This is a genomic window from Hyphomicrobiales bacterium (assembly GCA_039973685.1).
Lineage (GTDB): Bacteria > Pseudomonadota > Alphaproteobacteria > Rhizobiales > JACESI01 > JACESI01.
This window is the reverse complement of sequence record JBDWKL010000018.1, coordinates 57,672-115,342: the sequence shown is the minus strand read 5'-3', so window position 1 is coordinate 115,342 and position 57,671 is coordinate 57,672. Positions and strand designations below refer to the sequence as shown.

Sequence of the window (57,671 nt, the reverse complement as noted above, 5' to 3'; positions counted from 1 at the left end):
GCGTCCTTTGCCTGGCTCCTTTGGCGCTAATCCTGAATCAGCTAAATCTTTGTGGATCGCACTTAATTTTGGGCCATCATTCCATAAAATATCATGCTGTTGTGGCAACCGCGAAAAATACTCTTGAGCGTATTTAAACTGTTCTTCATTTGCACGATCTAACCCGATTATAACGTGGTTGATGTAGGCGGCATCCGATAGTTCGTCGATTATTCCGGATAGTGCAGGGCCTTCAAGTTCTGAAAAAAGGCATGGTAAAATGAGAGTAATCTTGCGCGTGCTAGAAAATTCTAACAGTTGCCTTTCCATCTCATCCAAAGGGACACGGGTAAGGTTATGGAGCGTTGTCACACTGCCGTTTTGATGGAAATCTGCCATTATTCTATATCCTCCGCATTTAATTCACTTAGAACTTTTAACAGACTTTTGCCCCAACCTAGCGACCCTGGTTCATCCGCATGCAAAACATTGCTAATTTCAGCGTTTGCTTGGTCTAAAACACCCGCATTCGCCGGATTTGGGATGACGATCCCAAGGTCAGCTGACTTTAGCATAGCAATGTCATTGGGCGCGTCTCCAAGAGCAATGGAGTAAACTTTAGTGCCCGTCGTTTCATATCTGTTTATAATAGTGCGCACTTGGTCGGATTTATCATTCCCAAATGAAAGCGTTGTAAAACGCCCACCTTGCTGAATGCTGACACCTTTTCCCTCAAGTGCATTTTTAAACGCTAAATATTGTTTGTTATTACCGGACCAAAGACCCGGTTCAGAAAACTGCCGTTGTTTGGCGAGCATCGCGCCATTTTCAGACAGCCCCGTTCTTTCGATAACATCTCGAACACTCCAATCTGAAAAACCTTGGAAAGCCGCACGAAGATCTTTTGGCAAAGCATCCAGTATTTCTTTGAGCTTTTGGTGTGTCGGGGCATCACTTTGGCGTTCATCATCTGGCTCCAGAATGCCTGCGCCGTTTTCAACAATTGCTTCGCAATGTTGGAACCCTAGTTCTTTTCGCAACTTGATTATTTCGGCAGCTGTTTTGCTTGATGCAAGTATGAGAGGAATTTCATTGGTTTTCAGAAAATGAAGTGCGGGCAAAGCACTATCGTACGAATAGTTGTCGTGATTGAGCAGAGTGCCATCAAGGTCAGTGAAGACAATGACTTTCTTGGTCTTTTGGTGCGGGCTGTTGATCATCGACGATTGGTAATCCAGCGACATTGATAGGGAGCAAATGTGATGGAGCTGTCCGTATCGGAGATAACGTCTCCTGACAGAAGGTCAGTCCATTGATCGCCCCCGATTAGGTTTAATGAAACAGTGGCAATACTCTGATTTTTGCTGGTTAAATTATGGATCGCAAAAATACTCTGTGAGCGGTCCATGCTTTGACGCCAAAAACCAAATAATGCTTCCCCTAGCTGTAGGGTGAATTGTGTTGCATTGGGATGAAATGCTGGCTGTCCTGATCTAATTTTGATCAGGCGCTTCATCTTGCTCAAAACAATGGATTGACGTGATGTTGGCTGACTGAGCAATTCACATAACTCAGAATAATCCCAACGATGCCGGTTAATCGCACGGTTATGGCAGGCCTTTTCAACGCCTTCATGATCATTTGGTGTTGCAAGCAAGGAATGAACATAAAAAGCAGGGATGCCTTCAAGGGCCATTGCAATGGTTTGGCCACATAAGAACCTTTGATTGTTCCACTCATCTTCGCCATTAACCGTCCCTTTTAGCGCGTCATATAGGCCGACATTTATTTCATAAGGGCGCTCGCTGCCATCATTGGCTTTACGCATACTAACCAATCCGCCAAAACCCTTAAGTGTTTCAATCATGCTTGATATTTCGTCATCACTGAGGAGGCCTTCAGCAGGGCGAAGTCCGATGCCATCATGTGAGGCTGTAAAATTGAAATATGTGCAGCCTTGCTGGGCTGGGGGCATCGTCATCTGCCATGCATTGAGGTATTGCGATGTGCCATTAAGGAGACCATGCAGCAAGAGCGGCGGCAGTGAGAAATTGTAGACGACATGCGCTTCATTCCGATTGCCAAAATAACTTAAGTTTTCGAAATGCGGGACGTTTGTCTCAGTGATTAAAATCAGAGTTTCTTCACAGTAGTCTGTGAGCAAACGCATAATACGAATGATCTCATGTGTTTGTCGCAAATGGATAGACGACGTGCCAATTTCCTTCCATAAAAATGCTACTGCATCTAATCGAAACGTGCGAACGCCCCGGTCTATATGAAAGCGCAAAATACGAAGAAATTCGATAAGAACATCAGGGTTTGAAAAGTCAAAATCGACTTGGTCATGACTGAAAGTGCACCAAACATGCTTTGTCCCAGTTGCAGTCTCAACGGGGCGTAACAATTCATGAGCACGTGGCCTTATGACCATAGAAAGATCATCATCAGGTGAGGCTTCAAAGAAAAACTTATCGTAGGGTTTGTGTCCCTGCAGGTAGGCATTAAACATTTTGCTTTGGCTAGAGCAGTGATTTATCACAAGGTCAGACATCAATCGAAAATCATCTGATATCCGCCCGATATCTTCCCAAGCACCCAGACCACTATCGACTGTTAGATAATCAACAACAGCAAAACCATCATCGGATGTGTAGGGAAAATACGGCAAGATATGAACGCCAGATATGACGTCTTTAATTTCCCGATTTAGAAAATCATAAAGCAGATCGAGCGGTTTGTGCTCGCCATCTACAAATGTGTTCCCATAAGTGATGAGGTAATTGTCTTTTTCGCTCCAAATAGAATTGGAAGCAGAGCGCCCTCGGCGCCTAGGGCCGTTGGTGTCAGCTCTCGTTTCTTCTGGCCAAAAAACTTGGAAAATAGCATCCTGCAATTTAGGGCTATGATGATCGGGATAAATGGACGTTAGAAGAACGTCTAGATTGTCCCGCAATCGCTGCGGTATGTGTTTTGCAGTGTCAGGCAATAAGGTAACTCAAGATTGTTCGGGCATATATTTTTGATATTATTAGCACTCTAAAGCAAAATATTAAATGGGTTCGGTTGCACAGCTATCGATCACAATGCTGCTTTTTAAGTCATGTTAGGAATCTCGGCGGTGTCAGATAAGCCGTATTTCAACCGACCTAGAGGGTGATGGGGAATAATAAATCTCCAAGTTCTAAAATATATCATGTATTCCCGTTTGATTTGTGGGTGTTCCTCTAATTTCCAATCAAAGAGCAAATGATGAAACGAAAGAACGAATGATCTACTCATGATGCTCCAGTGATAAGGATGCAATCGATCCAAGAACAGTTCTCACAATTACCGCTGGTCTTGGTCCAATGCTGCCCTCCAGTTTTATTAAAGCCCCATAGTTCTCCCGCTTCCACCTGTCCGATCCCAAAACGAGTGACCCGATGGTGACCGAGGACCTCATGTCAAAGTGTGACCGGACATCGAATAGGTAACGAAATACCTTTTAAGGTACTGAAAAATATATCAGAAATATCTGAGAAAATGGCGCGCTCGGGAAGATTCGAACTCCCGACCCCTAGATTCGTAGAATAGGTGAATTCGGTTTTCATAAATTATCAAAAGAGATCAAACCTATTGTTTTTCTTCGTTATTTCTGTTTATCTAAAAATCAGTAGTGCTCACAAAAACCCATGAGAACTTAGTTTTTCGTGACCCCAGTGTGACCCCAGCGGGTTGGTATAGGGGTTGTGGAACCCCGATTGATGGTTTGAGAGATATGCAGACATTCAACGATGCGATGGTGAAGGCGCTTAAACCGCTTGAAGGTAAGCGTCAGGAAATTCCTGATCCCAAGACTTCGGGCCTCACAATTCGCGTTACGCCCACTGGTGTGAAGACATGGGCCTTTAGATATCGCAACGCGGCCAATCGTCAGTGCCGGGTCACGCTTGGTCGTTATCCAATGATTTCATTGGCAGATGCGCGCCTCAAGGCAAAGCTACTTGTTGGCGAAGTGGCAAGCGATAAAGACCCCGTTGCTGAACGTAAGAAGGAAAGAGCGAGGCTAGCTGCCGAAGCGCTGCGTACAGTTGATGGTTTGGCTGAAGCCTACTTTGACGATGCAGCGATGGGTCTCCATCGCAGAAATGCCCAGCCTAAACGGGAGGGTACGCTTGCAGGTGAACGTCGAATTTATGACCGACTTGTCAAACCTGTGTTTGGATCTGTCGCCATCGCGGACCTGACAAAACCTGATATTCAAGCATTCGTATCCAAGCAATCGAGACACGCCCCTTCCAATGGCCGATATTGTAGAAATATTATTCGGCAATTTCTCTCGTATGCTGTTCGAAAGGAGCTTGTCGCTGTCAACGTGGCTTTAGATATTCAAGTGCCAGCAGCTAAGTCTCGAGATCGTGTTTTGACGGACGATGAGCTTAGACGCTTCTGGATCGCCTGTGAGAAGTCTTCAGACGTTAAGGGCTTGCAGCTTTCCATCGAGATGGGAATTGCTCTCAGATTGGCTTGTGTGACCCTCCAGCGTGGCGGAGAGGTTTGTGGTATTCATACAGGCGAAATCGACTTTGAAGCGAAGCTTTGGACAATTCCAGCTTCGCGCATGAAGACAAAGCGCATTCACTTAGTACCGTTGTCAGATGAGGCAATGAAGCTCATCAAATACGCTATTGCCCTTCACGGAGATGGTTATCTCTTCCCATCGCCCCGGGACAAAGACAAGCACATTGATCGAAGGGGCTTCACAAGGGCTATGAGCCGCATTGGTGATGTGATGGATATTGAGAATGCAACGCCTCATGATTTGCGAAGGACAGGGCTACAAATCTTACGAGCGAGCGTGTCGGTATTCCGAGGTTTGTCGTATCTCAGGTGTTAGGTCACTCTGGTGATCTAGGAGGAGGCGCGGCGATAACGGGAACTTATGACCGGAATGATTATCTAAAAGAAAAACGACGGGCGCTGGATGCTTGGGCGATGAGGCTGGGCGAGATTGTGACTGGGGAGCAATCAGATGGAAATGTGATTGCCTTTGGTATGAAGCGCTAGCTTTCTGCCAAGTTTGGAAGTTTGGCTTTCGGCCCGAAGCGGACGTTCGAGTTCAGTTCGGATGTTGCATTGAGATTTCCCGAAAGCTGCCATTCATTACTTGATTGAGTGAAAAGAAAAGTATTTTTTATACAATCTCTGTATCTTTTAGAAATATGGTCAAAACCAAATATTTGGCATGACTTAGAAGATCGTAGCTGCTAGCTGAATCCTTGCAGATCGATTTATTAACTTAGGAGGCTTACGTGAGCATCATCGTGTTAAAAGTTCCCTCTGATCTGACTAGCAACTTCAGAGATCATTGGAAAGACATGCGGATAGCAGAAGCATTAGATCCAGAAGTTGACCTTGGAGAGCCGGTACTTTTGGACAACTTCGATGGCGCCGCGGTTGCTGCTTGGACGGTGTCCATGTCCCCCTATATTGCTCCCATTGTTACTGCGGTATTTGGATACTTGGTCGCAAAGAGGGGTGAACTGGAAATTCAAAAGGATGATACGACAATTCGTATGAAAAATCTAAAACCATCGCAGCTGAAACAACTCTTGGCAGCTATCGATGAGCACATTTAGCGGACTAAATCCGTCCGAGCGGGCTACAGTTAAATCACTGTTTCCCCGCAAAGTAGCACAACCAGTTGTTTTACATGACCGTACTCAAGTCAGATCAACAACAGCTTTTCTCAGAGAGAAATTTGAGCTTCAGGATCAAGATATCCGTGTGTTGCCGGTATCAACATTGGAATGGTCCAGCACTTCATTTTCGCTTGCGACTAAAAAATTGGCACTAGTTGATGTTGAACAAGCCAATGCAGTCAGTTTTCTCTTATCGAAGAGCCTACTATTTGAAAGGCCTATTTTCGCTTACCTCGAGTTTATGATTAGAGCGGCAGAATCCTGCTATAATTCTGGGTATCCAGGATTATCACTGCTAGTGGCCAAAAAGGCGAATGATCGGTTGCGGCGATACTCCAGGTCGAACAAATCTTTTCCAGAAATCGCTAGACCAATGGCTCCCAGTAATGCTGCTTTTGAAGCGTTAACTTCAGGGCTCGTATTGGCTTTTGTCACTGGGCACGAGATAGGACATCTCACTACTAATGATAGAGGGGCCCTAAAAGATATTTTTGAATGGATATCGTTCAAATATAAAAGCAATGAAACCGAACCAAGCAATTTTTCTGAAGGACAACATTTCAACTTCTTGAAGCCAGAATGTATTCAGAAGTTTGATAAGGAAGGTGCTTTTTGTGGGGATATTATTCTCGGCACTAAATTCGCCGCCAGATGGCATCACCTGCGATCGCTCCAGAAAGGCGAAGCGTTTTCTGACGTCCTAGGGTTGGTGGCTTTGTCGAAAGTTGCCTTAGATAAAAATCTCGAACCGGACATTGCTGCAGCTACAGTGTTGGAGCTGTTAGAGTTCACAGAGATGCTTATGTCTTTGCGAAGGCTCCTGCCTAGATTACCAGTTCGTGGAGTACGCACCAATGTTACCTTTGAACCAACTTCTCTTGGTTTTCGACGCCTAATGTTCTTTGAGACTCTAAATGCGATGCGGAAACGAATGCTACCCATCTCAGAGGAAGTTTGCGCTTATTGGGATATGCTACCCGAAGTTAGTTTTCAAAAATTGCTCGTTCAAAAGAGTTCAGGTGAATTATACAGTGTTTCGAATAGAACAGTTCATATTGCTCGCGGCGCTCTGCTAGTAAGCAGTTTGAAACATATGCCTGAAGCACCATCAGAGGCATCGATAAAGGAGAAATTCGGACCATTGGCAGGAAATGGTTTTTTCCTAGCTAGCTGCCTAAAAATTCCGGAACGATGGTTCAGAATACATCAACACAATAATTGGGTGCCGAAACCAGAAGACGAGACGGTCCCAGTTGGCTATGCCTCAGCAATTTTTGACCTAGCAAACATCGTTAAGAAGAAGTCTAACACCGACGCAGCTGAGGCAGTAGTTCGGAGGCAGTGTGGCCTTGACCATTCTTTGATGCTCAAACTTATCCGTCATCCTCGCACCCAAGTTTTCCAAAGGCGAGTGATTGGACAGTGGCCCAATTCAGTCATGCGGCACATATGACCTCAATTGTGTCCGGTCGACCTAAAAATAGTCTCCACGACAACGAAGCGTTGTCATGCGCAGTAGGGAAGTACAACATATTTGCGATCTGTCGCAGTCGTAATTTGACATGGATGATGTTAAGCTGGCCTCCCTTAAACTTAGTCTTTCTGTGCGAAGCCACTGATGGGGAACACTATTTTTCTCAGACATGAAAACCCTGATCCATATAGATTTCAAAACAAAAACACTGTTTGAGCTTTGGGACAGTCGGCCCCAAGATGCCGTTTAGAGAATTATACAAACTTGATTGCTGTTTCCCAAAAGCTGCCATTCGTTTTCCTGAATAGGTAGCGACACCAAACTTCGGCAATGCTGACTGGTGACCAAATTAAAAAGTTAGATAAAGGTCTCAGACGAGAGGAATGCGACCATTTGGTGTTTGTCGAAATTTAAAAGCCCGAAGAAACAAGACCTTTATTTACAATGCAAAATTGGACGTTTAATGGATTTTCTTTGTGGGTAGCCATATTTCCAAATTTAGATTGAGCTTTATTGTCCTGCCCAACGTTTTTCCATTGTTTTCAGCAAAAGGGTGATGACGCCCGTTAAGACCAGATAAAGAACGGCCGCATATAGATAGATGTCGAGTGAGTAGGTTCTTGCAAATACGGTTCTGGTCTGGCCCATCAGATCCAAAACTGTAATTGTGGATACGAGTGCTGAGCCTTTCATCAACAAAATCACTTCATTGCCATAGGCAGGCCAGCTGATGCGGAGAGCTTGAGGAAATAGAATATGCCGCATGGCATTAAACCATGAGATGCCGCATACTTTTGCAGCTTCCATCTGGCCTTTGTTGATGTTGACCAACCCTCCGCGCAAAATTTCAGCCACATAAGCTGATGTGTTGAGGGTGAGGACCATTAGTCCAACAAGCCAACTATCCGATAGGATGAACCACAACGGACCGACTGTTTCTTGACCTAGAGCGCCAATACCGAAATAGGCGATCCAGAGTTGGACCAGCAACGGTGTGCCGCGAAATAGATAACAATAACCTGTTGCGACGACAGACAATGTCTTGAAGCGTGACAGTCGTGCAAGGACAATAATGACAGCAAGGATAAATCCTAAAAAACACGCAAGTGACAGGAGTTCGACGGTCACGATAAACCCGTCAGCAAATCGCGAACAATAGTCAGCTAGGCCCTTCGGTGCGACGGGTGATACAACGGCACACACACCATCGGATACGGCATATTTTATATCTGTATACCAGCTCATGATGTGTAGCCTCGTTTGGCAGTGCGTTCTGCCTTAGCGCGAATGATGTCAGATAGGGATGTCATAATGAGATAGAGCAGGCCGGCAGCAAGCAAAAACAAGAGCGGATTGCGTGTCGCTTCGCCGGCGACTTTAGCAACCCTAAGCAATTCATCCAAAGCGATGACAGCTGCAAGGGAAGTATCTTTGATCATGACCATCCAAAGATTGCCGAGGCCTGGAATGGCAAAGCGCCATAATTGTGGGAAGCGGATATTCCATAAGATTTGAAAACTTGAAAGGCCGACTGCTTTGCCAGCTTCAATTTGACCGTTTGGAACAGCAAGATAAGCACCGCGAAAGACTTCGCAGCTATAGGCACCAAAAATGACGCCTAATCCAAGAACTGCTGCGAGGAACTTAGGAATTTCAATAGTGACGTTAGACCCGATTAGAGCAAGCCCAGAATTCAATGCAGCTTCCGAACCAAAGAACACGAGCAAGAGAACTAGAAACTCAGGAACACCGCGAATGATGAGTGTGTAGGTTTCGGCGAACCATCTAAGAGGAGCAAACCTCGAAACTTTCATTCCGGCAAGGCCAATGCCAAGGAAAAAACCAAGTGTGACGGCGCAAAGCGCTAGCTGGATTGTGAGCACAGCTGCCCAGAGCAGGTCATCGCCCCAGCCGTTATCGCCATATGACAAAAGTTCCATTCACTCACTCCAATAGGACAAGATGCGAGGCTAAAACGCAAAATGCGAGGGAAGTCCCCCGCATCTCGCTTAAAGCTTAAAAGATGTCTGCGCCGAAATAAGAATTCGAAATCTTTAGGTATGTTCCGTCTGCTCTAATGGCAGCGAGAGCATCATCAAATTTCTTTTTCAGCTCGCCTTCGTTTTGGCGGATCCCAATACCAATCTTGTCGTTGATGTCGATTTGAGTGCCAACAACTTCGTAGTCTGGATTGTCTTTCAACCATGTAAGAGCTGGCAAAAGGTCTGATACGATTACGTCAAGACGACCAGAAAGAAGGTCAGAGTTGGCCGTTGTTTGCGTGTCATAAAGTTTCACGTCGCCGCGAGAGCCTGCCTTTTCTTCAACCCAAGATGAAGAGACAGTTGAGCGTTGTGCGCCGATGGTTTTCTTCAAAGCAGATTCGTGATCAAAGCCTGACCCTTTTTTGGCAACAATCGCGATGTAGTTTGAGTAATACGGTCCAGCAAAATCGATTGATTGCTTACGCTCATCCGTGATCGACATTGATGCGATGATGGCGTCGTATTTTTTGTTGACCAATCCTGGAATGATACCATCCCAATCTTGTGCAACGATTTCGCATTCTGCTTTCATTTGAGCGCAAAGTGCTTTGGCGATGTCAATATCAAAGCCAACCAATTCACCGGCAGCGTTTTTCTCGTTGAATGGAGGGAAAGCGCCCTCGGTTGCGATGGTGATTTTATCTGCGGCCATTGCATTGGTTGCAGCGAGAGCGACAACGCCCAATACTGCTGATACTAATTTTTTCATGTTTTCCTCCTAGTGTAATTTAAAGCGCCATGCTTAGAAATTGACGGCACTCTTCAGTTTCAGGTTTGCCGAGAACTTGTTCCGGCGGACCCTGCTCACCAATCAGTCCGTCTTTTAGAAAAGCGACATGGTTGGAGATTTCTCTTGCGAACCCAAGTTCGTGGGTTACGACGATCATAGTTCGGCCTTCATCGGCCAGATCTCCAATTACCTTCAACACTTCACCAACCATTTCTGGGTCTAGCGCGGATGTCGGTTCATCGAAGAGAATGAGTTTGGGATCCAATGCCAGTGTTCGAGCAATCGCGACACGTTGCTGTTGCCCCCCTGACAGTTGGTTTGGATATTGATTGCGTTTGTCCGCGATGCCGACACGGTCAAGCAAACGTTCTGCTGTCTCGACGGCCTCCGCTTTGCCCTTTTTATGAGCGAGTATTTGGGCGCAGGTCACGTTTTCAAGGATGCTGAGATGGTGCCAAAGATTAAAACCTTGAAACACCATGCCCATTTGTTGACGAATGCTTTGGAGCACCCGTTCCGAGGTTACTTTGCGCTCGGAATGTCCAGATTTGACGGGCTTGGACAAGGGCATCTTTTGCCCTTTGAAAATGATCTCACCACTTGTTGGCATTTCCAGAATGTTCAAGCATCGCAAGAAAGTTGATTTTCCAGACCCACTTGAACCGATAATCGAAATGACATCGTGGTCATTTGCCGTGAGGGAGATGCCCTTGAGCACCTCCAAATCACCATAGGATTTATGCAAATTCTCAACAATCAGAATGTGTTCGTGTGTACTCATGGTAAATTCTCACAGATAATTTGTGGTCGCTATTGAGCGCGTTGAACCATGCCGAAAAGGTCGCGAGGGTCATCAGGGTCCGCCAACATATCGAGTTCAACAAAATGCCCTGTGCGTTCTAGTTGATCGCGGACATAGCGCAGTGCTGAGAAGTCTTCCGTTGCGAATCCAACGCTGTCGAAAAGGGTGATTTGATCTTTCGAAGTGCGCCCTTCGATTTGACCAGAAATGACCTGCCAAAGTTCTGTGACAGCATGGTCGTCATCAAGCTGCTGAATTTCGCCTTCGATGCGGGTCTGTGGTGGATACTCAACAAAAATGTCTGAACGCAGTAGAATGTCTCGGTGCAATTCTGTTTTGCCCGGGCAATCTCCGCCGATGGCGTTGATGTGGATGCCAGAACCAATCATGTTGTCGGTTAGAATGGTCGCGCATTGTTTGTCTGCCGTGCAGGTGGTGATGATATCAGCACCCGTAACTGCTTCTTGTGATGAGCTGCAGCTAATGACCGTTAGCCCTTTGTCCGCTAAATTTGCGACGGCTTTTTTGGTTGCTTGTGGGTCGATGTCGTAAAGCCGCACGGTCTCAATGCCAACAACTTCTCTAAACGCCAGCGCTTGGAATTCACATTGGGCGCCATTGCCAACCATCGCCATGGTCTTTGCACCCTTTGGGGCCAAGTGTTTGGCGGCAACTGCAGAAGTGGCAGCTGTGCGCAATGCTGTGAGGATTGTCATCTCTGACAGCAATACAGGATACCCATTGGAGACCTGCGCCAATACGCCAAAAGCTGTAACCGTCTGGAAACCGCGTGCCATATTGGCAGGGTGCCCGTTTACATATTTAAAACCGTATGTTTCGCCGTCGCTGGTTGGCATAAGTTCAATGACACCCTCTTTGGAGTGGGCCGCAACCCGTGGTGTCTTGTCGAACTGATCCCAGCGCAAAAAATCAGCTTCAATATAATCAGCAATCTCAGCAATCATTTTTGCCGCACCAATGGTGTTCACAATGCGCATCATGTTGTCGACGCTAACAAAAGGCACCATGGCAAGTTTTGAGGGTTGTAGATTGGTCGTGCTAGGCATGGATTATCCTTTGATTAGTCGTTGATTTTTCTGTGCGTTCAATAGCTTTGAGTTGGCCTGTCTAGTACCTTGCGACCAAGCAGGCTGGCGCACAGATCAACCATTAGTTTTGCGGTACGCCCACGTTCATCGAGGAAGGGATTGAGCTCAACCATGTCGAGCGATGTCACCAAACCACTGTCACAAAGCATTTCCATGATCAGGTGAGCCTCGCGGAATGTGGCTCCACCTGGAACAGTTGTTCCAACAGCTGGGGCAATGTTGGGTTCTAAAAAATCCACATCGAGACTGACGTGCAAAAGGCCATTTGCCTTTTTGACACGCTTCAAAAACGACCGCAAAGGTGACGCCACTCCGCATTCATCAATCGCGCGCATATCATGTATTTCAATGCTGTTTTGCGCTAACTGTTTTTTCTCTTCAGCGTCGACCGAACGTATGCCCAACATGCAAATATTAGCGGGATCAACTGGGTTATGAAGTTCAGGATAGTACCCCTCAAAGCCACGTTGGCCGGTAAAATAAGCAACTGGAGTACCGTGAAGATTGCCACTGTCTGTGCTTTCCAACGAATGGAAATCTGGGTGGGCATCAAGCCACAAAACGAACTGCTCTCTTCCCATTTCCGCTGCATAGCGACTAACGCCGGGAACAGTTCCAATTGAAAGACTATGGTCTCCTCCCAAGAATATCGGGAGAGTTGAAGGTTGAATGGCCGCGTAGGCTGCATCCTCTAGAGCAGCAGCCCAGCTAATTGTTTCATTAAGGTGGTGAACGGCCACATTAGAATGTGGCGCAGTTTCATTCGCTCTTGGCGTAATGTTACCCCGATCTTGAACCGGATATCCTAACTCTTCAATGGTTTGTTTAAGCCCCGCAATACGATAAGCATCTGGCCCCATTACACAGCCAGGTTGCCTCGTGCCGGAATCCACTGGAGCGCCAACCAAAACACAATTCATATCATCACGATCATTTTTCAATATCTGTTTTGATGATTATCTGTGGATTTAGATGAAGTAAATAGTTAGATTAATGCGCTATTACATGCTATTTTTAATCAAAATGATGGAATAAATTAGCAATTTGTCAAAAGGTGAGAATGTGCTTGGATTAACCGCGACGGATAAGAAACTGCTTGGTCTTCTCAAAAGGGATGGACGGGCTTCTGTAACAATTTTAGCGGAGCAATTGGGGGTGTCGCGAGCAACCGTACAAACCAGCATGGATCGTCTGATTGCATCAAACGCAATTCAAAGGTTTACGATTGATATAGACAATTCTGCCGGCGGCGAAATAATTCGCGCTGTGATGACCATCGAGGTTCAAGGGCACTTAACGTCGTCAATCGTGAAATCGCTGAAAAAGATGCCAGAAATCGTTAGTCTCCACACAACGAATGGTGCGTGGGACCTTGTTGCCCAAATTGAAACCATAAGTCTGCTGGAATTCGATGGACTGTTACGCCGTGCACGAGAAATTTCTGGCATACTGAACAGCGAAACCAGTATTCTTTTGAATTCTGTGAAATAACGAGAAAACTGGGCGCATAAATTAATTGGGTAACTCAGATTAATAACACTGCCAATATTGCAGCGACAAACGGCAGCTTTGGAACATCTCTAGGCAAACTTGTGCACTGCCGCCAACGTCCGCTCTCCCCCCTTAAGTGCCCTTTCTAATAACGTCGAATTGTGGTTCAGTTTTACCTTGCAAGGCGTCTACCGTTCTAGCGACACATCAAGCAATTGGTTCAGGCAGCCACGCCAGCACCATCAAGTTAAGGTCGTGACGTTTCTGACAAACTTGGGCCCGTATACTTTTTTACTTCTACCGACTTCCAGAACAGTATACGAAATTAGGGTTGCAATCGTCAGGCGCTCACCCACTAATTTAACCGAAATTATGAGGTTTGGATAATATGTCTCGTGAAGAGAATAGTATCAGAAAAGGACAAAGAAAGGCGAGAGATCTCGGTCGGAAAGTAAAAAGGGATGTGGGATCCAGTAAGATAACAACGGCGATTGTGGAAGGTGCGGAAAAGCTTGGAGCGCAAGCCTCCGAGTTCGTTGAATCAAGTGGAATTAAAGAACAACTTAAACCCGTTGCAGGAACGGTGAAAAGTGCCATTGAGGCTGGAAGAGAAGCGATTCAAAGAGCGGATGAGGCTACAGGGGCTAGCGAAAAGCTAGGGGCCGCTGGTGATGTACTAATTGGAACAACGGTTACTCCAACGAAAGAATTTTTAAGCAAATCTGGAGTAACAGAAAAAGTTGAACGTGCTGTAGACGAATCTAAAAAACAATATGGGAAAATCAGGTATATCATAAAGCCATACTTCGCTCCCGAAGATACAGTTGAGCTTCTCACTGTTACAAAGGAAGAACTTACCAAAATCACAGCATGCATTCTTCAAGTTAGCGACAAAGAAGCCGCTGGCTGGATGGAAGGGTTTGGCAAAGTCGTTTCAACTCAATTGGCAGGACTGGTAGGCACAGCTTCATTATTTGGACTAGTCAGCACTTTTGGGACGGCAGGTACTGGAACCGCAATAGCAACGCTGCACGGTGCAGCCCTAACAAATTCAACACTTGCGGCGCTTGGTTTCGGCGGTGGAATGGCCGCAGGTGCATTGGTGCTATCAGGTTTCGGGTTGGTCGTAGGTTTCGCAACTTACAAATTTGTACTTTCATCAAAATCTCGAAATTACGACGACCTGTCTGATGAAGAAAAACGAATAGTTGAAACTTGCGGATTATTAGCCGCAAGCATTGAGAGTAAGCTCGAAGAAAGACCTTTTCGCTTATATTCTGATGAAGCATTGCAATTTTGCGATTCACTGCAAAAACTACATGAGCACCTTGAAGAAAATGCTGATAGCATCTGCGCCAATTTAGATGGAAAAAATTCACTAAAATATAGCCAGCACATACTGACAGATTTTAAGCCTGCTGTTTTGGATGGCTTCCAATTTTATGCTGCTAAATTACCTATAAGTCCTGCTGGGTTAGTTGCGGGTGTATTCTATAGTTTACTTACACAAACAGCTCTTGGCGGCTCTCAAGAGCAAGATTTGGTGCTAGAGGCTATTCGTAGGTCTAAAACGGAATTAAACGCCGCCGATGAAGTTGAAATTTCTGAATATTTAAGTGGATTAACACCTGAACAACTGAGAGGCGTCGCTAATAATGTGAAGGGAATTTATCACGAACTTCTATGGGTTGAAGGATATAACGCTACTCATACTGACACATCCGCCGAAGTGCATGGTTCCACGAACCATGAGGGATCTGATGTTGTTATTCGTTCAACAGACACTGGTGAAATACAATATGAATACCAGCTTAAGGCTACGAATAGTAAAAGCTATGTGGCTGAACATCAGGATAGGTATAGCGATATAGAGACTATCGCGACAGTTGAAGTTGCGGATAAAATGGATGGCGTGCAACCTAGTGGTCATACCAATGAGGCTTTAACCCATGAGGTAACAAGCGCATTAGAAGACCTTTCAGACAACTCCATAACCGATAGAATTTTTGAATCTGGTGAATATACCGGATTGGTCGCTGCGGGTTTCGAGGCGCTTAAACTTTTGGATGGTAAAACCACCATTCCTGCCGCTGGAAAAAACACAATTCGAACAGCTGCGAATGCTGCAGCTGCAACGGGTATTACGGCTTTCTTGTTCGGCTGACTGTTTGCTGCAACTGGTTGTGACCCTCGAATAGTAGCGATAGCTTATATAATAATTATTCTTTGATAGGACGAAGATATAGAAAATGCACCATCAATCCCCTTAGCAAGAGATAAATTACGTTTTGTGCTGAGGTGCTGCGTCCCGCATGTGGCAAGAAGCTTTGTACGGTCCCTTTTTTCCTGAGAGAACCGCTTTAGGGCGCATAATGAGAAATCCCTCATCCCATCACACTTACTTGGCCAAGACTCAGTTTGAGCATGTGTGTCGGCCTGCACGGCTCTGCAGGTGCGTTTATCGGTGTATGCGGTGGCTGTGCCGTGAGAAGCATGGCTAAGCCCTACCTGTAGTCTGATTGCAGAACAGGAGATAGTTCTCAGCTTTCATCAAGCATAGGCCAATTAGTTGTTGCACGCTTGCGTAGTCTTCAGATGTGGTGCTTATCAGTGAAGCGAGTTTAGCGATGGATACATGCAGCCGCACTTCCTCGATACAGGTTACGTCCCGCTCACAGAACCCTAAGAGGTCACGCTCAAAGTCATGATGATGATCACCATGCTCAACCATGTAATGAAGATGGAGCTGAACTCGCAGGTTGATAGGATATGTAGAAAAGCTCTCAACTGTCATGAGCTTTGCTCTAAGAAATTCAAACGACGAACTTCACAAACCAGAGCGCTTTCGAAATTCTCAATTTCTGATTCAATCACCTTATCAGACAGCCCCAGCTTGCGCATCTTCGATCTGAGACGGGAAAGGGTTTCTCTTCGAAAGTTCTCTCTTGTCTGTTCTGTCTTTCTCTCAATAAGAGTTCGAGCGACCTGGCGAACCTTGCCGATGCGATGGTGATGTGGAAAGGGAATGATCGCTGCTGAACGTTGTGCCAACTGAACAATGGGAGGCTGTTGTCATGCTGCATGACGCCCCCCTAAACTGGGAGCCCGACCCAAGATATATAAGATAGTAGCCAAAAGGACACCGAAGGTATGCAGGAAGGGGAACCGAAAATGAGTGCCTAACGTGTAGGAAAGGGCACCGAAACTATGTCGGAAAGGGAGCTGGGAAACTGTCTTTATGACGCCTTCGCTAAGCATGCTTTATCCTTTCGCTTTTCTGATTGAATTTTCTTCTCGCTAAACTGCTCAACAATTGTTTGAGCTTGCTCTATGGATTGGATTTTCTTCCATTCATCAGTCGGTTTCACATTCCTTGTAGGGAGGTACGTTAGACGGTAGCGATTAGGGGCTCTAACATCTCCACGCCAAGAGTCTATCGGCCGCACAATTTCAATGAACCCAAGTTGCTCACCACATTCCAACATTGATGAAATTCGCCGTTTAGATACACCAGCCTCCATAAACTGGTTGTATGAAACGAAGAGCTCTCCATTGTTCATTCCGCCATGTCGCATATGTTCTGTTTCCAGGCGATCCAGTATGCGCCACAGAGGAACAGGCTTAACGTTCCAAGCAGGACTTAGCTTCATCTCAAGGCGATGGGGCACAAACCCCGTATCAAGCCAACTACGTTTCTTAGGCATTCCAATCTGCCCTCTTGATGAGAGCTGGGCGAGGTCGCACACCTGCATGGGTAAACCCGAGTAGGGCAAGATCACGTGGGATCGAGAAACGTTCCATCGCTTCTGCAAGGGATAAGTCTGAATGACGTGCAGCGTCTTGGATAGAGGCTGCGATGGTTTTTATGATTGGATGAAGCATCAGGCAGCCTCACCAGCACGAGCTGCTATCCAAGCTTTGCGTTGAGCAATCAATATACCTTGGCGGCGTGGAGATAACTGAATTGGTTTTGGAAAGTCACCGGCGGCTATCATTCGGCGAATTGTAGAGTAGCTGACACCTATAGCAGTTGCTGATTGGCGCACAGTTTCGATTTGTTGGGTGGAGTTTTCTTCCATTTATGACCTCACTTAGTTGCTTATGAGGTCAGGATGACGTTTTTGGTTTATTCAGTAAAAGGGGTAAACAAAACTCAATCGGAAGGGCTCTTTACCCGCTCTGTTACGAAGGCAGTAATTGCGTCTCTATTATTACCGACAAATGCAGCCGCCTCACTGCCTGTGAACCTATGAAGGTTGTTTTTCTCTGGGTGACTTAAGCCTATCACTCTTCTTGTTACCATTTCCACGAACCTTCCAAATGGACCAGGCTTTCCGTATTCTTTTGAAGAATTATCTGTCTTTGTAGCGACGTTTCCCAAAATGCGCTCCCAAAAATCTGCGCACTCCATCAAAACCATGTAACGCTTCTCTATGAACCTGCCCCTTTTGCCATTCACCCAGTTCAGCTTCGAAATCAATACAGTTTGTTCGGCCATTAATGAATTTATGTTTTGATTTAAGACCTCCAAACACTCCTTATTTGAACTGACGGCTCTTGGGCTTCGCAGAAAGTTTCTGGTTGCGCATAGCGTGTCTATAGTTTCAGAAATTTCAGTAATTTTACTTGGAGCAAGCTGTTTGGTGCCAAAAAGAAACCAATGATCTAAAATTCTTTCAAAAAAGCTCTGAATTATATCGTCATCATGGGGTAATGGGTTCGATAGGGTGCTGAACTCGTCATTAAACTCTTCACGAAATAACGTGGAATCTAAATCTTCTGATTCTGGGTTATCATTATTATTTTGTGACCCCGGCGTGACCCCAGGCTGTTTTGGCTCATTGGTCATATTGGCTAAGTCTTTGATTTAAATGGCGCGCTCGGGAAGATTCGAACTCCCGACCCCTAGATTCGTAGTCTAGTGCTCTATCCAGCTGAGCTACGAGCGCGTCTTGACCTATCGGTCTTGAGGTTGCGAACGTTTGACGTTGGCAACAGTCCTGCACGGATTAATGCTTTCATTGGCGAAAAGCAACCCGCTTTTTTCAAAGAGTTGCTATTCTTTTGAAACTTCTGCGTTTCGTCGTTAATTGCGGCCAAATTAACGGTCTGGAATGATGATTTCGAAGCTTGCGCCAGGGCTTTCTTTTTCAAGCAATCTGATTGTGCCGCCATGAGCGGTTACAATTTCATGAGCGATGGCGAGGCCGAGGCCCGTTCCGCCTTTTGAGAAGGAACCTTTGAACGCTTCAAACAGGTGGGCTTTTGCGCGTTCTGGAATGCCTGGGCCTGTGTCTTCGACTAAAATTTGCGTAGAACCGTTTTCTTTATGGGCTTTGATCCATAGGCGTTTGACGACGGCACCATTGTCGACTGCTTCCAGCTCTTTCACAGCATTGCGGGATAAATTCATGAGCACTCTGAAAATTTGCTCAGGGTCTGCATCAAACTCGAGTGTATCTGGGACTTTGTTTTCCCATTTGATGGTTTTGTGATCATCGACTTCCAGCAGAGAGGCAAGTTCTTGAACAAGGTTGTGGAGGTTCACGAGCTGACGTTTTGGGTCTTCCTCGCGGGCGCTACCGTAGACGAGTGTTGACTGACAATATCCGATGGCACGGTCAATACCTGCAATGAGTTTGGGGGCAAAGCGTTGCACTTCTGGATCAGGCAGCATGGTCAAACGGTCGGAGACCAGTTGGACGGAAGCCAAGATATTGCGTAGATCATGGTTCACCTTGGAAACGGCAAGCCCGAGGTTTGCAAGGCGTTTTTGACTTGAAAGAGTGCCTTGTAGTTCTTTTTGCATGCTCGATAGAACGTTTTCAGCAACACCCAGCTCATCTGAGCGATTAGTGGGATTGATGACATTGTCTTTAGCTTCAGGGTTTTGCGAAAAAGCCACCATGTTATTAGCAATGTTACGAATGGGGCGCACGAACAAGATGCTGAGTGCTAAATACACCATTGCTGCCGTCAACAAAGAGATGATCAAAGATAAGATCATCACATTGCGCGTGTAGGTTAGCATGGCAGCGCGCAACGGTGCTTCTAGGGCGATAACCTCGAAAAGTTTGTTGCTTCCAGGTGGGGAGCCGCGAACCAAGATAGACCTCGACTGTGAGGTTAGGAGCGTATCCACTGCATCTCGAATAGATTGGAAAGCACCTGTTTCATTAACATCGAACTGTCCGCCCATTTCATTGGCATTATGCTCCAACATCGCAACCAGCTGACGACGGCCATCTTGCCTTTGGGCGAAGGTCACCACATCAAAGCTTCTAAGGGCGGCTTCCATACGGCTTATTTCTTCAGGTGTCTTTATGTTGTCCCCACCGCCACTTTCGCCTTGATAGACAAGCAAAACAGTTTGCGCACGGGTAAGGCGATCGGTCAGCCAATCATTTCGGAATTTGGCAACTGAGGGTAGGAAGACGAAAACCTCGCTCAACATCACAAAGCTTATCGTCAATAATAGGAGTTTGGCTGACAGGCCGCCAAAGTGACCTTTTTTCTTTGAGATAAGAGAATTAGCGAGTGGCTCCGCACCCTCATTTTCCACGGGGGTTTGTGTTGTGGTAGATCGCTGTATGAGCTCGTGATCAGGTTGCTTATTCAACAGAAACCCCTAGTTGCCAGTCTATTTTATCCTATGTGCCAGCCTTGAAGAATACAAACAAAAGATTGTAACTTTTACGACAGGAAGTGACAGGTTTGCTTGTCACCCAAATATTCGAAGGAAACTCACTAGTTTCTTGAGCCACCATTTTTGTAGCAGTGGTTTGTAAAATTCCGTCGATGCGCGTTTGCCAATTTCGCTCATGGTTGGATAAGGCGATACATAGCCAGTCATCGCGCTAACTTTCATGTTTTGTGAAACAGCAAGCGCCCAAATGTTGATCATTTCGTCCGCGCCTGCACCCACAATGCCAGCGCCCAAAATAACACCTTTCTTATCGGTGATAACTTTGATCAGGCCAGCTGTTTTGTGTTCTGCTTGAGCGCGGTCGTTTTCGACATATGGCCAACGCAACACGCGAATTTCTTTATACTTTTCGCGCGCCTCAGCTTCGCTGTATCCAACATTTGAAATTTCTGGATCAGTGAAAGTCGCCCACGGCAGGATGCGTCGGTTTTCTTCTGCTTTTTTTCTAAACAAAATGGCACGAATAACGAGGCCAGCATGGTAGCCCGCGACGTGGGTAAATTGCAGGCCACCTGCAACATCGCCAATGGCGTAAACACGTTTGTTGGTTGTGCGCATTGTCGCATCAACCGTGATGCCGCGTCGTTCAAATTCGATATTTGCTTTTTCAAGATCAAGGTTTGCGATATTGGCCGCACGACCTGTTGCAATCAAAAGGTGCGAGCCAGAAATGACGGTTTCTACGCCATCTTTCTCCGCAATTACATCAACGCCGCCGTCAACGGATGGTTCAAGGCGAACAACTTTCGTTTGCTCATGAATTTCGACGCCTTCTTGCCTGATGTTATCAAGCGCAATAGAGGCAAGTTCTGGATCGAATTGATTGAATGTGCGCATCGCTTCGACAACAGATACCTTTGAACCAAGACGGCGATGGGCTTGCGCCATTTCCATGCCAATTGGGCCACCACCAATGATGATAAGGTGTTCTGGCTTCACGGTGGTTTCAAACAGGTTTTCGTTGGTCAGATAATCGACATTCTCAAGGCCTGGAATAGGCGGCACGAAGGCTGATGAGCCTGTTGAGACAACAAAACGCCGTGCTTTGATCTCATAGTTGCCAGCAATCACTGTTTTGCTGTCTTGAAAACGGCCAGCCTCTGTGATCACGCGCACGCCGAGGCCTGTAAATCGCTCGACGGAATCGTTTGGCGCAATCGCGGCTATGACGCCGTGGACATGGTCATGAACTTTTTGAAAATCAACTTCAGGCTCTGCGGGTGTGATCCCAAATTTCTCAGATTGGCGGAAAGTTTTGGCAACTTTACCAGCAGCGATCATTGCCTTAGACGGAACGCAGCCATAGTTGAGGCAATCGCCACCCATTTTGTCTTTTTCAATCAAAACAACGGAGACGCCAAAAGAAGCCGCGGCTGCTGCTACACTGAGGCCGCCGGATCCAGCCCCAATTACACAGATATCTGGTTTTAGTATCTCAGTCATTTAACGTTCCAAATTTTCAATTGTTATGTTGCAGTCCAAATTCTCTTTGAAGCTGTAAACTTAATAGGGATGTTTCGTCAAACTTACGCTGATGTGTCCGTTGCTGATCGGTTTTTGCGATTGCGGATATATTTCACAATGAGCGGCACCACTGAGGCGATGGCAAGAGCTGCCAAGCCGAGTGTCACATTGGTGACGATGTTGGAGTCTTTTTCAAAGCTGGTACCCACTTGCTCGCCGATGAATGAGTAAGCATAGGTGCCTGGAATAATACCCAAGAAGGTCGCCAAGGCGTAACGGCCAAGGTCCATGCCAAAAAAGGCCGGTGCCAAATTAGTAATCCAAAACGGCACGACAGGGGCAAGGCGTAGGGTCAAAAGATAATTGAAAGCATCTTTTTGAAAACCGTCACGAAGCTTAGACATGCGCGGCCCTGCTTTTTCAGCAAGGAAATCGCCGAGCGAGGTTTTGGCAACAAGGAAGATGATTGAGGCACCAATTGTTGCGCCGAAAATTGTCAATGTCCCGCCAATTAGCCAGCCAAAAATTGCACCGCCAGCAATTGTCAAAAAGCTCGCGCCGGGAAAGGAGATCGAGACGGCGACAATGTAGATAATGAGGTATGAGCCCATTGCCAAAACAAAATTGTCTTGAACAAAAGCATCAAGGGCAGCTTTGTTTTCAGACAAAGTGTCGAGCGACAGATAAGTATGTACACCTGAAAAATAACCAACAAGAAGCAAGGCTACGATGACGCCAAGTGGCACCAGGCGCTTAGCTAAGCCACCGGAATTTTTCGGTTTATTTGTGTCAGGTTGGTTCGAAGCTGTGTCGTCCAAAGCCATATCGAGGATTGCTCCAGTTTGTTATTTTTAATTACTTAGCATGCCATTGCAAAAGGCGTATGATTGCCTGAAGTTCTGGAATGTGACCGTTAAAAGTCTGTTGCACTTAAACTATGATATAGGAATAATTCTGAACAGCAGACAAACAAAAATGCGGTTTGACGAACATGTTATCCTATCATGTTTTATATCACGGTTCTGTGATGAAAACATACAAGCCCATCGACAATATTTAAGGTTCTGTAGCGAATGATCTGAAATGGCGGATTATATTGGCTGATTTCATGGCGTATTCTGGGCGGATAGACATTGACTTTACCCCCACATTCAATCTATATGCCGCCATATCCAAAACGCGGGTAATGAAGACGGTAGCAAGAAGAAACTTTAAATAGTGGTTTTCTTGTAAATTCGCCAACCCGCTTTAAAAAGTTGAGGCCTGTGGGATACCATGGGAAAATCCGATGAAACGTACATTTCAACCAAGTAATCTCGTTCGTAAACGCCGTCACGGTTTTCGTGCGCGCAAAGCAACCGTCGGTGGACGTGCTATTCTTGCTGCCCGCCGTGCAAAAGGCCGCAAAAAGCTATCAGCTTAACGCGAGTTTAAGGGTGTAACCATTGGTCTCCACCCACACATCTTCGCTAAATGTGATGAAGAAGAGAGCCGCATTTCTTAATGCGGCTAAAGGCGTTTTTATGCCGAGAAAATCTTTCGTTATGCAGCGTAATGAGCAGAGTGATGCATCCGATGAAACGGATAGCTCTTTGCTTGATCCAAGAGTTGGATTTACGGTGACTAAGAAAGTGGGCAATGCCGTTATTCGCAACCGTGTGCGACGAAGAATGCGCGAAGCAGTGCGGGTGACAAGTTCGGAATTATTCCAAAACGGCCACGACTATGTGCTGGTTGGACGCAAAGAAGCTTTGAGCGTTGAGTTCAATACCCTTTGCGCTGACATTGAAAGCACGCTAAAGAGACTGGCGCGCGGCGAAGGTAAGCCCGCACGCCCCTATAAATCACGCACCGCACGGTCGCATCAAAAGCAAACGACCAGCGATACTGACAGGACGACACGCGCTCATGCAGGATAATAAGAATTTCATTATAGCTATTGTGCTTTCCATGATGGTTTTGTTGGGGTGGCAAGTTTTCGTTGTTGGTCCGCAGGAAGAGCAACGCCGCGTATTAGCTGAAGAGCAGCAAGCGCTTGAACAACAAGCAGCAGCAAATGGAACGGCACAAACGCCGTCAGTCCCGGCAGCACCTGGGTCGAACACGTCCGCGACAAACGCACAAGTGCCTGCAAGTGGTGTTGTTCCAGCAGCACCTGGCTCCGCAGTGACTCCTGCAGCAGGCGGTGACGCAGCGCTAACGCTGGAAGCAGCTCTTAAGAGCGATAAGCGGATTGCGATTGAAACAAAAAGCCTCAGCGGGTCAATCAATTTGGTTGGCGGTCGCATCGATGACCTTTTGCTCAAAGATTATAACGAAGAAAATGTCGACGATTCTCCTTTGGTGCGTTTGTTCCACCCAGTCGGTAGCGAAAACGCTTATTACGCTGAAACTGGTTTGGTTGCAGCAGCCGGTGGTCCCGCCTTACCAAACAGCGAGACTGTATGGAACGTTTCAGGCAATAAAGAGCTTGGCGTCGGCAAGCCTGTTGTTCTCACATGGGATAATGGCGCAGGCCTTACCTTTGAGCGGACTTACGATCTTGATGAAAACTATATGTTCACGCTTACGGACAAAGTGAAAAACAGCGGCAGCGAGCTTGCAACACTTTATCCTTACGGTTTTGTATCGCGTCGCGGTGAGCCAAGCACTACAGGTATCTGGATTTTGCATGAAGGCTTGATCGGCTTTTTCGGCAAGGACATTGGTCTTGAAGAAATTGATTATGACGACCTTGAAGACGACAACAATGTGCAAGAGGTCGAGAAAACAAGTTCTGGCTGGCTTGGTATCACAGATAAATATTGGGCTGCCACGCTAATCCCACCACAACAAACACCGTTTAAAGGCCGCTTTGCTCATAAGCCGGGTACACTCCCTTCTTACCAAGCAGATTTCTTGTCTGACCCGATTACGGTTGCAGCAGGTGGTGAAGCCAGTGCGACGACACGTTTGTTTGCTGGTGCAAAACAGACAACGTTGATTGATGAGTACCAAGAAAAATTGGAAGTTGAAAACTTCGAGCTGATGATTGACTGGGGTTGGTTCTACTTCCTCACTAAGCCGTTGTTTTATCTTCTCCACTGGTTGTTTGGTGTGTTTGGAAACTTCGGTGTTGCGATTTTGGGCGTGACAGTGATCGTCAAAATCCTCTTCTTCTGGTTTGCCAACCGTTCTTACGTCTCAATGAGTAAGATGAAATTGTTGCAGCCGAAGATGAAGGAAATTCAAGAACGCAACAAAGATGATAAGCAACGTCAGCAACAAGAGGTGATGAAGCTTTACAAGGAAGAGAAGGTGAATCCGCTTGCTGGTTGTTGGCCAGTTCTCATTCAAATTCCGGTCTTCTTCTCGCTCTATAAGGTGTTGTTTGTCACCATCGAGATGCGTCACGCGCCATTCTTTGGTTGGATACAAGATTTGGCGGCACCTGACCCAACCACGATCTTCAACTTGTTCGGGATATTGCCGTTCAGCTTGCCAGAGTGGATGCCGCTAATTGGCATTTGGCCGATCATTATGGGCATCACAATGTTTGTTCAAATGAAGCTAAACCCGTCACCACCAGACCCAACGCAGCAGATGATTTTCAACTGGATGCCTGTGGTTTTCACCGTGATGCTTGCAACATTCCCTGCGGGTCTCGTGATCTACTGGGCATGGAACAACTTTTTGTCGGTCATGCAGCAATATGTCATCATGACACGCCAAGGCGTGAAAGTGGATATTCTTGGCAATGTGCTGGATACGTTTAGAAAGAACAAGAAATCTAAACAGCTTGAAAAAACGGATTAGTCATGAGTAATGACGAAGAACTTCAAAAGGCGGCACTGGAAAAGGGCCGCCTTTTCTTTGCAAGACAGTGGACCTTTTTATTAAGTGTCGCGGATCTGCATGGCTTGCCAGAATTTGACGGTCTGGAAATCGCCTTTGCAGGGCGCTCCAATGTGGGCAAATCATCACTGATCAACGCGCTTACAGGCACCAAGGGTTTAGCGCGCACATCCAACACGCCGGGTCGGACGCAGTTCTTGAACTACTTCCTACCTGACGAAGTTGAAAAGGCTGAACTCGCCATCGTGGATATGCCAGGATACGGCTACGCCAAAGCACCTAAGCCGCTGGTTGAGCAATGGACTGATTTGATCATGCGTTACTTGCGCGGGCGTACGAACTTGCGCCGTGTTTATGTGTTGATTGATAGTCGGCACGGCATGAAGAAGAATGACATCGAAGTTCTCGATATGCTGGACCGCACCGCCGTGTCTTATCAGGTTGTTTTGACCAAGGTGGATAAGATCAAAGTGCCAGCGGTAAAACGCGTAACGGATGAAGTCTACGCGGCGCTTAAATCACGGCCAGCTGCTCACCCTGAGGTGATTGCCACATCGAGTGAAAAAGGCGAAGGCGTTGCAGAGCTTCGCGCTGTGATTACCGCTTTGACGGACCGCTAACGTTTTCCAAGTTCTGTTTTTGCCAAGGTGGCGATTGCCGATTCACCGTGCCGTGGGGTGTTTTCTCCCAAAAGTGCGGTGCGGAATAAAGCTGAAATAGCGCCCGCCATGCAGCAAGCGATAAGAGCGGCCAGTAAAGCGGCAATGTCAGGCTGTAGATGAAGAGTTTCTGTTTCCCGCGATAGGCTAATGCCCGATAGGCGAGAAGCATATGCACTAAATAAGCAAAGATAAGGTTGGCTGTTAGAAGAAAGAAAACATCATGTGGCCGACCCAAAATGCCAGCAGAAAACTGATACAATAAATAGGTTATGAAGAATGGGTGCCCAAGCGCAGAAATGAGCAAGAGAGATGAATAAAGGTGTAGGCTTAAAAAGCGGCCAAAACCAAGCTCATTCAAAGTTCGTGTAGGGTTTCTCAAATGCACAATGCTTGTTTGCATCCAGCCTTTAAACCAGCGAGTTCGTTGTTTTAGCCATATGCCAAATTGTTCTGGGGCTTCCTCATATGTTGGGACATCAATCATCTCAATGTTATGGCCGAACCGTTTAAGCCGGATACCAAGGTCTGCATCTTCTGTTACATTGTGCGGGTCCCACGCACCGACGGCCCGCAAAATATCAGTGCGAAAATGATTTGATGTGCCGCCCAACATAATAGGAGCGCGCCAGCTTGAAAGAGCAGGGAGTAGCCCATCAAACAAGCTCGCATACTCAATTTCAAACATAGTAGAAAGCCAGCGCCGATTTGCATTGTCGATGACAAGCGGTGCTTGAATACAGGCGGTTGAAATGTCTGCATGTAAGAAACGATGATAGGCCGCGCGCAATTGTTGTGGGTCTGGTCGGTCTTCTGCATCATAGATCACCACGAATTCGCCTTGTGCGACAGTAAGTGCATAATTGAGCGCACGGGGCTTGGTTTTCGTGGAACCAGCAGGCACGACTAGAATGTTGAAAATAGAATTATTAGCTGTCGCCTGTTCCAGTGCTTGGCGTGTGAGGAGGTCGTCCTCTTCAATAATCAGTTTGATGTCTAATTTGGCCCGTGGCCAATCTATGTCATTCAAAGCAGCAATGAGGTCAGGGACAATGTTGTCTTCTTTGTAAAGGGCAACCAAAATTGTATAAATCGGTAATTGTTCATCTGCTGAGCGGGATGGAATTGGAATTTGCGCCTTATTGTGATGCAGATCTAAGGCGGCGAGTAGTCGGATGCATACAGCACTGAAAAATAGCAAGCTGAGTATAAGGCCGGCAGAAACAACAACGATGTGTTGGCCAAAAAATATCAATGATAAAAGGCCGATCAGGCTGATTATGCAAAACCACAAAATAATACTTCTGTTGACTTCAAAAGCGGAAAATTGCGGCATGAACTTTCGCATCGTTGATGAGGCGTGTTGTTCTAATGGCGCCTTAAGGTGGTTGAGTAGGGCCCCTTTAATAATGCGAGGGCTTGCAATGAAAAACCGTTCTCGCAATTCAGGTGCATTCGTTAGCCGGATAAATAGGTCACGCGCCTCGCGTCGCTTTGGTGCAATCACTAACTTTGATGTGCCAGAGGCTGGGTGAAGTAAAAGCCGTGGGTTTTCTCGAAGTGTGGAAATGATGTGGCGATCAGTGTGGTCAATCTCAACCAATGCTGGATTGATGCTTTGAAGAAATGGCAATCCCAAATGATGGGCGAGAAGACGATAATAAACCTCTTCGGTAACAAACCCGCTGGCGATGAGTTCTTGGTGGGCTTCAACCGCATGTTGCTTTGCAGCTAGTTGGATGGCCCAAAGAGTGTTGAAGTCAAATCCATGATGGACCAAAAACGCGATATCGTCTTCGAGTTCGCGTACAAACACATCTTGCGAAGAATTATCTGTGTTAAGCGTGTGTTGAATTTGCTTTTCAAGTGGCGTGACTAAGGCGGCAGTTTCGGTTAAGAATAAGTCAGCAGAAACAACTTGATCCGTCCCCGATTTTTCAGTCGGCTCAGGCGGAATGTGAGTATTCAAATTAATTGAGCCTTAGTTGATATGACCAGACTATCGTATGACACAATTTGGAATTGCAATAGGTTGTTTGCTGGTCAATTATTATTGATCTTCAAGTTAATTTTTTTATTTTGTGCAATATTTTACGGATCAATTTCGAATGCACAAGAAAATCGCGTTGAAGTTCCAAAATTTATCAATCCAAACGCAACGGCATCGTCGGTAAAGACGACAACAGTCCGCTCAATTCGGTTTTTAACAACGAGCGACTTCCCACCTTTTAATTTCATCGACCCATCAGGAAATCTTGACGGTTTTAATATTGGGTTGGCTCGAGAAATTTGTTTGGAGATCAAAGCCCGTTGCACCATGCAAGCTTTGCCTTGGGATGATTTGCAAAAGGCGTTAAAGCGGGGGCAGGGCGATGCAATTGTTGCTGGGCTTGCGCTGACAGATAGCACAATCAGAGAGCTTGCTTTCACAAAAACCTATTTGCGCTTTCCTGCACGGTTTTTTTCCAATGCAGCATTTGCTGAAACTTTTGGCGATTTTAAAACGCCAAAAGGATTAAAGATCGGCGTCGAAAAAGACACAGCCCATCAAGCCTTCTTAGAGCGGTTCTTCCCAGACAATGAATTGTTGCCTTTTGATAGTCAGGACGAGCTGAGAGCAGGTATTTTGAAGGGCTTGGTGCAGATCGGTTTTGCTGACGGAGTGCAGACTTCATTCTGGCTTCAAAGTGCCTCTGCTAAAGATTGCTGCACGTTCGTTGGTGGACCTTACATCAACACCGACTATTTCGGCAGCGGCCTTTCAATGGCTGTTCCAATTGGTCGGCAAGATTTGAAAGACACGTTGAATGACGCGTTGATCCGCTTAATGCGCAAAGGCAAATACTCAGAAATTTATCTGAAATATTTCCCAGTTAATTTTTTCTAATTTTCAAAAACGGTAGAACCAAATTCCAAAGCAGGTTGACCGGCTTTCGATTTTGATGCTCGTTCAAGCCGATTGTCATGTTTTCATGCCCGTCTTTAGGATCGACCGTGTAGGTTTTGAAAATCCGATCCCAAAACGCGAAATTGAACCCGTAATTGCTATCAGTCTCAATTGCATGAACTGAATGGTGGATGCGGTGCATATCGGGTGTGACAAAGAATGGTCGCACGATCCGATCAAGCGCCAGCGGCAGTTTGACATTAGAATGGTTGAACATGGCCATGCCATTCAAAACAACTTCAAACAAGAGCACCGTAAAGGCTGGCGCACCGAGGGCGACCACAATGGCGGCTTTCCAAACCATAGACAGGATAATTTCCAACGGATGAAACCGCAAAGCGGTCGTTACATCTAAATCAACATCCGCATGGTGCATTTTGTGGATGCGCCATAAAATCGGCAGCTTATGGCTTGCCCAGTGTTCTAGCCAAACAGAAAAATCTAAAACCAAAAATGAAACGGCAAAGGCCACAATAAGGGGCGCATCAAATAGATTGAATAACCCCCACCCATTAGCTTCAGCATAAACCGCGGTGCCGACGGCGGCGGCTGGAAAAATCAACCGCAACGTCACGCTGTTGACGATTGTGAGCGCGCCATGAGAAAGCCAGCGTCCAGCTTTTACTGGCTTGTCGTCAATTTTGCTTCGTGCGCGCCGTGGTAGCCAGATTTCCAATAGCGCCATCAACCCAAAAATGCCGATAAAGGCAGTTAGGCGAATAATCGGTTCATTGTCGACGATGAAATCCAACCAGCAATCTCACTTTATTGTTGGTGATTAAGCTAAGCGGTGGCGAACACGGGCGCCATATTCGATAGCTGCAACAGAGAGTTTATCAAGGTCCAAACGATCGCGAAGCATTTGCAAGAAGCGAAGTTCTTCCTGTTCAATGTGCAAATCAGCCGCCGCCACTTCAACAGCCAATGCATAGGCTGTGTCGTATAGGTGGAGAGGCAAGCTTTCGGCGACGATGGTCAAAACGTCAGCAAGGCCATCATCTTCGCGCAGCTTGTCACCACAAACAGTTGCCACGTCAACCAGATCGTCAGGGTTGAAATCGCGGAAGACCGGTAAGATTTTCACCATGTCGCCGATGCGTAGAAGCTCGGCTTCATCCATGCTTTGATCGACTGCGGACATTGTTACCATGACATAGATCAGGGCTTCAAAATGGGAAATTTGGCTGCTCATGGGATACTCCGTTGATCTGCTTTATGAAGCAATTTAGTCAACTGATGTGTAAGGTCAAATGCCGTTTACATCAAGAAACTATTACCTGTTCGTGAAACCCATAACATTTAAGGGATGAAAAGTGCAGTTTTTGGCAACTGGTGCGTCTCAACGGCTTGACCCAATTCGGGCTGACCCCTAGTTTCGCGCCAACATTGAGCCTTCTTCTCCCGTTTTATAAAGTTTCTTAAAAGGAATTATTATGCCGAATGCCAGCACAGGCGCTCTTGCCCCTTTGACCATTACGCCCGCTTTGGTTGAGGCTGGCCGGAAATCAAAAGCATGGCCGTTTGAAGAAGCGCGTAAACTGGTGAAACGACTTGAGCAAACAGGCAAGAAAGAAGCCTTGTTTGAAACAGGCTACGGCCCATCTGGCTTGCCGCATATTGGCACCTTTGGCGAGGTGGCTAGAACAACAATGGTGCGCACAGCGTTTCGTGTTTTGACAGAAGACAAAATCCCAACGCGGATGATTTGCTTTTCAGACGACATGGACGGCATGCGCAAAATACCGGGCAATGTTCCCAATCAAGACATGCTGGCTGAACATTTGAATAAGCCGCTGACCCGCGTACCCAATCCATTTGATAGCGAACACCCAAGTTTTGCTCATCACAACAACGCGAAACTTTGTGAGTTTCTTGATAGCTTCGGTTTTGAATATGAGTTTGCCAGTGCCACAGACTATTATACGTCTGGCAAATTTGACGACATGCTGGTGAAGGCGTGTGAAAAATACCAAGACATTATGGACGTGATGTTGCCAACACTCGGTGAAGAACGTCGGGCGACCTATTCGCCAATTTTGCCAATCTCGCCGACCACAGGCAATGTTTTATACGTGCCGATGAAAGAGGTGACGGCTGACGGCATGGTGACCTTTGAAGACGAAGATGGCAGCGATGTTACAATTTCGGTCAAAGGTGGCAATGTGAAGCTGCAATGGAAACCAGATTTCGGCATGCGCTGGGCAGCTCTTGATGTTGATTTTGAAATGTTCGGTAAAGACCACCAGATCAATTCCAACGTCTATGACAAAATTTGCCGCATCCTAGGTGTTCGTCCGCCAGATCATTATGTCTATGAGCTGTTCTTGGATGATAAAGGCGAGAAAATTTCAAAGACCAAAGGTAATGGCATCTCCATTGATGAATGGCTGTCTTATGCCTCTCCTGAAAGTCTCTCCCTGTTTATGTTCCAAAAGCCTCGGACAGCAAAACGGCTCTATTTTGATGTGATCCCGAAAGCCGTGGATGAGTATTTCACTTTTGCTTCCAAAATTGCAGAGGCTGATGAAGTGGCCTTGTTGCAAAACCCTGCGTGGCATATCCACGGTGGTGTCGCGCCTGCTGCAGACATGCCGATTAGCTTTTCGATGTTGCTAAATTTGGTATCCGCTTCCAACGCCGAAGACCGCGAAACACTTTGGGGCTTCATTTCAAGTTATGCAGAAGGCCTAACGCCTGAAACGCACCCCAAGCTGGATGAGCTTGTTGGATACGCCATTCGCTATTTTGCTGATTTCGTAAAGCCAACCAAAAAATTCCGCGCACCAACCGATCAAGAACGCGCTGCGATGGAAGATTTGGCAGGCCGTCTTGGAAAGCTACCCACAGATTCAGCCGCAGATGTGCTTCAAACAGAAGTGTTTTCTGTTGGCAAAGAGCATGGCTTTGAAAACTTGCGCGAATGGTTTCAAGCTCTTTATCAAGTGCTGCTTGGTCAAGATCAGGGCCCACGCTTTGGTTCCTTCATCCAGCTTTATGGGGTGGAAGAAACCATGAAGCTGATTGAAAAGGGCTTGGCTGGCGACCTATTAAACGACTAAGCGAGGAAGAAAACGATGCTGATTGATATGCGCTCATACACCTGTAAGCCTGGCATGTTGCAAAAACATATTGAGCTTTACAAAGAGTTTGGCAAAGCACCACAAAGCCGCGCTCTTGGCCAGCCTGTTGCTTGGATGACGACTGAAACAGGTAACATCAATCAGTTTGTGCACCTTTGGGCCTATAAAGATGCAGCAGATCGCGCGGAAAAGCGTGCTGTAATGGAAGCAGATCCAGAATGGCAAGATTATAAACGTCGTAGTGCAGAGCTTGGCGCCCTCGTTCATCAGGAAAATCGTCTCATGAAACAGTGTGACTTTTTTCCGCTCTTAACAAAAAGCGCTTAATAACCATCACAAACGCTTGTGTATGGCTTATTTTTACCCAAATTTAAGGATGTAAACGTGTAACTGTTTATAAGTTCAGCGCGTACACCGTCGTTTCGGTGCTCCTGCTATTGTGATTTAACGAAAATTCGTCGGTATGATAGTAGGTGCGAAGAGGATTCGGCATCAAATTGGATGCAACGATAGAATGCGATGATCAAACTGTATGAACATCTAAATATACAAAAGCTGAAACAGCTTATACCCGCCTCAAAGCTCGTGCTTTCGGGGCTGTTATGCTTGTCAGTTGCGGTGCCCGCATCGGCACAAGGCGTGACGCGTTCTCCTTTGGAGCCTTTAACAGCTGCACCAACGTCCACACCATCCCTTAGAACGCTTGCGCCAACCACATCTATACAGTTGCGAAAACCGACCACGCAAAGCGTTAATTCAGGGTCTGCTCAAGCTTGCGCCGGTAAGCTTGGGGTGCATCGCACGATTAAAGTATCGCCAAAAAATGCGTTTTTGGTCGGGGTTGATAACCACGCTCGCCTTGGGTTGAGACGAAAAGAAGTTGTGTTGACCTTCGATGATGGGCCGCGCGCGGGTATTACTGAGCCGATACTAAAAGCATTAGCGGACGAGTGCGTGCTTGCGACATTTTTTGCGTTGGGGCGGTCAGCCAGACAATTCCCTCATTTGCTTGCTCGTGTTGCCAAAGAAGGTCACACCGTTGGAACACACTCACAAAGCCATCCCCTTTTAACAAAGCGCAATAGCGACGGCGTGGATGCTGAAGTAAGGCGCGGCATTGCTTCTGCTGAAGCAGCGCTTAAAGGGTCGGGCCACGAGCTATCTAATTTTTTCCGTTATCCCTATCTTGCCCGCTCTAAACGGACAGATGCAATTGTCAAAGGGTATGGGCTCGTCGGCTTTCATATGAATATTGATAGCTGGGACTGGAAAGATCAAACGCCCGAGGAAATGTTGCAAACCACATTACGCCGAACACGCGGCGAGGGGAGCGGCATTGTTTTATTCCATGATATTCAGGAAAAAACAGCAATTGCACTGCCCAAATATTTGCGGATTTTGCGTCAAGAAGGGTACAAAATCGTTCACTTGATCCCCGGGGATAGTGATTTCGATTATCGTCAGGATTTAGCAAGCAGAGTGCCGACGCCATTGGTGCGACCAGCCTTTGCGCCAAATACGCCATCAGGAGCAATCGTTCCCGTCAGTACAGGGAATGCTGCGTTAGAAAATGTGACGGATAACGCCGTGGTTGCGTCTGTTTCTCCCGTGACCGTTGATGATGCATCTGGCTTAAACTCTACAGAAGGTTCTCTACTTGAAGGCAACCGTGCGAACGCGGCATCCCGTCTTCGGGCCTTAGAGTTGCAAAAGGAAGAAGAGAAGAAGGAGCTTGCGAAGAGAGAAAGCGCAAGAAAGCTCGCTGCTTTGCCGGCACCTCTGCCAAAACGTAAGCCGAAACGAAGAAAAGTTACTTCGCTACAGCCAAAATCAAATACTCCAGAATTGCGTGGATCGCAGCCTATTAATTCTGACCCTGTGCAACCAGTTATTACTGGACAAAACCCAAGCAGCGCACAGACAGCAACAATCGCGTCAGGTTTTGAGCCTCTCCCAAAGAAGAAAAAGAAGAAGCGTTTCCGTCTCTTCAGAAAACTATTCACCAATACAGACGAAGGCTCCTAAGAGCGCCCGCATCTTTAGTGGTTCTGCAAATTGTAATGAATAGCCTAGGGTCAGGGCCCTACACGTTAGCTAAAGCAGTTAGTGGAAAGTTATTGGCTCGCCCAGGTGATTTTCATCATCCATTCAATGCTATTTCGATTGAGGCGTTGCTCTGCTTTGTCCGCGTTAAAGGTCGTCAACAGGATGTTATCTTGGTCAATATCAAGAAGGATGCTGACGATGAATTTACCGGTAGGCAGCTTAACAACCACACGGTCACCCGCCTTGGTTTGGATCTGCTTTGAAACGATGACAATGTCGTTTTCACGGTAAACTGGCAGCATTGTATTGTCGGAAATTCTAAAGGCGTAATCGCCGTTAAATTGACCTTCTGGAAGAGGGATAATTTGCCATTTTCCGGTGCTTTCTTGAACGTCTTCTTCAAAGAAACCACTGCGAGGCAGTGCCATTGGTGCGGTGCTTGAATGGGCGCTATAGGCTAAATCTGCTACCGAGTTTGGAGAACCAATTTGGCTATCCGGCTTAAGGATCATGCCAAAATCAAGAAATTCGGTCTTTGTAACTTCAAGTACTTTGGCAAGTGATTCTGTAGACGGCCAACGTTCGCGACCCTCTTTGCTGAAGCGTTTCGATTTATTGAAAGCGGTTGCATCAAGCCCTGCTTTTCGCGCAAGCCCTGAAGGGCTCAACCCATTAATGTCAGCCAATCGGTCGATGGCTGTCCAAATTTGGAGGTGCCTAAACATATCTGTTTCCCACGGCAGGTTGCAGCCCTGCTTCCCTTGTCTTCATAATCTAGATTTAGTGAGGCAAATACCTTCCTCATACCGCGTGCGCCACCATGCAGTCGAATCCTTTATATCACGTTTAACGTGTATGACAACTATATACACGCTATCCGTTTATAAAACTACGTCTGGTTGTAATGGCTTCATCCAAAAGTGAAATTCTGTCCTGCCCCCAAAAGCATTCACCGTTGAGCACATAAGAGGGGACCCCTAGTGCTCCTGCCTTAACTGCTAATTGGGTATTTGTGTCGCGAATTGTTGTTATTGTTTGGTTTTTTGCAAGGGTTAGCGTCGTTTCTGGGTTGTGATCATGCTCTTTTAAGAGATTGAAAAGGGTTTTTTCGTCCGCGATATTCTCCTCATGCACCCATACGGAGGCAAAAATTCCTGCCATGTATGGTTGTGGATTTTCTCCTTGTTCTATCAGCGCAATGATTGTTTTGTCTGCAAGTGTTGGGTCAACGGGGAAAAATTTTGGTTGTTTATTCAGCGGCACGCCACGATGAAGAGCGAATCGTTGAAGCTCAATCAAACGCATGCGTTGGCGAATTGGCGGGCGTTCTGCGGGTGGCACAGCGCCGGTTTCAGCCCAAATGCCGCGAATATTCACAGGGCGGATATTTAAGGTGTAACCATGCTTTGTCGCAACATCTTGTATTGGCTTGAAGCCGAGATAGTTAAACGGCGACGACGATGTGAGGTAGTAGTCGATCTCTTTCATGGCGGTTCCTTTTGAGGGGCTACGGCGCTGGTCGGTTTTTACTTGGTGTTAGACGCGCTTTTATGAAGGTATTTTCAATCTCACCAAGTGTGGGACTGTCATCAGTATAGCCCAGCTTATCCGCAATTTCGTCAATTGTTACAAATTCACGCTTTTTGCGATTGTAAAATCCAGCACGGGCAAGGGCTCTGGCCGCGATGAGTTCTTCGCCGTTGCGCAAAACATAAAATGTTTGTTCAGCTAAAGCGTTTGTTCCTTCCCAGCCTAAAAAGCGGGTGCGCATAACAAACCGTTCAAAAGGTTTAATCTCACGGCGAAATTCAATTTGATAACCAGCCATCATGGCGGACCATTTCTCTTGGCGAACGGTTTTTCCAAGGCCCGCGCGAATTGCGTAATCAAGACGACCAATATCTGAGAGCGCTCCATAGCGGGAATGGGTCATATGAAAATTGATGTCACAATCTGTTGGCCAGACACGAAACCACAAAGCGCTTTCACCATTAGGAAACTCAATCAAGCGTTGTCCCTTACGTGTTTGCCATAGAGCAAGAAAGAGGGACCACAACAGGCGAAAATAGAGCGTCATATAGATAGGTTTCCAATAAGGGGTGGGCGCAAAAAAATACCCGACACTTGTAAAAAGTGCCGGGTATCAAATCAACAACGTTTAAAACTAAGCAGCTTTATCAATCCCAGCTTTTGGGTTGAAGCGCTCATAGAAGCTTTCGCCATTCTTTGCCATCTCAATCAACAGCTTGTTTGGTTTGAAACGGACCCCGTGTTTCTTTTGCAATTTTTTGCAAAGAGCGACGAAATTCTCTGTTCCCATCATGTCGATGTAAGACAAAGTGCCACCAGACCATGGCGCAAAGCCGAAGCCAAGAATTGAGCCAACATCTGCTTCGCGAACATCGGTAACAACACCTTCTTGGAATACACGTGCGGCTTCTAGAGCTTGAGATACGAGCAAGCGGTCTTTCAACTCTTGCACGTCCAAAGCGTCTGTATCCTCAATTTGTGGGTACATATCCTTGAGACCTGGCCAGAGATGTTTCTTGCCTGGCTTTGGTGGGTACTCATAAAAGCCTTTGCCGTTTTTGCGGCCAAGACGTCCATGTTTGTCTACCATTGTATCAACCAGTGACATCAACTCAGGATCAACGGCTTTCTCTCCAAGGTCAGCGATAGTCGCGCGCATGATCTTCTGTGCAAGGTCGATCGCCACTTCGTCATTAAGAGAAAGCGGGCCAACTGGCATGCCAGCCATTTTTGCGACATTTTCAATCATCGCGGCTGGTACACCCTCTGTCAGCAAGAGATGACCTTCGCGGATATAGTTGAGCACGCAACGGTTGGCGTAGAAGCCTCGTGTGTCGTTTACAACAATCGGTGTTTTCTTGATCATGCGGACATAATCAAGAGCTGTTGCCAGCGCTTGGTCGCCTGTTTTCTTGCCGACAATCAACTCAACCAACATCATCTTATCAACTGGTGAGAAGAAGTGGATGCCGATGAAGTTTTTAGGCCGCTTAGATGCTTCCGCCAAGCCTGTGATTGGCAAGGTCGAGGTGTTGGAGGCAAAGATGCAATCTGGTTTGATAACCGATTCTACTTGCTCGGTGACGACCCGTTTGATTTCGCGTTCTTCAAACACGGCTTCAATCACCAGGTCCACATCTGCAAGCTCATTATAATCGGTTGTTGCCGTAATCAGATCGAGCAGCTTCTCTTTGTCTTCTGCTTTTGCTGAACCGCGTTGTACTTGCTTTGATATCAAGGCGTCTGAATGCGCTTTGCCTTTGTCGGCAGCTTCTTGTTCGCGGTCGATCAGCACAACAGGAATGCCAGCTTTCGCCGTAACGAAGGCAATGCCTGCACCCATGAAGCCTGCGCCAATGACGCCAACTTTCTTGATCTTGCTTGGGGCCACACCTTCTGGGCGACGTGCGCCTTTTTCAAGCTCTCCTTTGGACAAGAAGAGCGAGCGGATCATGTTGCCTGCTTGCGGAGATTTCATACACGCTGTGAAATAGCGCGCTTCAATGCGAAGGCCGGTATCCATTGGCACCATTGAACCTTCATAGACACAAGACAAAATGTGTTGAGCTGCCGGATAGTTCATCGCTGTTTGGCCACGCAAAATGGCATTGGCTGCTGGCCAAAGCTGCATACCTGCTGGCGTGTAAACACGGCCACCTGGCGCTTTGAACCCTTTTTGATCCCAAGGTGCTACTGATGGCACAATACCGTCGTTGATCATTTGCTTCGCGGCTTCAATAAGCTTGTCAGCAGGGGCAACATCATCGATGAGGCCAAGCGCTTTTGCTTTGATTGCTTTAAGGCGTTGGCCTTGGATCAACATTTGCAGCGCTTGCTGCATGTCTTTTGCTAGACGAGAGACACGTTGCGTACCGCCTGCACCTGGCAAGAGGCCAACTTGGACTTCTGGGAGCGCGAGGCGAAGTTTGTCATGGTCTGAAGCAACACGGGCATGGCAAGAAAGAGCAAGCTCTAATGCGCCACCCATACAGGTGCCATTGATTGCGCAAACGGTTGGTTTTTCAACCTGTTCCCATGCGCGGTAAATTGAACCGAGGCGGGAAACACCATCAAACAGCATTTGTGTTGCAGCTTCTTCGTCTTTGGCTTTTGCCTCATTGTAGGTGCGAAGTGAACCTTCCAACATGGAAAGGTCTGCGCCGCCTGAAAACGAGTCCTTTTTGCCTGAGCAAATCACGGCACCTTTAATGGCATCATTTTCGCTTACTTCTTTGGTGAAGGCGACAATGTCTTCCATAACGCTTTCATCAATCACGTTCATGGATTTATCAGCCATGTCCCAAGTGATGAGTGCAATGCCGTCGCTATCAACGTCGAGGGTGAAGTTTTTATATGTCATGTTATCTCTCCTCGTATCCACTAAACGCGTTCAATAATGGTGGCAGTACCCATGCCTGCACCAATACAAAGCGTGACAAGTGCCGTGTTCAAATCGCGACGTTCCAGTTCATCAAGAACCGTGCCTAAGATCATTGCGCCTGTTGCACCAAGTGGATGGCCAAGCGCGATTGCGCCGCCTGCTACATTGATTTTATTGTGGTCAATATCGAAGGCTTGCATGTAGCGAAGCACGACAGAGGCAAAGGCCTCGTTTAATTCGAATAGATCAATATCGTCCGGCGTCATTTTCGCGTTTTTGAAAAGTTTCTCTGTCACATCAACGGGACCTGTCAGCATCAACGCTGGTTCTGAACCGATGTTGGCAAACGCTTTAATGCGGGCGCGTGGTGTGAGGTTGTTCTTTTTTCCTGCTCGTTTTGAGCCGATCAAAACCGCTGCTGCACCATCCACAATACCAGATGAATTGCCCGCATGGTGAACGTGATTGACGCTTTCAAGTTCAGGGTGTGCTTGGATGCCCACCTGATTGAAGCCACCCATATTGCCCATCATTTCAAACGATGGATTGAGCGACGCAAGTGATTGCATATCTGTGCTTGGGCGACGGTGTTCGTCATTGTCCAAAATGGTCAGGCCGTTAATGTCTTTGACCTTGATAACGGATTTATCAAAATGGCCCTTGTCCCAGCTTTCAGCAGAACGTTTTTGACTTTCAACAGCATAAGCATCCACGTCATCACGGGAGAAGCCATATTTTGAGGCGATCAAGTCCGCCGATACACCTTGCGGCATAAAGTAAGACGGAAGAGCAACAGCTGGATCAACTGGCCACGCACCGCCTGATGCACCAAGACCAACGCGAGACATGCTTTCAACACCACCTGCAACAACCAGATCATGTTGACCTGCCATTACTTGGCTTGCACCCATATTAACCGCATCAAGGCCAGAGGCACAAAAGCGATTGATCTGCATGCCGGGTACGGATTTGTCGTAGCCTGCTGAGAAAATAGCAGCTCGCGCAATGTCGCCGCCTGCTTCACCAACTGGATCGACACAACCAAGGATCACGTCGTCTATTTGTTTGGTGTCCAGTTCGCTGCGGTCGCGGATAGCACTTAAGGTTTGGCCCGCAAGGTTTACCGCCGTCACTTCATGAAGTGAGCCGTCTTTTTTGCCGCGTCCGCGCGGGGTGCGAACATGATCGTAGATAAAGGCATCAGCCATAGTCTGTTCTCCTCCAAATGGATTGGTATTAGAATTGGTCAGCAGGTAAAGACATTAGCGTCTCTGACCCAGACGAAATTCTCGCCAATCTCATTGTTGTTTCTGGCAACATACGTTCCATGTAGAAACGGCCAGTAATAAGTTTTGTTTGGTAAAATGGGTTGTCGTCATTGGCCGCTTTTTCAAGAGCTACTTGCGCCATTTGTGCCCACATATAGCCAATGGCCACTGTGCCAAACATATGCATGTAATCAACAGAGCCAGCACCTGCATTGTCAGGGTTTGCCATGGCATTTTGCATGAACCACATGGTTGCGGCTTGAAGATCGCCAAGGCCTTTTTTGAGGGGCGCTGTGAAAGTTGTCATTTCTTCGTTGTCGGCATTTTCTTTGATGAAGGTTTCAACTTCGCCAAAGAAAGCCATGACAGCCTTGCCGCCATCTTTAGGCAGTTTACGGCCAACAAGATCGAGGGCTTGAACGCCATTGGCACCTTCATAAATCATAGCAATACGAGCATCGCGCACAAATTGCTCCATGCCCCATTCTGCTACATAACCGTGACCGCCATACATTTGTTGCGATGAAACGGTGTTGTCAAAACCAACATCTGTCAGCACGCCTTTAATGACAGGGGTCAATAAGCCCATCAAGTCATCTGCTGCTGCGCGTTCTTTTTCGTCTTCTGATCTGTGGGCGATGTCGCCTTTTAAGGCAGTCCATAAAACAAATGCGCGTGCGCCTTCATTAAAGGCTTTGATGCGTAGCAATGTGCGTCGAACATCTGGGTGAACCATCAACGGGTCAGCTTTTAGCTCTGGGTTTTTATCACCTGTTAAAGAGCGGCCTTGCACACGGTCATTGGCATAGACCACAGCATTTTGGTATGCGACCTCAGATTGCGACAAGCCTTGAACGCCAACGCCAAGACGCGCTTCATTCATCATGGTGAACATGGCGCGAAGGCCTTTGTTCTCTTCACCAATCAAATAGCCTGTTGCTTCATCATAGTTCATCACACAGGTGGAATTGCCGTGGATGCCCATTTTTTCTTCTAATGAGCCACATGAAACGGGGTTGCGATCACCAATTTCTCCATCATCTGAAATGTGGAATTTGGGAACGATGAAGAGAGAAATCCCTTTTGTTCCCTCAGGCGCCCCTTCGATGCGGGCAAGCACGAGGTGAATAATGTTTTCTGTGATGTCTTGTTCACCGGCGGAGATGAAGATTTTTTGGCCAGAAATTTTGTAAGATCCGTCATCTTGTGGAACGGCTTTTGATTTAATAAGGCCAAGATCCGTACCGCAATGCGGTTCGGTCAAATTCATGGTGCCGCTCCATTGGCCGGCAATCATGTTTGGCAGATATTTTTGTTTTTGCTCGTCGTCTGCGTGCACTTGAATAGCGGCAATCGCGCCTTGTGTCAGGCCGTGGTACATGCTCCACGCCATATTGGCTGATGATGTATATTCGCTAGATGCTGCATTCAAAATGTAAGGAAGACCTTGCCCACCATAATCAGGGTCGCAAACCATGCCGATCATGCCAAGTTCCGCAAACTGGTTGAATGCTTCTTTAAAGCCAGATGGGGTTTTAACAGAGCCATCATCGTTGCGGACACAACCTTCTTGGTCGCCGGTTAGATTGATCGGTTGTAATTCTTCTTCACTAAAACGACCAGTTTCGCGTAAGATTGCTTCAACCATATCAGGCGATGCATCTTCAAAGCCTGGCAGATTGTTATAGCGTTCCATTTTCAAAACGTCGTTGAGAATGAAGAGTGTGTCATCGACGGGGGCTTTATATGTAGGCATTCTTCTCTCCGTAGTTTACGTTGACGTAAACGTCACTTATTGAGTTAGACGTAGCTAATTTGGTTGAAATTTTCAAGACCTTTGATGTCTAAGCTCTCACAAATGTGCCAGTTTCTAATCATCGGCTACCGAAAATGGCGGGATTCAGAGTGTTGTGTTCCGCATTTCACAAAAGAGTGACGCATATTTTCATGGCTGGGGAAAGGGGAAAGCCTATTAAAGCCTGTCTTTATGCGATCAATTTTGACATTCAGGCACAAAAAAAGCGCTCAAATCAATCAAGCGCTTATAGATATTAGTTGTAAGCTTTATTGGCTTTCTTTTTCAACCAACATTCCTTCGACGATCATCACGGTCTGTGACAGTTCGCCGATTGCTTGCTCCACATCCTGTTTTTGTTTTTCAAGCAAGGCAATTTGTTCATTGAAGCGTTTGAGAGAAACCTTCAATTGTGTGGATTGTCCATCCTTTAGATCATAAAGGTCGAGCATCTCTTTAATTTCTTTCAAGGAGAAACCAACGCGTTTCCCCATGAGCACAAGTTTCAACCGCGCACGATCTCGGCGGCTATAAATTCGCGTTACACCATCACGGCGAGGGTGAATTAGGTTCTTGTCTTCATAAAAGCGTAGAGTCCGCAAACTCACATCAAATTCCTTGGCAAGATCACCAATTGTGAAGGCCATTTAGTTTCTCCAGTGTATGCATTGCTCGGATGCAAATGCGTTTGATGTCTTTGTAGAGGATTACAACCATGTTGTGCAAAATTGTAACTGACCGAAAGATTGATCAGCGTCGTAACGTTGTAGTGGCGCGATGAGCAACTCTCGGTTGCGGCTGAGATAGTAATTTATGCACTTTACGTAAAGGTAATCTTTATTAGACTTTCGTATAAGAGTGATGCTGTGAACTGCGCTGTGACGGTTTGGAATAGGATAATTGATTTTATCGCGAGTCCCAATATAGAACTGCGCCCAAAAACCATCATTATTGAAAAATATAGGCTTTTTAACGGATAAACTTGGATAATAGTTAAGTATTTTAAAATTTATTAACCCCCCGTTTACCACGTTTATCGAAAACTGATCATGGGTATCAATGTCAAAACAGGTGATTCGCTGAGCAAGCGAACCGTGATGGCATTTAGATTAATTCGCTAGCGCGGGAGATAACTGTGAACTTTAGGCAGAAAGCTGCAAATAGTGTGAATAGGCCAAGTGAAGACCATGGCACTCTTGAGCACCAGGCAGAGCAAGCGGCTCGCTTGGCAGGCAAAAGTGTGGAAGCATGGCTCCAAGATGTTATCAATGAACAAACGTCGGCTTTAAATGCAGCAGCACATCATGGCGATGCAGCGCAGCATGATAATGACTATGTGGCAAAATCCGCGGTTCTCAATGAACTGGTGGATCGTGTGCGGCATTTAGAACAATCTTTTGAAGCAACAAACCACCAGCAATTTGCAGAGCCTGATACAGGCACTTTGTCCAGCGCGCTTGATAGTGCCGCACGCAATTTGAACAAGAATTATGATGAAGACGCGCGAGCATTGATTGAAGGTATCCGTGCGAGAGCACAAGGCCAAAACCAGCTGCCACCTAACCCAGTTCAGGGTCATCAAGTATCGCAAGCTCAGCATGTCCCGCCTCATTCAATCCCGCAAAGCATGCCAAATGCTCAAAATCCGGCTGTAAGCCCGCAAGACGTCAATGCAGATCGCATGTTGGAAATGCTGGGTACGCTTGGGTATTTAGAGCAACAGTTGAAAGCAAATTTACAACAGGCAAATGCGCAACCTGCTGTCATGATGCAAGCAGCAGCCCAGCAACCAGTTTTTGCTCAAGCAAACAGCGCTGGATTTAACATGCCAATGCAGGCCCCAGCGGTCGCTCCAGTGCCAACGCCTGCAGCCCCTGCTTCTCCTGTTCCACCGGTAAACAATGAAGACACGATGCGACTATCCAGACTTGAAGAGCAGCTTGCTCGGATGGAAAAGCATTTAACTGCGTCGCAAGAGCCAGAAACAGAACCAGATGATGATCCGGTTTATCGACCGAAAAGAAATCGCCGGACAAAACGTGGTGTGAAGTCAAATGCCGCAAGTGAGGCGCCAATCTTGTCTAAATCAAGCCACAAGATGGGTAAAAAACAAGGTGGCCAAGCTTTGCGCGAAGCGATGGATACCATTGTCGAGCAGCACACAAATGATGCGGTTGAACGCACCCACAATGCAGTTGAGACTGGCGACACATCGCCACTCATGGCAGACCAGGCACAAGAGGGCCGTCACAATATGGACCGTCGCGAGACGGATAAGCACTTCCAAACGTTGATGGCAAAAATCGAAGCACTCAATACGGGTGCAACTGATCCAGCCGTGATTGAAAGTCTTAAAGGCGAACTATCTGCCTTGAAGGGTGAGGTTACCGCTGCAAATGCACAAACAAGCTTTGCTGGTCAGCACATTCAAGAAGAAGTCAAACGGTTGCGCACAATCATTGCCGCAATGCCGGATGGCAATGTGAACCCGTTGCTCGGTAGCCGTTTGGAAACAATGGAAACAGATGTGAACCGGATTGCCGAGTTCCTTTTGAAATCTCCAGACCTTTCTGCCGTTCCAGAAGACACGATGAAACTGCAAAGCGAATTAAACCGTCTATCTGATGGCTTGCTCGCTGTTATTGATAGAACAGAAAAAACCACAAGCCAAAACAGTGATTTGGTGGTTTCGCGGTTGCAGGGAAATCTAACGGGACTGCGTGACGACATCATGTCAAACATGCAGCAACTCAATATTCCCTCAAATGTAGCAGGCGCTGTTTCAAGTAGTCTGGAAGATCGCTTTAACAAGCTACGATCAGAGTTCGATTCGTCATTGTCCAGTTTGGGTGGTGAAGTGACAGGGCTTGGTTCCCGTTTGAAAGATCAAGTGTCTGACCTTAGCGCTCAGATGCAGTCGACGGAAGCTTCATTGTCTGCTTTGAATGGCGAAGTGGCTGAGATCGGTTCTGGATTGAAAGACCAAGTGTCGATAATCAGCGCTCAGGTGCATTCAGCAACCGAACGCCTCGAAGCACTCGGCAATGCACGAAATGGCGATGCACATGCCGCTGAAAAAATCTCTCAGATGGAAGGCCGGCTTGTAAAGGCTGCCGAGCGTCTTGAAGCGGCCAGCATGGATGCGGCCAGTGCACAGGGGCCTGCGCCAGCAAGTCTCCTTCAATTACCTGTCGACCTTATCACAGAGCAAAGCCTACGCAGTGAGCTTGGCGAATTTGCATCGTCGCTTGGGCCGACCTTAGAAACAGCCCTAAGTTCGACTCTCGAAAGGTCAGTTGGAAAGAATCTGACTGCGTCGATTGAAAACAATCAATCAGCAATGGTGAAGCGCATTGATGAGGCATTAGCCAAGCTTGACACCCTTACTGACAAGCAAGATAAAATGATTGAAGATGTCGCCCGCCGTACAGCTGAAAAGACAGCGCAAAGCATGGGTTCGGCGAGTATTCCAACGACTGGGGATGCGCCCGAAACGGCCACGATGCTTTTCGACTTGGGTGAAATTCGTTCAATGGCGAATACGCTCCTTACGAGCAGCAATAACTCCTTTATGTCCATTCATGGAATGCTTGATGGCGTTGCTGGGCGGCTTGAAAAATTAGAGCAACAAGGTGGTATTGCGCCAGAAGGGGATCCTGCTCCATCTGCTGCACTGGCGTCTGAGCTGCAAGACCTACGCACCTATATGTCCAGCATGAAAACATCGACAGATGACCTTTCAACTGAGACACGTTCATCCTTCCATTCTGTCCAAGATATGCTGTCTCGCGTTTCAGAACGCCTTGAAGCATTAGAAGCGAATGGGTCAAAATCAGCGCCACTTATGGCATCCGAAAACATACCATCTGTGGCCAAGATTGCAGATGAAGATGTCGCCCTTCCAAAAGATGAAATAAACTCGGTGGTAGAGGCCGAAGTTGAAGAAGAACCTGCTATCCAGAAACCTTCTGCTCCGACAGAAGAGGAAGTCATGCAACGCATGCGGGAGCATGTTAAATCGCGTGAGCCTGATGCACCCGTTTTGATTCCTGATGACAATGACATGCCAACTGAACCTGGTTCTGGGCGTCCGATCAATGATGACGTCATTGAATTATCCAGCGAAGTTGAACCGGCGTTTGAAAACACCCCTGCACCATTCGCATCAGATGAAATGATTGCTCGACATGATGATGAGCAAAAAAATGAGCATGAAGATGATGACTTCGGCATGGATGTTGAAGATCAAATGCCAAATAACGACACAGGCTCAAAATCAGATTTCATTCACGCAGCCAGACGTGCTGCACAAGCGGCTGCTGCAGAACAAGCACTGCAGTTGGATGATGAACCTGAAAAAGGAAAATCAGCTTTATCTGCCATCCGTGAGCGGATCAACAAAGCAGCTCGTGGTGGGCGTAAAAGTGTTCTGGAAAACAACGACGACCTAGATGCTCCTTCCATAGAATTGGATGAGGATTCTGCCATTGAACCAAATTTGGATGCGATGGGTGAAAAATCAAAAGATTTGAGGGAGGATTTGGTTGAAAACTTGGCTGATGAGAAGGGGAAAAATAATCCGCTTCGCACAGCATTGCTGGCGTCAGTTTGTGTGGCGATTATTTCAGTCAGTGGTTATCTACTCAAAGATTCGATCAGCGCACTGTTTGGTGGCTCACCAACAAATACCGCGGCGCAACAAGCCGAGCCGAAGATTACAACGAAGCCTGCTGTTGAGAAAAAGGCTGTCCAGCAAGAAGTTGTGAAACCAGCGGTAAATTCCAATCCGAACCCGGCTGAAATTACCTCGCGACCAGAAACAGTCATTGATCTCAATGCAACCAGTTTACCGCCTTCTGCAACCGAAACTGAAGAAGTTGACGATGCACAGATTGTGGATCCAAGTACGACGCAATCAATTACGCGGCAGTTAGATTTCAATGAGGTATCTCCACAAAGTGGGATCATTCGTGACGCAATGAAATTGTTGCCGAAGGATAAAGTCTCAGACAAGCTATCTGATGCATTGTTGGAAGGTGATCCAGCAGCCCTTCTAGAAGTTGGTCGCCGTTATGGGGATGGTGAAATTTTTGAGCGTGATCTCAAAAAGTCAGCTTTTTGGTACGAACAATCAGCGGCAAATGGATCTGCAATTGCAAAATTCCGCCTCGGTACTCTTTACGAAGATGGCGTGGGTGTGGCGAAAAACCCTCAGGAAGCCAAGCGTTGGTACATTGAATCTGCGGATTTAGGCAATGCGCGGGCCATGCATAATCTCGCGGTACTTCATGCCGAAGGGGCGCTTGGTCGTCCAGATTTCGAAGAGGCTTTTAAATGGTTTGAAAAAGGTGCCAACCATGGCATCAAAGACAGCCAATTTAATGTTGGCATTTTGTATGTCCGCGGACTTGGTGTCGAAGCTAGCCTTGTGCATGCATATAAGTGGTTCGATGTTGTTGCTAAAATTGGCGATCGTGATGCCGCTGAAAAACGCGACGAAATTGTGAAAGTACTGACTAAGGAACAGCTGAAAGAGGCCAAAGTAAAGAGTGCAGCTTATAAAGCAGTTCCGATCAAGGTAGATGCAAATGTCATCTCTCCTTCTCCAGATTTTTGGTTGAAAGGCTCTAAATTAGCACTCGGCAAAGTGCCGAACGGCTTGGCTAGAAAAACAACTAAAAAGCAAGGTTCGCCTCAGGTGAAAGAAGCGCAAGTCCTCCTAAATGGATTGGGTTTTGACACGGGCGGTGCAGACGGGCTTGCTGGCAAGAGAACTAAAGACGCGATCAGAGCGTTTGAGTATGAAATTGGTATGCCACAAACTGGACGGGTCAATAAGAACTTGATTCAGTTGCTCAAGTCTCAGAAAATCTAGTCTAACAACAAAAGCCAGCCCACCATCCACGACGGGGGCATATAAGAAATTAAAAAAGCTGCTGTGAATGCTCAATTCACAGCAGCTTTTTTGTGTTTATGCCTAAATGCTAAGGGCAAAGATACTAAAGGCATTTAGTCTTTGATTTGATTGTTCTTTAAGCGGAAGGATACAGAACGATATTGTTAGACGCTGGTTCAACAAGAGTGTCTGCTTCCAAATGTGTTTGATCAAGGCAGACGCGATTGCGTCCTTCTTTTTTCGCAAGATAAAGAGCCTGATCTGCGCGGCGGTAAAGTTCTTCTGAAACTTCGCCAGGTTTAAGTGTCGCCACACCAAAGCTCGATGTGAATTTTTTGTGTTTCGGGATGCCTTCAAATTGTGCTGCTTGGAACTGTGTTCTAAGATTTTCAGCCACGAGGCGGGCACCTGATGCGTCTGCATTCCACAAAACAATACAAAACTCTTCACCGCCAATGCGCGCAACAAGATCGGTTTTGCGAGAACCTTCAGCAATGAGCTTCCCAAATGTTGAGATCACACGATCACCTGTTTGATGCCCATAGGTGTCATTGACCAATTTGAAATGATCAATGTCGGCAATGATTATGCTCAACGGAAGTGGGCTGCGTTCTAATTTGGTAAAGATATCTTCAAGTTTTTCTTCAAAGGCGCGGCGTGTTTTGAGGCCTGTTAGTAAGTCTGTGCTCGAAACGAATTTGATCTTCTTTACCATGTCGTCTGTCAAAACAGCGGTAAGACTTAAACCCGTGACCATAACCATCATGATGATCGCGAAATTGAAGATAACCCAGCTTGTGGAATGCTGATATTGATCGGCAGAAGGTGCGTTCACCATGTTGTACGTGACAAAGGGAAACGCGATGGAGAATATGGTGAATGAGAAGAAAATAATGCTCACAGCACTGCGATTAGCCACGTGCTCTGAATTCGTCCCTTTGAACCATACCCAACCGCAGATGAAAAGGAGGACTGCGTGCACACCATGAATCGGCGTCAAAAGAAGAGTGGCGGATTCAAAATTCATTGTTACGCCATAACCGGCAATCAGCCCAAGGGCACCTGTAGCTAAGATCAGGAAATAGGGCGTCTTCATGTTAACGCGCTCACAGCTGCCCCGAATCAATAAGCTTAGGCTAGCGGTATCCAGCAGGACCGCTGTGAAGATATTTGGATAAGATAGGCCGGTAATCAGGTTGTGCGAGAGCGAAATGCTAATTGCGCACAGCAAAAAAGCTAGCCCAAAGGCTAATATATGGCGGGCCTCTGGCTGGCGTGACCAAAACACGAAAAAGTTCATGCTGATAAGCAGTGCGATAGCGGGAGCTAATGAGCCAAAGAGGAGTTCGTCCTGCATTTGATTAGGATTCCATGTTGTTTGCTGGCACATTTACAACAGAAAAAGGTTAATTTTTCTTAACGATTCTCCTTAAACTGTATGATTTCCTAACTTTACACAGGTTGATGTTGTGGATTTCTTCTGCGAGATCAGGTAGACCACGGTCAAAATAGATGAGGCCTTGAGATGACCATTCGTTTTCATACTGGTGATTTACCGAATTTGGATAAATACACAGGTGATGTTGCAATTGATACCGAAGCAATGGGGCTGAACCCGCATCGCGATCGGCTTTGTGTGGTTCAATTGTCACCAGGGGACGGCAGCGCTGATGTGGTGCAGATCAAGGCTGGGCAGAGCGAAGCGCCTAATATCCAAGCGTTGTTAGCAGATCAAAGCAAAACCAAGATTTTTCACTTTGCCCGTTTTGATGTTGCCTTGTTGGAACATAGTTTTGGAACAGTGACGACGCCAATTTTTTGCACAAAGATCGCTTCACGCTTAACCCGTACCTATACAGACCGGCACGGATTGAAAGATCTTACCCGTGAATTGCTTGATGTTGATATTTCAAAACAACAACAAAGTTCGGATTGGGGTGCAGAAAAATTGTCGGATGCGCAACTTGCTTACGCGGCTTCTGATGTGCTGCATTTGCATGCAATGCGCGATATTTTGGTGAAGCGTTTAGCGCGAGAAGATCGCACTGAGATTGCAAATGCTTGTTTTGAATTCCTACCAACACGCACAAAACTTGACCTAATAGGTTGGCCAGAAACAGATATTTTTGCACATTCCTAAATTTGGCCCTAAATTAAGACTTAATGATTTCAGTGTATGATTGTTGCATCGTGTTGAACCAGAAACAGTGTCTTTACTGTGGGTTTTGTAGAAGGTTTTCACGCTTGCATCGCAATTATTACAATCTGTGTTATTCTGTTACCCAGCAGGAATGCGGAAGACTGAAAAAAGCAACCTAACTAATTGACTGGAAATGTCTGAGTACCTGAATGAACGCGCACGATCCTAACACTCACCATCTAGCTCGAGGCCTAACGGCACCGACTGCTGACGTGTGCTCGTCGGCGCAATCTGCGTCATCTGAAGCAAGCGCGCGACCAATGGCAGCACAGGTAAGTGTTTCTGAACAAAGGAAATTCCAGTTAGCAACCCGTTATTCTCGTCGCGTTCGCGGTTTGAAGTTTGGCCTCCCGATTGTCGGTGCCATTTTCATTGTTATCTTTGTTGCGGTCGCTATGACTGCGCATTATTTGGAAACACCCTTTGGCATTGCCACCATTGATTTGACGGACGGTCAAGTTGTGATGGACAGCCCAAAACTGAACGGGTTTACCGCAAGTGATTCGGCTTATGAAATAGTTGCAGATCGCGCCCTTCAAGATTTGAATAACCCTAAAAAAGTGCTGCTCGAGAAAATTGGCGCAACCGTGACATTAGCCGACGGCAATGTAGTTTCGGTTCAAGCTAACAATGGTAAGTTTGATATTGAAGGTGAAAACCTTAAGCTCGATTCTGGCGTCAATGTTCATATGAGCGCTGGTTATGATGCTGTACTTGATGATGCTGAAATTGACATGAAAGCTGGCGTCATGAAAACTGACAGCCCCGTGTTCATTAAAGCCGAGATTGGCGAAATCAGAGCGGACAGCATGATCGTACGGGACAATGGGAACTTCATCTTTTTCGAAAACCGTGTGCGCATGGTTGTTCAGCCAAATAAAATTCGTCGTAAACCACAATCGTAGTCGGCCTCATTGACGCGTGGGTAAGGAACCCCTCATTACATGGTAAAATCTGTCTCGAAACTCTTGCTAGCCGCTTTGCTTTTTCCATTAATGATGGTGGAGCTGGCCAATGCACAAGCAACAGGCGACGCTTTTTCTGGTTTTCGCTCAGACAATAATGCACCTATCCAAATTGAAGCTGATAGTCTTGAAGTTCGTGATGTTGAAAAACGGGCAGTCTTCAAAGGCAATGTGGATGTTCGCCAAGGCAAGACCACAATGAAAACAGCGCGTTTGGACGTGTTTTATGATGGCTCTGTCGCTGCTGGTGGTGTTGGCGGAAGTCAGGGCATTAGCCGCATTGAGGCAAATGGCAAGGTGATTGTAACGTCTGGCAACAATACGGCGACAGGCGGTAAAGCTGTGCTCAACATGAAAACACAAATCGTGGTTTTGTCTGGTGGGCGTGTTGTGTTGACCCAATGTGACAATGTTATTGTAGGGAAAAAGCTGACTGTTAATTTGACCAACAATAAAGCATCGTTATCAGGCGGGCGGGTTTCAGCCGTTTTGGACCGAAAGAACGGGGCTAGCAATCAGAAAAAGTGTAGCTAGGGAATATTCCCAATAAGTATCAAAGTGAAGATGGTACTTTATTCAAAAATTTTCTGACAAAATGCGTTAAACCAGCTAAATAGAGCAGTATGAATCAACCCACTGATCCCTCCACTTTGCCGCCTCCAGAGGAAACTGCACCCTTGCGTGACAACACGGGGCGCGGATGGTTGATCGCAAAAAACATTAAAAAGAGTTACAATGGCCGTACCGTTGTTGACGGTGCCAGTCTCGCGATTGGGCGCGGTGAAGCTGTTGGTCTTTTAGGGCCAAATGGTGCAGGTAAAACCACGACATTTTACATGATCACTGGGTTGGTGCGTGCTGATGAAGGGCAAATCTACCTTGATCGCCATGATATTTCTCCCCTGCCAATGTATCGCCGTGCGCGCCTCGGTATTGGATATTTGCCGCAAGAAGCGTCGATTTTTCGTGGTTTGAGCGTTGAAAACAACATCAAAGCCGTATTGGAAGTTGTTGAACCTGATAAAAAGCGCCGCAAAGAAGATCTCGAAAATCTTCTGCACGAGTTTGGTATCGAGCATTTGCGCAAATCACCGTCAATCGCCCTATCGGGTGGTGAACGTCGTCGTTGCGAGATCGCCCGCACGCTTGCAAGCAGACCTAATTTTGTGCTGTTGGATGAACCTTTTGCTGGTATTGATCCAATCGCGGTTGGTGATATTCAGGTGCTGGTCAAGCATTTGACCCGTCGTGGTATCGGCGTTTTGATTACCGATCACAATGTCCGTGAGACTTTAGGCGTGATTGATCGTGCGTATATTATCCACTCTGGGCAAGTTTTGACCCAAGGAACGCCTGAAACGATTATTGCAAATCCTGATGTGCGTCGTCTCTATCTTGGTGATCAGTTCACTCTCTAACAGAGTTTTTCTCTCCATTTACACTTTAATCGGATTTATGCTTTAAGGGTTAAGCAAGAGTCGGACCAGTTTTGGTTTGATAGCGAATATAGTTGATCCAAAAGGCACGAGTACACGATGGCACTCGCCCCAAGATTAGAATTTAGGCAGTCACAATCCCTTGTGATGACGCCACAGCTTATGCAGGCAATCAAATTGCTTCAGCTGTCTAGTCTTGACTTGGCTTCTTATGTTGAAGGTGAGCTTGAGCAAAATCCATTGCTTCATCGCGAAGATGAGTTCAGTGATGGAACGCGCTCAGAAAATAACACTGACAACGCAACAGAAGTCAGAGCCGAAACAGGCGATAGTGCGGCCTTATCCAATGAAAATGAATGGATTGACGGGGCGCTAGAAACTAATCCGCAAGAAATTGCAGCAAGTTTTGATACCGACGCAGAAAACGTCTTTCCTGAAGATTCCGGTAGCGCTGGTATAGAAGCTTCGACTGTTACGGGCCGCGATACACATCAAATCAATTCGACCGTGCGTTCAGGCGGCGACGATGATTATAACCTTGAGGCTTTTGTTGCTGAAGAGGTGAACTTAGTTGATCATTTGATGTCTCAACTGGGCCATATTATTACCGATCCAGCTCAAATGCTGATTGCGCGAACGCTCATTGATAGCATTGATCAAGCTGGCTACATGCGTGGTGATTTAGAAGAGATTGCTGAAAGCCTCGGTGCTGCAAATAGTCTTGTTGAAGAGACGCTAGAAGCGCTTCAAACTCTTGATCCGCCAGGGATATGCGCGCGCAATTTGACAGAGTGCTTAGCCCTTCAGCTCAAAGACAAAAACCGCTATGACCCTGCAATTGCAGCTTTGCTCGACAATCTCGAACTTTTAGCTAAACGTGACTTTGCAGCACTTAAAGAACTTTGCGGTGTCGATCAGGATGATCTGTTTGACATGGTGAAAGAGATCAAGGCCTTGGACCCGAAACCGGGTGAGGCATTTGAAGATGTTCTGGCCCAAGCGATTATCCCTGATGTAACCGTTCAAGCACGTCCTGATGGAAGCTGGGCGATTGAGCTTAACGTTGAAGCTTTGCCTCGGGTTTTGGTTGATCAAACCTATTATGCAACCGTTGTTAAAACAGCCAATAATGAGACAGAAAAAGCCTATCTTACAGATTGTCTGCAAACGGCCAATTGGTTGGTTAAAAGCCTCGATCAGCGGGCAAAAACAATTTTGAAGGTGGCAACCGAGATTGTTCGTCAACAAGATGCGTTTTTGACGAGAGGAGTCGAATATCTCCGTCCGCTCAATCTTAAAACCGTGGCTGACGCGATTGAAATGCACGAATCGACTGTTAGCCGCGTAACCTCCAATAAATTTATCGTAACGCCGCGTGGTATTTTTGAACTAAAATATTTCTTCACAGCCGCGATTGCATCCTCAGAAGGCGGGGAATCGCATTCAGCCGAGGCTGTTCGTCACAAAATACGGACACTTATTGATGCAGAGGACGTGAAGAAAATTCTCTCAGACGATACGCTTGTAAAAATGCTGAAAGACGGTGGTGTCGATATTGCCAGACGCACTGTTGCAAAATATCGCGAAGCCATGCGCATTCCATCTTCGGTACAGCGCCGCCGTGAGAAAAAAGCGCTTCTTGCTACAAAATAGCATTTTTTCACTAGTAAAAAATTGTGGGCATCTTGCTTGATCAACAGTTTGTTAGACAATAATTCAATCAATTTCGATTTTTTTCCTAAAAGTGCTGACGACCTTGTTTGAAGAGGTTAGACTAAAGTTCGAAGCGCCGTTCTTGCTGCTTTGCTAGTTGGGCGCCAATAGCAAAAAAGGAATGATAATATGAGCTTACGTGTATCCGGAAAAAATTTAGATGTTGGTGAAGCACTCCGAACTAACATTACAGACCAGATCGATGCAGCAGTAAGTAAGTATTTTGATGGCGGGTATACAGGCCATGTAATCGTTGAAAAAGAAGGGTCTATGTTCAAGGTTGAGTGTAAAGTTCATCTTGATACAGGCATTGATCTTGTTGCCACTGGTTCCGCCCAAGATGCACACCCAGCTTTCGACAAAGCAGCCGAACGGATTGAAAAACGTCTAAGGCGCTATAAGAGAAAACTCAAAGATCACCGGGCTGCAGCAAACCAAAAAAGCCAACTTGCACCAGCTTATATTCTGGCAGGTCCCACAGATGATGAAGCAAATATCGATGATGACAATGCTGCACCAGCGATTATTGCAGAAAATGAGACGGCTATTCTCACAATGACTGTCAGCACTGCAGTAATGGCAATGGACTTAGGCAATCAAGATGTGTATGTATTTCGAAATCCTGATAGCGGGGAAATCAATGTGCTGCATAAGCGCCCCGATGGAAACATCGGTTGGATTGACCCATCACAAAGTTAGACAAGAATTAGTAGACCTGTAACTGTCGTAATTAATTTCGCGATGGCTCCTTTATGGTCTTATTGAAGGTGGCACAATGGACTTATCTGAGTTGCTCAATGAGAATGCTATTTTGCCGACACTTAAAGTGTCGAGCAAGAAGCAGGCTATTCAGTGTATTTCGGAAAAAGCAGCCGAAATCACTGGGTTAAACGAGCGCGAAATCTTTGAAACTTTGTTGCAAAGAGAGCGTCTTGGTTCCACAGGCGTTGGCTCAGGCATTGCGATACCACACGGCAAATTGCCAAGCCTTGATAAGATTTATGGTGTTATGGCGCGGTTGGAGCGTCCAATTAGCTTTGATGCTATGGATGACCAACCGGTCGACATCATTTTCTTGTTGCTAGCACCAGAAGGTGCGGGCGCAGATCATCTCAAGGCGCTTGCTAAAATTGCTCGCGTTTTACGTGATGGTGATATGGTCAATAAAATTCGGGCGACAGCGGACCCTGAAGCACTTTATTCCGTGCTTCTTACACCGCCTAATCAAGAAGCGGCTTAACAGGCGTTGTCGAATAAATGCTTTTGGACGGGCTTAATGCAGGCTCACCATTTCCAAATCATATTCATCGGCATTCGCTTCAGCGATTGAGCGATCATCCGAAATCATCAATGGTTCGCCGTCTGCGCCCAACAAGGCATAGAGCGTGTAAGGGACTTCGCCGTCCAGCATGCCAGGATATAAGACTTCGAAATCTTCTGGTGAAAGTTCACGAATATAGGCAAAAGCCTCCTCACCAAAATGACGAAGGTCTTCCTTCGTAAAGGCGTCTTGGGTTTTGGTTCCAATAAAGTCGGTCATGTTTACCTTCCTTTTGGTCAGAGCGCTAACGCCACACGAATCAATTCTATCAGATTCTGAGTTAATGGCTTCAGCTTTTTTCTCGATCCTGACCTTAGTCTGCCTGTAAAATCTTAATCTTTTTTATAAGACGCTCAGGTTGTGTGCGGGTTAGGTCTACAGAAAGTAAACCGCTGGCCAAATTTGCAGCCCCTACTTCCATGCCATCTGCAAGCACGAAGGTGCGCACAAACTGCCTCGCCGCGATGCCTCTGTGAAGGTACGTGCGGGTTGGGTCATCAGTCTGTTTGCCCTTTATCACCAGTTGCTTGTCTTCAACGGTAATATCCAAATCATCATCATTGAAGCCTGCAACAGCCAATGTGATGCGAAGTTTGATGACGCCTTCGTCATTGGCAATTTGTTCAATATTATAAGGGGGGTAGCCCTCATTTCCACCTTTGGAAACTTGGTCTAACAAGCGCTCAATTTCATCAAACCCGAGAAGCAATGGATTTGAGAAATACGGCCCGCGCGGTGGCGCATTGCGTGTCATAATCGGTCCTTTCAATGCCCTTGTCACACAAGCAGCATAAGGTGAGACCCCAATTGGGCGTCTCTGTTCTTTTAAAATATGGGTAGATTTGAGCGCGGTTTCAAGGGCGATTGGTTTATCGCAAAGATACTGGGAAAACCACGAAGCGGCGGTCTGGGCCTTCAAAACCAAGTTGGAAAACGCTGATGAGGGCTGCAGCAAAATCGCCAGAACGGTTGGCGGGCAGGTAAATTCGCGACAAACGGTATTTCAGCGGGCAGCCGCGTGACAGAAAGATTTTCTCATCACGGTGCACAAAACGACGTTTGCCGTTTGGATCAATTTTCTCCATTTGGAAGCCAATTGTATCAATTGGACACTTGCCAGCACTGGGCACTGGAATGTGTTTCAAAATCAGATCGAAATAATTGCCTTTACCTTCGGTTGGGTCGGTATTACTCGGCAAAACCACGCGCGATGTGATGGGGGCAGATAGCCCTTCGCTACTATCAGCGAAATCTCCAAGACCGCGTGCATAGGCCACCACAGCCGGATGGTTCAGCTTATATTTTCTCAAAATACTTTTTGCTTTGCTTTTCACTTCCCAGCGGACAGAGGCAAGCGAGGCATTTTCACTCTTTTTCAGCAGACGCACAGGCGTTGAAGGCGCAAAAGTGTCTGTTTCAAGGTCGATAATGTAGAGGTTGGAATAGGGGAAACCGGAGCCGTCTTGAACGCCATATTCTTCAAATCCGAAATAGCGGCCATCTTTTGAAAATCCGATCACCTGTTCATAAGCAAAATCACCAGCATGAGCCGTTATTATGAGGGCGAGTTTCAAGAGGATGCTTACGACGATAATTCGCATTTCAGTCTTTCCATTTGGCGGCTAATTCTATTCAATATGAATGGTTTGGATAAAGCCTAGGGGGAGAATTTGGCAGAACCGCGATTATCAATCAAGCGCGCATCAAACCGCGTTTTAAACCTTGGAAGTTTCGCAACGCAGGCAGCAAAGCGTGTTGCCAATGATGCCGCCATTATTTGGGGTGATGAGGTGCGAAGCTGGGCAGAATTTAACGCCCGCGCAAATGCAATTGCCTCGCAATTACAAGCGCTTGGCTTGGTGCGCGGTGACCGCGTTATGATCCATTCTCCTAATTGCCCTGAATATCTTGAAAGCATGGTCGCGATCTTGAAGGCGGGTTGTGTGATGGTGCCAACCAATTTCCGTCTCTCGCCTGATGATATTGCTGATATGGCGCTTCGAACGGAAACCAGAGCCATCATCGGCCATGCAGCCTACCCACAGCATATGGATGTGGTGCAACAAACAGCGTCTAGCTGCAAAGATCGTTTGGTGATTGTGGGCGATGGCGCTGATGCCTTTGATAAGGCGGTCGCGCTTCATCTTGATCAACCGTTTCAAGATGTTGATGTGGAATACGACGATCCGTGCTGGTTTTTCTTCACCTCAGGCACCACGGGAAAACCGAAAATTGCAACGCTCACCCACGGGCAAATGTCCTTTGTAACCGTCAATCATGTCGCGGACTTAATGCCGGGGCTTGGTAAGGGTGATGTGTCGATGGCCGTGGCGCCCTTATCGCATGGGGCAGGCGCACATTTCTTCCCGCAGCTTGCTCGTGCGGTGCCAACAGTTTTGACACAAGGCAGCGGGCTTGATCCGACAGAAGTTTGGTCGCTGGTTGAAAAGCACAAAGTCACCAATATGTTCACGGTGCCAACAATCGTGAAGCGGTTGACGGAGCATGAGGCGGTGGACCGTTTTGATCTCTCATCCCTACGTCATGTCATTTACGCCGGTGCGCCCATGTATCGCGCAGATCAAAAACATGCGCTTTCAAAGCTCGGTAATGTCA

The 57,671-nt window shown here is 46.7% G+C and carries 53 protein-coding genes and 1 tRNA gene (2 of these 54 cut by a window edge); 23 read left to right on the top strand and 31 right to left on the bottom strand.

Annotation, left to right across the window (positions count from 1 at the left end):
• The 3 genes in view from ABJO30_05530 to ABJO30_05520 are tightly spaced (each overlapping or abutting the next) and all read right to left on the bottom strand, a layout consistent with a single transcriptional unit that may run on beyond the window.
• Positions 1–378, bottom strand: partial view of a glycosyl transferase gene (locus ABJO30_05530; protein ID MEP3232269.1) — the 5' portion only. The gene continues 834 nt to the left of window position 1, outside the view; the window shows 378 of its 1,212 coding nt (coding positions 1–378); it begins with the start codon at positions 376–378; the stop codon falls past the left edge of the window.
• A complete protein-coding gene (locus ABJO30_05525; protein ID MEP3232268.1) occupies positions 378–1,223 on the bottom strand; it encodes an HAD hydrolase family protein in 846 nt (281 codons plus the stop codon). The genes ABJO30_05530 and ABJO30_05525 overlap by 1 nt, the downstream gene beginning before the upstream one ends.
• Entirely contained in the window at positions 1,196–2,968 is a 1,773-nt protein-coding gene (locus ABJO30_05520) for a sugar phosphorylase (GenBank protein ID MEP3232267.1), read from the bottom strand. Before ABJO30_05520 ends, ABJO30_05525 begins: the two co-directional genes overlap by 28 nt.
• A 771-nt stretch (positions 2,969–3,739) precedes the next feature.
• Between ABJO30_05520 and ABJO30_05515 the strand changes: the two genes are divergently transcribed.
• From ABJO30_05515 to ABJO30_05500, 4 genes are all read left to right on the top strand, one after another.
• Entirely contained in the window at positions 3,740–4,858 is a 1,119-nt protein-coding gene (locus ABJO30_05515) for a tyrosine-type recombinase/integrase (GenBank protein MEP3232266.1), read from the top strand.
• Entirely contained in the window at positions 4,852–5,028 is a 177-nt protein-coding gene (locus tag ABJO30_05510; protein MEP3232265.1) for a hypothetical protein, read from the top strand. The genes ABJO30_05515 and ABJO30_05510 overlap by 7 nt, the downstream gene beginning before the upstream one ends.
• Before the next feature lie 245 nt (positions 5,029–5,273).
• Entirely contained in the window at positions 5,274–5,600 is a 327-nt protein-coding gene (locus ABJO30_05505; protein ID MEP3232264.1) for a hypothetical protein, read from the top strand.
• Positions 5,587–7,116, top strand: coding sequence for a hypothetical protein (locus ABJO30_05500; GenBank protein MEP3232263.1), 1,530 nt, complete (start codon positions 5,587–5,589; stop codon positions 7,114–7,116). Before ABJO30_05505 ends, ABJO30_05500 begins: the two co-directional genes overlap by 14 nt.
• Before the next feature lie 531 nt (positions 7,117–7,647).
• On the opposite strand, the gene ABJO30_05495 is transcribed toward ABJO30_05500, so the two are convergent.
• From ABJO30_05495 to rocF, 6 genes are all read right to left on the bottom strand, one after another.
• Complete coding sequence (locus ABJO30_05495; protein MEP3232262.1) at positions 7,648–8,382, bottom strand: ABC transporter permease subunit; 735 nt, start codon at positions 8,380–8,382, stop codon at positions 7,648–7,650.
• Positions 8,379–9,077 (bottom strand): ABC transporter permease subunit, encoded by a 699-nt coding sequence (locus ABJO30_05490; protein MEP3232261.1) that lies wholly within the window; start codon positions 9,075–9,077, stop codon positions 8,379–8,381. Before ABJO30_05490 ends, ABJO30_05495 begins: the two co-directional genes overlap by 4 nt.
• 76 nt (positions 9,078–9,153) lie before the next feature.
• A complete protein-coding gene (locus tag ABJO30_05485; protein MEP3232260.1) occupies positions 9,154–9,891 on the bottom strand; it encodes a transporter substrate-binding domain-containing protein in 738 nt (245 codons plus the stop codon).
• Positions 9,892–9,910: 19 nt separating this feature from the next.
• Positions 9,911–10,693, bottom strand: coding sequence for an ATP-binding cassette domain-containing protein (locus ABJO30_05480; GenBank protein ID MEP3232259.1), 783 nt, complete (start codon positions 10,691–10,693; stop codon positions 9,911–9,913).
• A gap of 29 nt (positions 10,694–10,722) precedes the next feature.
• Positions 10,723–11,781, bottom strand: a complete 1,059-nt coding sequence (locus tag ABJO30_05475) for an ornithine cyclodeaminase (protein MEP3232258.1) — start codon at positions 11,779–11,781, stop codon at positions 10,723–10,725.
• A 38-nt stretch (positions 11,782–11,819) separates the two neighbouring features.
• Positions 11,820–12,743 (bottom strand): arginase, encoded by a 924-nt coding sequence (gene rocF / locus ABJO30_05470; GenBank protein ID MEP3232257.1) that lies wholly within the window; start codon positions 12,741–12,743, stop codon positions 11,820–11,822.
• A 142-nt stretch (positions 12,744–12,885) separates the two neighbouring features.
• On the opposite strand from rocF, the gene ABJO30_05465 reads away from it, so the two are divergent.
• Together ABJO30_05465 and ABJO30_05460 are read left to right on the top strand one after the other, a co-directional pair.
• Positions 12,886–13,314, top strand: coding sequence for an Lrp/AsnC family transcriptional regulator (locus ABJO30_05465; GenBank protein MEP3232256.1), 429 nt, complete (start codon positions 12,886–12,888; stop codon positions 13,312–13,314).
• A 388-nt stretch (positions 13,315–13,702) separates the two neighbouring features.
• Positions 13,703–15,478 (top strand): hypothetical protein, encoded by a 1,776-nt coding sequence (locus ABJO30_05460; protein ID MEP3232255.1) that lies wholly within the window; start codon positions 13,703–13,705, stop codon positions 15,476–15,478.
• A gap of 1,072 nt (positions 15,479–16,550) precedes the next feature.
• Here the strand turns inward: ABJO30_05460 and ABJO30_05455 are convergent.
• From ABJO30_05455 to ABJO30_05420, 8 genes are all read right to left on the bottom strand, one after another.
• The gene (locus ABJO30_05455) at positions 16,551–17,018 is read right to left on the bottom strand and encodes a hypothetical protein (protein ID MEP3232254.1); all 468 of its coding nucleotides are present in this window, start codon (positions 17,016–17,018) and stop codon (positions 16,551–16,553) included.
• Positions 17,011–17,196 (bottom strand): hypothetical protein, encoded by a 186-nt coding sequence (locus ABJO30_05450; protein MEP3232253.1) that lies wholly within the window; start codon positions 17,194–17,196, stop codon positions 17,011–17,013. Before ABJO30_05450 ends, ABJO30_05455 begins: the two co-directional genes overlap by 8 nt.
• Positions 17,196–17,393 (bottom strand): AlpA family phage regulatory protein, encoded by a 198-nt coding sequence (locus tag ABJO30_05445; protein MEP3232252.1) that lies wholly within the window; start codon positions 17,391–17,393, stop codon positions 17,196–17,198. The genes ABJO30_05450 and ABJO30_05445 overlap by 1 nt, the downstream gene beginning before the upstream one ends.
• 74 nt (positions 17,394–17,467) lie before the next feature.
• Positions 17,468–18,163: a hypothetical protein gene (locus tag ABJO30_05440; GenBank protein ID MEP3232251.1), complete on the bottom strand. Its 696-nt coding sequence runs from the start codon at positions 18,161–18,163 to the stop codon at positions 17,468–17,470.
• Between the two features lie 23 nt (positions 18,164–18,186).
• A tRNA-Arg gene (locus ABJO30_05435) sits at positions 18,187–18,263 on the bottom strand.
• 152 nt (positions 18,264–18,415) lie between these two features.
• The gene (locus tag ABJO30_05430; protein ID MEP3232250.1) at positions 18,416–19,933 is read right to left on the bottom strand and encodes a HAMP domain-containing sensor histidine kinase; all 1,518 of its coding nucleotides are present in this window, start codon (positions 19,931–19,933) and stop codon (positions 18,416–18,418) included.
• Positions 19,934–20,035: 102 nt separating this feature from the next.
• Positions 20,036–21,463 (bottom strand): FAD-dependent oxidoreductase, encoded by a 1,428-nt coding sequence (locus ABJO30_05425; GenBank protein MEP3232249.1) that lies wholly within the window; start codon positions 21,461–21,463, stop codon positions 20,036–20,038.
• A gap of 83 nt (positions 21,464–21,546) precedes the next feature.
• Positions 21,547–22,308: a TVP38/TMEM64 family protein gene (locus ABJO30_05420; protein ID MEP3232248.1), complete on the bottom strand. Its 762-nt coding sequence runs from the start codon at positions 22,306–22,308 to the stop codon at positions 21,547–21,549.
• A gap of 464 nt (positions 22,309–22,772) precedes the next feature.
• Between ABJO30_05420 and rpmH the strand changes: the two genes are divergently transcribed.
• Genes rpmH through yihA form a run of 4 tightly spaced genes read left to right on the top strand, consistent with a single transcriptional unit; the run spans position 22,773 to position 25,938 of the window.
• A complete protein-coding gene (rpmH, locus tag ABJO30_05415) occupies positions 22,773–22,907 on the top strand; it encodes a 50S ribosomal protein L34 (protein ID MEP3232247.1) in 135 nt (44 codons plus the stop codon).
• A gap of 55 nt (positions 22,908–22,962) precedes the next feature.
• Positions 22,963–23,403: a ribonuclease P protein component gene (gene rnpA / locus ABJO30_05410; protein ID MEP3232246.1), complete on the top strand. Its 441-nt coding sequence runs from the start codon at positions 22,963–22,965 to the stop codon at positions 23,401–23,403.
• Entirely contained in the window at positions 23,393–25,279 is a 1,887-nt protein-coding gene (yidC, locus tag ABJO30_05405) for a membrane protein insertase YidC (protein ID MEP3232245.1), read from the top strand. Before rnpA ends, yidC begins: the two co-directional genes overlap by 11 nt.
• 2 nt (positions 25,280–25,281) lie before the next feature.
• The gene (yihA, locus tag ABJO30_05400; GenBank protein ID MEP3232244.1) at positions 25,282–25,938 is read left to right on the top strand and encodes a ribosome biogenesis GTP-binding protein YihA/YsxC; all 657 of its coding nucleotides are present in this window, start codon (positions 25,282–25,284) and stop codon (positions 25,936–25,938) included.
• Here yihA and ABJO30_05395 read toward each other — a convergent pair.
• Complete coding sequence (locus tag ABJO30_05395) at positions 25,916–27,946, bottom strand: glycosyltransferase (protein MEP3232243.1); 2,031 nt, start codon at positions 27,944–27,946, stop codon at positions 25,916–25,918. The two genes, yihA and ABJO30_05395, sit on opposite strands and share 23 nt — an antisense overlap.
• Before the next feature lie 21 nt (positions 27,947–27,967).
• On the opposite strand from ABJO30_05395, the gene ABJO30_05390 reads away from it, so the two are divergent.
• Positions 27,968–28,864, top strand: a complete 897-nt coding sequence (locus tag ABJO30_05390) for a transporter substrate-binding domain-containing protein (protein ID MEP3232242.1) — start codon at positions 27,968–27,970, stop codon at positions 28,862–28,864.
• Here ABJO30_05390 and ABJO30_05385 read toward each other — a convergent pair.
• Positions 28,851–29,609, bottom strand: coding sequence for a sterol desaturase family protein (locus tag ABJO30_05385; protein MEP3232241.1), 759 nt, complete (start codon positions 29,607–29,609; stop codon positions 28,851–28,853). The two genes, ABJO30_05390 and ABJO30_05385, sit on opposite strands and share 14 nt — an antisense overlap.
• A gap of 93 nt (positions 29,610–29,702) precedes the next feature.
• Positions 29,703–30,116 (bottom strand): tellurite resistance TerB family protein, encoded by a 414-nt coding sequence (locus ABJO30_05380; GenBank protein ID MEP3232240.1) that lies wholly within the window; start codon positions 30,114–30,116, stop codon positions 29,703–29,705.
• A 241-nt stretch (positions 30,117–30,357) separates the two neighbouring features.
• On the opposite strand from ABJO30_05380, the gene ABJO30_05375 reads away from it, so the two are divergent.
• The 3 genes from ABJO30_05375 (at position 30,358) to ABJO30_05365 (ending at position 34,029) form a co-directional block, all read left to right on the top strand.
• Positions 30,358–31,983 (top strand): lysine--tRNA ligase, encoded by a 1,626-nt coding sequence (locus ABJO30_05375; protein MEP3232239.1) that lies wholly within the window; start codon positions 30,358–30,360, stop codon positions 31,981–31,983.
• Between the two features lie 15 nt (positions 31,984–31,998).
• Positions 31,999–32,331, top strand: coding sequence for an NIPSNAP family protein (locus ABJO30_05370; protein MEP3232238.1), 333 nt, complete (start codon positions 31,999–32,001; stop codon positions 32,329–32,331).
• 192 nt (positions 32,332–32,523) lie between these two features.
• The gene (locus ABJO30_05365) at positions 32,524–34,029 is read left to right on the top strand and encodes a polysaccharide deacetylase family protein (protein MEP3232237.1); all 1,506 of its coding nucleotides are present in this window, start codon (positions 32,524–32,526) and stop codon (positions 34,027–34,029) included.
• An 89-nt stretch (positions 34,030–34,118) separates the two neighbouring features.
• Here ABJO30_05365 and ABJO30_05360 read toward each other — a convergent pair whose 3' ends face one another.
• The 7 genes from ABJO30_05360 to ABJO30_05330 form a co-directional block, all read right to left on the bottom strand.
• Positions 34,119–34,775 (bottom strand): helix-turn-helix transcriptional regulator, encoded by a 657-nt coding sequence (locus ABJO30_05360; protein ID MEP3232236.1) that lies wholly within the window; start codon positions 34,773–34,775, stop codon positions 34,119–34,121.
• Positions 34,776–34,923: 148 nt separating this feature from the next.
• Entirely contained in the window at positions 34,924–35,538 is a 615-nt protein-coding gene (locus ABJO30_05355; GenBank protein ID MEP3232235.1) for a 2-hydroxychromene-2-carboxylate isomerase, read from the bottom strand.
• A 19-nt stretch (positions 35,539–35,557) separates the two neighbouring features.
• Positions 35,558–36,127 carry a thioesterase family protein gene (locus ABJO30_05350; protein MEP3232234.1) on the bottom strand — a complete coding sequence of 190 codons (570 nt, stop codon included), beginning with the start codon at positions 36,125–36,127 and terminating at the stop codon, positions 35,558–35,560.
• Between the two features lie 87 nt (positions 36,128–36,214).
• Complete coding sequence (locus ABJO30_05345) at positions 36,215–38,440, bottom strand: 3-hydroxyacyl-CoA dehydrogenase NAD-binding domain-containing protein (GenBank protein MEP3232233.1); 2,226 nt, start codon at positions 38,438–38,440, stop codon at positions 36,215–36,217.
• A 20-nt stretch (positions 38,441–38,460) separates the two neighbouring features.
• The gene (locus tag ABJO30_05340) at positions 38,461–39,669 is read right to left on the bottom strand and encodes an acetyl-CoA C-acetyltransferase (GenBank protein MEP3232232.1); all 1,209 of its coding nucleotides are present in this window, start codon (positions 39,667–39,669) and stop codon (positions 38,461–38,463) included.
• Positions 39,670–39,697: 28 nt separating this feature from the next.
• Positions 39,698–41,485 (bottom strand): acyl-CoA dehydrogenase C-terminal domain-containing protein, encoded by a 1,788-nt coding sequence (locus tag ABJO30_05335; GenBank protein MEP3232231.1) that lies wholly within the window; start codon positions 41,483–41,485, stop codon positions 39,698–39,700.
• 308 nt (positions 41,486–41,793) lie between these two features.
• Positions 41,794–42,171: a MerR family DNA-binding transcriptional regulator gene (locus ABJO30_05330; GenBank protein ID MEP3232230.1), complete on the bottom strand. Its 378-nt coding sequence runs from the start codon at positions 42,169–42,171 to the stop codon at positions 41,794–41,796.
• A gap of 488 nt (positions 42,172–42,659) precedes the next feature.
• Here ABJO30_05330 and ABJO30_05325 point away from each other — a divergent pair, with 488 nt between their 5' ends.
• The gene (locus ABJO30_05325) at positions 42,660–47,399 is read left to right on the top strand and encodes a peptidoglycan-binding protein (protein MEP3232229.1); all 4,740 of its coding nucleotides are present in this window, start codon (positions 42,660–42,662) and stop codon (positions 47,397–47,399) included.
• Positions 47,400–47,556: 157 nt separating this feature from the next.
• On the opposite strand, the gene ABJO30_05320 is transcribed toward ABJO30_05325, so the two are convergent.
• Positions 47,557–48,516 carry a GGDEF domain-containing protein gene (locus ABJO30_05320; GenBank protein ID MEP3232228.1) on the bottom strand — a complete coding sequence of 320 codons (960 nt, stop codon included), beginning with the start codon at positions 48,514–48,516 and terminating at the stop codon, positions 47,557–47,559.
• Between the two features lie 429 nt (positions 48,517–48,945).
• Here ABJO30_05320 and ABJO30_05315 point away from each other — a divergent pair, with 429 nt between their 5' ends.
• The 7 genes from ABJO30_05315 to ptsN all read left to right on the top strand — a co-directional run bounded on the left by ABJO30_05315 (position 48,946) and on the right by ptsN (position 54,974).
• A complete protein-coding gene (locus ABJO30_05315; GenBank protein MEP3232227.1) occupies positions 48,946–49,560 on the top strand; it encodes a ribonuclease D in 615 nt (204 codons plus the stop codon).
• Positions 49,561–49,769: 209 nt separating this feature from the next.
• Entirely contained in the window at positions 49,770–50,525 is a 756-nt protein-coding gene (gene lptC / locus ABJO30_05310) for an LPS export ABC transporter periplasmic protein LptC (protein MEP3232226.1), read from the top strand.
• 39 nt (positions 50,526–50,564) lie between these two features.
• Positions 50,565–51,119, top strand: a complete 555-nt coding sequence (locus ABJO30_05305) for an LptA/OstA family protein (GenBank protein ID MEP3232225.1) — start codon at positions 50,565–50,567, stop codon at positions 51,117–51,119.
• A gap of 89 nt (positions 51,120–51,208) precedes the next feature.
• Positions 51,209–52,003 (top strand): LPS export ABC transporter ATP-binding protein, encoded by a 795-nt coding sequence (lptB, locus tag ABJO30_05300; protein MEP3232224.1) that lies wholly within the window; start codon positions 51,209–51,211, stop codon positions 52,001–52,003.
• Positions 52,004–52,120: 117 nt separating this feature from the next.
• Positions 52,121–53,674 carry an RNA polymerase factor sigma-54 gene (rpoN, locus tag ABJO30_05295; GenBank protein ID MEP3232223.1) on the top strand — a complete coding sequence of 518 codons (1,554 nt, stop codon included), beginning with the start codon at positions 52,121–52,123 and terminating at the stop codon, positions 53,672–53,674.
• A gap of 189 nt (positions 53,675–53,863) precedes the next feature.
• On the top strand, positions 53,864–54,433 hold the full coding sequence (gene raiA, locus ABJO30_05290; GenBank protein ID MEP3232222.1) for a ribosome-associated translation inhibitor RaiA: 570 nt from the start codon (positions 53,864–53,866) through the stop codon (positions 54,431–54,433).
• 76 nt (positions 54,434–54,509) lie between these two features.
• Entirely contained in the window at positions 54,510–54,974 is a 465-nt protein-coding gene (ptsN, locus tag ABJO30_05285; GenBank protein MEP3232221.1) for a PTS IIA-like nitrogen regulatory protein PtsN, read from the top strand.
• A gap of 33 nt (positions 54,975–55,007) precedes the next feature.
• Here the strand turns inward: ptsN and ABJO30_05280 are convergent, their stop codons facing one another.
• The 3 genes from ABJO30_05280 to ABJO30_05270 all read right to left on the bottom strand — a co-directional run bounded on the left by ABJO30_05280 (position 55,008) and on the right by ABJO30_05270 (position 56,656).
• Positions 55,008–55,274 (bottom strand): DUF1150 family protein, encoded by a 267-nt coding sequence (locus ABJO30_05280; GenBank protein ID MEP3232220.1) that lies wholly within the window; start codon positions 55,272–55,274, stop codon positions 55,008–55,010.
• Positions 55,275–55,368: 94 nt separating this feature from the next.
• On the bottom strand, positions 55,369–55,809 hold the full coding sequence (locus ABJO30_05275; protein MEP3232219.1) for an Hsp20 family protein: 441 nt from the start codon (positions 55,807–55,809) through the stop codon (positions 55,369–55,371).
• A gap of 115 nt (positions 55,810–55,924) precedes the next feature.
• The gene (locus ABJO30_05270) at positions 55,925–56,656 is read right to left on the bottom strand and encodes a DUF2259 domain-containing protein (protein ID MEP3232218.1); all 732 of its coding nucleotides are present in this window, start codon (positions 56,654–56,656) and stop codon (positions 55,925–55,927) included.
• Between the two features lie 69 nt (positions 56,657–56,725).
• On the opposite strand from ABJO30_05270, the gene ABJO30_05265 reads away from it, so the two are divergent.
• On the top strand, positions 56,726–57,671 hold the 5' portion of the coding sequence (locus ABJO30_05265) for an acyl-CoA synthetase (protein MEP3232217.1). It continues 656 nt past the right edge of the window; 946 of the gene's 1,602 nt are visible here — the first part of the coding sequence; its start codon is at positions 56,726–56,728; its stop codon lies off the right edge, out of view.

Coding starts and splice junctions, on each gene's coding strand:
- ABJO30_05525 (MEP3232268.1), bottom strand. CDS start 1,223: ATGTCGCTGGATTACCAATCGTCGATGATCAACAGCCCGCACCAAAAG.
- ABJO30_05515 (MEP3232266.1), top strand. CDS start 3,740: ATGCAGACATTCAACGATGCGATGGTGAAGGCGCTTAAACCGCTTGAA.
- ABJO30_05500 (MEP3232263.1), top strand. CDS start 5,587: ATGAGCACATTTAGCGGACTAAATCCGTCCGAGCGGGCTACAGTTAAA.
- ABJO30_05495 (MEP3232262.1), bottom strand. CDS start 8,382: ATGAGCTGGTATACAGATATAAAATATGCCGTATCCGATGGTGTGTGT.
- ABJO30_05490 (MEP3232261.1), bottom strand. CDS start 9,077: ATGGAACTTTTGTCATATGGCGATAACGGCTGGGGCGATGACCTGCTC.
- ABJO30_05485 (MEP3232260.1), bottom strand. CDS start 9,891: ATGAAAAAATTAGTATCAGCAGTATTGGGCGTTGTCGCTCTCGCTGCA.
- ABJO30_05480 (MEP3232259.1), bottom strand. CDS start 10,693: ATGAGTACACACGAACACATTCTGATTGTTGAGAATTTGCATAAATCC.
- ABJO30_05475 (MEP3232258.1), bottom strand. CDS start 11,781: ATGCCTAGCACGACCAATCTACAACCCTCAAAACTTGCCATGGTGCCT.
- rocF (MEP3232257.1), bottom strand. CDS start 12,743: ATGAATTGTGTTTTGGTTGGCGCTCCAGTGGATTCCGGCACGAGGCAA.
- ABJO30_05460 (MEP3232255.1), top strand. CDS start 13,703: ATGTCTCGTGAAGAGAATAGTATCAGAAAAGGACAAAGAAAGGCGAGA.
- ABJO30_05455 (MEP3232254.1), bottom strand. CDS start 17,018: ATGCCTAAGAAACGTAGTTGGCTTGATACGGGGTTTGTGCCCCATCGC.
- ABJO30_05450 (MEP3232253.1), bottom strand. CDS start 17,196: ATGCTTCATCCAATCATAAAAACCATCGCAGCCTCTATCCAAGACGCT.
- ABJO30_05445 (MEP3232252.1), bottom strand. CDS start 17,393: ATGGAAGAAAACTCCACCCAACAAATCGAAACTGTGCGCCAATCAGCA.
- ABJO30_05440 (MEP3232251.1), bottom strand. CDS start 18,163: ATGACCAATGAGCCAAAACAGCCTGGGGTCACGCCGGGGTCACAAAAT.
- ABJO30_05425 (MEP3232249.1), bottom strand. CDS start 21,463: ATGACTGAGATACTAAAACCAGATATCTGTGTAATTGGGGCTGGATCC.
- ABJO30_05420 (MEP3232248.1), bottom strand. CDS start 22,308: ATGGCTTTGGACGACACAGCTTCGAACCAACCTGACACAAATAAACCG.
- rpmH (MEP3232247.1), top strand. CDS start 22,773: ATGAAACGTACATTTCAACCAAGTAATCTCGTTCGTAAACGCCGTCAC.
- rnpA (MEP3232246.1), top strand. CDS start 22,963: ATGAAGAAGAGAGCCGCATTTCTTAATGCGGCTAAAGGCGTTTTTATG.
- yidC (MEP3232245.1), top strand. CDS start 23,393: ATGCAGGATAATAAGAATTTCATTATAGCTATTGTGCTTTCCATGATG.
- yihA (MEP3232244.1), top strand. CDS start 25,282: ATGAGTAATGACGAAGAACTTCAAAAGGCGGCACTGGAAAAGGGCCGC.
- ABJO30_05390 (MEP3232242.1), top strand. CDS start 27,968: ATGACCAGACTATCGTATGACACAATTTGGAATTGCAATAGGTTGTTT.
- ABJO30_05385 (MEP3232241.1), bottom strand. CDS start 29,609: ATGGCGCTATTGGAAATCTGGCTACCACGGCGCGCACGAAGCAAAATT.
- ABJO30_05380 (MEP3232240.1), bottom strand. CDS start 30,116: ATGAGCAGCCAAATTTCCCATTTTGAAGCCCTGATCTATGTCATGGTA.
- ABJO30_05375 (MEP3232239.1), top strand. CDS start 30,358: ATGCCGAATGCCAGCACAGGCGCTCTTGCCCCTTTGACCATTACGCCC.
- ABJO30_05370 (MEP3232238.1), top strand. CDS start 31,999: ATGCTGATTGATATGCGCTCATACACCTGTAAGCCTGGCATGTTGCAA.
- ABJO30_05365 (MEP3232237.1), top strand. CDS start 32,524: ATGATCAAACTGTATGAACATCTAAATATACAAAAGCTGAAACAGCTT.
- ABJO30_05360 (MEP3232236.1), bottom strand. CDS start 34,775: ATGTTTAGGCACCTCCAAATTTGGACAGCCATCGACCGATTGGCTGAC.
- ABJO30_05355 (MEP3232235.1), bottom strand. CDS start 35,538: ATGAAAGAGATCGACTACTACCTCACATCGTCGTCGCCGTTTAACTAT.
- ABJO30_05350 (MEP3232234.1), bottom strand. CDS start 36,127: ATGACGCTCTATTTTCGCCTGTTGTGGTCCCTCTTTCTTGCTCTATGG.
- ABJO30_05345 (MEP3232233.1), bottom strand. CDS start 38,440: ATGACATATAAAAACTTCACCCTCGACGTTGATAGCGACGGCATTGCA.
- ABJO30_05340 (MEP3232232.1), bottom strand. CDS start 39,669: ATGGCTGATGCCTTTATCTACGATCATGTTCGCACCCCGCGCGGACGC.
- ABJO30_05335 (MEP3232231.1), bottom strand. CDS start 41,485: ATGCCTACATATAAAGCCCCCGTCGATGACACACTCTTCATTCTCAAC.
- ABJO30_05330 (MEP3232230.1), bottom strand. CDS start 42,171: ATGGCCTTCACAATTGGTGATCTTGCCAAGGAATTTGATGTGAGTTTG.
- ABJO30_05320 (MEP3232228.1), bottom strand. CDS start 48,516: ATGAAGACGCCCTATTTCCTGATCTTAGCTACAGGTGCCCTTGGGCTG.
- ABJO30_05315 (MEP3232227.1), top strand. CDS start 48,946: ATGACCATTCGTTTTCATACTGGTGATTTACCGAATTTGGATAAATAC.
- lptC (MEP3232226.1), top strand. CDS start 49,770: ATGAACGCGCACGATCCTAACACTCACCATCTAGCTCGAGGCCTAACG.
- ABJO30_05305 (MEP3232225.1), top strand. CDS start 50,565: ATGGTAAAATCTGTCTCGAAACTCTTGCTAGCCGCTTTGCTTTTTCCA.
- lptB (MEP3232224.1), top strand. CDS start 51,209: ATGAATCAACCCACTGATCCCTCCACTTTGCCGCCTCCAGAGGAAACT.
- rpoN (MEP3232223.1), top strand. CDS start 52,121: ATGGCACTCGCCCCAAGATTAGAATTTAGGCAGTCACAATCCCTTGTG.
- raiA (MEP3232222.1), top strand. CDS start 53,864: ATGAGCTTACGTGTATCCGGAAAAAATTTAGATGTTGGTGAAGCACTC.
- ptsN (MEP3232221.1), top strand. CDS start 54,510: ATGGACTTATCTGAGTTGCTCAATGAGAATGCTATTTTGCCGACACTT.
- ABJO30_05280 (MEP3232220.1), bottom strand. CDS start 55,274: ATGACCGACTTTATTGGAACCAAAACCCAAGACGCCTTTACGAAGGAA.
- ABJO30_05275 (MEP3232219.1), bottom strand. CDS start 55,809: ATGACACGCAATGCGCCACCGCGCGGGCCGTATTTCTCAAATCCATTG.
- ABJO30_05270 (MEP3232218.1), bottom strand. CDS start 56,656: ATGCGAATTATCGTCGTAAGCATCCTCTTGAAACTCGCCCTCATAATA.